This window comes from Amycolatopsis sp. NPDC051128, from assembly GCF_040682715.1.
Classification (GTDB): Bacteria; Actinomycetota; Actinomycetes; order Mycobacteriales; family Pseudonocardiaceae; genus Amycolatopsis.
Window position 1 is genome coordinate 19,591 of the sequence record NZ_JBFBBN010000034.1, and the last position, 56,112, is coordinate 75,702.

Genomic DNA, 56,112 nt, shown 5'->3' on the forward strand with positions numbered 1-56,112 from the left:
CCGCGCCGCCCCAGTGCGTTTTTTGTATTTTGGTCATATAACGTGCCCCAATTTTCCCAACCCCCGCCCTTCCGTTACCGCTTGTGCGGCAGAGGAATCCTTAACTACCGTGTGAACCCGGACGGCGCGGTCCGGGAACTCGTGCCGGTGCCGATGTGTTCCCGGTGCGCGCGGCCGGTTGTCGAACAGGTCCGTGAGCCGCTTCTGCTCGCGGCCCTTCGCGTCGTGAGTTTCGTCGTCGTAGCTCGTCTTCGCGCGCTTCGGCGGCCGAGGGCCTGACGAACCGGGCGGCAACGCCGGATTGCTCCGCGGCGGCCGATTGCCGCCGCCGCTTCCCCTCGCCTGGCAGGGCGTGATCCCGGTGAGGCCGAGCGGATCGACCTCGCGGGTCGGGTTGGCCACGTACGCCAGCGAATCCGGCGCCGGGGCAAGGCCGAGCGGGTCGTGGCTCAGGTAGCGGCCCGTCTCCGGGTCGTAGTAGCGGTGGAAGTTGTAGTGCAGCCCCGTTTCCCGGTCGTGGTACTGCCCGGGGAACCGCAGCGGCGTCCAGGCCCGCGACGGCTCGTCGGCGACCTTGCCCCACAGCGTGGTGCGCGGGTGCCAGGCGACTTCGCCCGCCTCGTCGACGAGCTCGGCCGGGGTGCCGACCAGGTCGGTGACGATCGTGTGGAACCGGTCGCCGGTCGCCCACCGCTCGGTCTGCGCGACCGGCCGGCCGGCGCCGGGTTCCCGGTCCCACACGACGGTCGTCGTGGCGAGACGCTCCTCGGCCAGGTCGGTGCCGTCCCAGGTGAAGCCGATCCGCTCGGCGACCTGCCCGCCGCCGTGGAGCCGCAGCTTCGCGATCCGGCGCCCGAGCGCGTCGTACTGGTACACCCACCGGACGCCGTCCGGAGCGCCGACCGCGGTGAGCCGGTCGTCGGAATTCCAGTGGTAGTGCCAAGTCCGGCCGTGCCGCCGCCGCTCGACCGTGCGGCCGAGTGCGTCGTGCCGGTAGACCGTGTCCCCGGCGGCGGTCAGCAACGTGCCCTGGTACCGGCGCGGCCCGACCGCCGCGTCCGGCCCGGCGGGCCAGCAGGCGTGCGCCAGGGCGCCGGACGCGGTGTAGGCGTAGTCCTCCCGCCACGCGGGCCCGGTCACCGAGCACACCCGCCCGGTGACGTCGACCTCCAGCGCCCGCGGCCCGGACAACGCGTCGGTGACCGCGGCGAGATGGCCGTCCGGCAGGTAGGCGTACTCCCGCCGCTGGGTGGTCCGTTCGCCGCTGAGCACCGCCTGCCCGAGCAGCCGGTCCTGCGGGTCCCACCACTGGCGCAGTTCCGTGTGCCCGACCCGCCGGGACAGTTCGCGGCCGCCCTGGTCGTAGGTGAACTGCAGGAGCCGCGCGCCGGTGCGCAGCGCGACCGGGTGGCCCGCCGCGTCGTAGGTGACGACCGCGTGCCCGCCCGACGGCGTCCGCCGGACGGTCCGGCGGCCGAGCGCGTCGTACTCCGAGCGCACCACGCGGCCGTTGACCGACTCCGCCACCACCCGGCCGAGCGGGTCGAGGGTGAAGGTGACTTCGGCGTCGGCGTTGCGTGCCGAGATCATCCGGTCCGCGCCGTCGTAGGCGAAGACGGCCACGTCGGGGCCCGCGCGGCGGGTGACGACCCGGCCGAGCACGTCGCGTTCGAGCCGGACGCTTTCCCCGTCGCCCCGGTCGATCCGCACGAGGTCGCCCGCGGCGTCGTAGCCGTACCGCGTGGTGCGGCCGTTGAAGTCGGTCTCGGAGCCGAGGTGGCCGGCCGCGTCGTAGGTGTAGCGCCACACCAGGCCCAGCTCGTTGGTCACCGCCACGAGCCGCAGTTCGGTGTCGTAGGCGTACCCGAGCCGGTGCCCGCCGGGTCCGGTCTCGGCGGCCGGCAGGTCGAACGGCCCGAACTCGGTCCGGCTGACCAGGCCGCGCGCGTCGACGGTCTCCGCCGCCACGCCCGGATCGGCGTCGGTCCACCGCCAGGTCGCGCCGTCCGGGCCGATCCGCTCCCGCAGGTCCCCGCCGGGCGTCCAGCGCAGCCTGGTGACGGCGCCGAGCGGATCGGTGATCGTGGCGACCCGGCCGAAGCCGTCGTACTCGTAGCGGGTCACGGCGCCGAGCGGATCGGTGACCGCGACCGGCAGCCCGGCCGCGTTGTTCTCGAACCGGGTGACGCCGCCGAGCGCGTCGGTGACGGTGGCGATGGTGCCCGCCTCGTCGTACCCGTACTCCGTGACCGCGCCCAGCGGGTCGACGGTGCGCACGAGCTTGCCGCGCGGGTCGTACTCCCGCCGCCAGACCGCCCCGTCGGGCCCCGTCCGCAGCACCGGCCGGCCGTGTTCGTCGTACTCGGAGATCGCGACGCCGCCGTCCGGCCGGGTCACGCGCACGACGTTGCCCGCTTCGTCGAGCTCGTACGTCGTGGTGCGGCCCAGCGCGTCCGTCCGGCCGAGCACCCGGCCGTACGCGTCGAGGTCCACTGTGGACGTGTGGCCGAGGGGATCGGTCTCGGCCACCACCCGCAGGCGTTCGTCGAGCTGGTAACGGGTGGTTCCGCCGAGCGAATCCGTGAGCAGCGTGACGCGGTTGTCCCGGTCGTACGCCAGCGTGCAGTCGAGGTAGCCGCCGGTCCCTCCGGCGCGGACGCACCGGCCGAGCGCGTCGAAGTCGTAGCGATACCACCGGCCGGCGCAGTCCTCCCAGCGGACGATCCGGCCGTCGGCGTCGTAGGTGAACGTGGTGGGGACGCCGCGGGCGTCGACCACCTCGGTCAGCCGCCGCCGCGCGTCGTAGGTGTAGCGGGCGAGCGGGGTTTCCCCGTCCGGCAGGCGAAGCGCGGTCACCAGCCCGGCCGCGGTCTCCACCAGCAGCCGGTAACCACCGGAGTGCCGCAGCTCGGCGGGCAGCCCCGCGGCGTCGTAGCCGATCACGACGTGGTTGCCGTCCCCGTCGCCGAGCGCGCGCAACGGCATCGTGTGCCCGTCGCCCTCGCCGAAAAACAGCAGCCGCTCGGTGGCCGGATCGCCGACGACGTAGCCGCCCGCGTCCCGCCAGAGCCGTAGCCGGGGCCCGGTTTCCGGGAACACGGGGGCGTCGCCGGCCGGCACCGGGAAGGTCAGCAGCGTTCCGTCGGCCAGCGCCAGGTGCAGCCCGCCCGGCTCGGCCTCCAGCCGCTGGTCGAGCGTCGACGCCCAGGACGGCCCGAAGAGGCGGCCGAACCGGTAGGACGAGACGTGGGTGCGCGACACCACGAGCGGCAGGACTCCGGCGAACTCGACGTCGTCCTGGGTCAGGACCATCCAGCCGGTGGCGACGTCGATCGGGTCGGCGCAGAACGTGCGGTCGGCGACCGGGACGTCGTGTTCGGCGGGGTTGCCGCGGTCCTTCAGCGACCGCGTTCCCGGCACCGAGGACGGCGTGGTCGTGCCGGACGGCACCGGACGCTCCGCCATCGCTGCCCCCTTCCGCGGGCCTCGTCGCCGGCGAGGACTCCCCACCATCGCGCTGAACAGCCGCAGGAGCTAGAGCGGCCCGGACCCGGGCAACCTAAGGCAAATGGTCGCATGACCCAAACCGCGCCGAAGCCGGGCTCCGCGTCGACCACCCGATCTCGCGGCGACACCGCACGAACAGGTGAAACGGCCTCCGCGCGGGTATCTGGAAGGCATGCCCGTCCTCCGGCCCACCCCGTTCCAGTGGCTCCGGTACGTCTACGGCGGCCGGCTGCCGGACGCCTACCGGGAGTGGGTGCTCCACGACGCCACGGCGAAGACGTGGATCCTGCGGTTCGCCCTGCGGATCGTCTTCGAGGCACTGCCGTGGCTGGTGGCGGCGTTCGTCCTGGCGACGCTGGCACGCCGCTGCCGACCGGCGCCGTGCTCGCCCTGAGCCTCGGCCTGAGCCTGTTCTTCACGTTGACCAGCGCGGACGGCGTCAGGGTCCGTGAATGTCGCATTGAGGGACTCTGAGTCCCTCAATGCGACATTCACGGCTTTCAAGCCGAGCCCGCACGCACGTCCTCCATTGCCGGTGAGGTCGGGCATCGGGCACGAACCCGACGTCCACAAAGGACGTCGCGCTGCACGATCACCGAAGGATTGACAAGATCAAGAACGCACCCCTAGGCTCCGCTCACCAGTGGGAAATAACCCACTGCCCATGAACTGGGTGGAAAATTTTCTGGGAGGCGGGACAGTGAAATTCAGCAGGATCTTCGGTGCCGCGGCCGCGGCGGCGGCCCTTTCGGTCGCGATCGCCCCGGCGGCCTCGGCCGACACCGTGGTCACCAAGGACAACGTGGAGATGGTCATCTTCGGCAGCGGCTACCACGTCGACAAGGTCACGATCCACGGCATCCCGGAGCCGCAGGGACCGGCGCAGTACGAGTTCATCTACTCCGCGACGACGTCGCCGACCAAGACGTACACGATGATCTGCGGCGGCAGCAGCACGGGCAGCAGCTGCCTCCACCAGTTCAAGATCAACGCCACGTACGCGCACGGCGTCGGCATCAAGAGCTGCGGCCAGCTCAAGCGCCTCGACAACAACCAGAGCCTGGGTGTCGCCTGCAAGTCCTGGTGACCGAAACCGGGCGGCGCCGCACGAAGCGGCGCCGCCCGGTGGGAGCTACAGCTTCCCGCCCGCGACCGGCGGCATGTCGGGCGCGTCCTCGACCTCCGTGGCCGACTCGCGGTAGAGGTGGTTCTCGACCTCGAACAGGTTGTCGCCGGCCCGTTCGACGACCGTGCGCAGCGTCGACATCTGGGCGACTTCCTCCACCTGTTCCCCGAGGAACCAGTGCACGAACTGCTCGCCGAGGTAGTCCTCTTCGGCCCGCGCGGCCTTCGCCATCGCCTCGATGTCGGCGGTGACCGCGCGTTCCTGGTCCAGGGCCAGCGAAATCGCTTCGTGCACGCTCGAGAAGTCGTTCCGGACGTCGCCGCTGCCCGGGATCGCCACCGGCTGGTCGCGGTCGAGCAGGTACCGCACCATCGCCAGCGCGTGGTTGCGTTCTTCGATCGCCTGCCGGTAGAAGCGCTTGGCCAGCCGCGGCAGGTCGCGCGCGTCGAACCAGACGGCCATGGCGATGTACTGCTGGGCGGCGGTGAACTCGTGCCGGATCTGGGCCTGCAGGAGTCCGGTGAACTTCGTGGGCTGCTCGGGCTGAGTTTTGGCCATGCCCCAAGGTACGACGGGCCGGCGGCGGTGACATCCCCGCGCGGGACGCGGATCTACGATCGGCTCGTGACTCCCGCACCCGGCCTGCCCGACCTGTCCTGCACCGTCACCTGCGTGACCGGCGCTTCCGGCGCGATCGGCCGCGGGATCGCCGCGCGGTTCGCCGAAGCGGGCAGCGCGGTGGCCGTGCACCACCGCCGTCCCGGCGCCGCCGACGACGTCGTCGCGGCGATCGAGGCGGCGGGCGGCCGGGCCCGCGCGTTCGCGGCCGAACTCACCGACGACCGCGCCTGCCACGCGCTGCTCGACGCCGTCGCGACCTGGGGCGGACGGCTCGACGCACTGGTGAACAACGCCGGGACCCAGCCGGTCGAAGCCCTCCCGGACCTGTCGGCCGACCACTGGCGGGCGATGCTCGACGCCACCCTGACCAGCGCGTTCTCCTGCACCCAGGCGGCGGCCCGGCTGCTGCGCGACGGCGGGAGCGTCACGCACATCGCGTCGATCGAAGCCCGCCAACCCGCGCCCGGGCACGTCCACTACAGCGCGGCCAAGGCGGCACTGGTGATGCACGCCCGCGGGGCGGCGCTGGAGTACGGGCCGCGCGGGATCCGCGTCAACACGGTGTCGCCCGGCCTGATCGACCGCCCGGGCCTCGCGCGCGACTGGCCCGACGGCGTCGGGCGCTGGCACCGCGCCGCGCCGCTGGGCCGGCTGGGCACCCCGGCCGACGTCGGCAACGCGTGTGTGTTCCTGGCTTCCCCGCTGGCCGCCTGGATCACCGGCCACGACCTCGTCGTCGACGGCGGCGTCACCGCCCGCCCGACCTGGTGACGCCTGCTAGAGTGGAACGTGTTCTAGTTCCGGGCCCGGGGAGCGCGATGTCCGAAAATCCGTTTCCGGTCGTCGACGGCGTCCCGCCCGGGCGGGCGCTGCTCGGCGCCCGGATCCGCGAGCTGATCGAAGCTTCCGTGCGCGTGCGCGACGACGAGGCCGACCTGGTCGCCGCGGCCGGCCGGGTCGAAGCGGTCACCGAAGCCCTGCGCGCCGCGGGCGGCGCGGCTCCGTTGCTGCTGGCCGCCCTCGAAGGCGGTGGCCACCTGAGCATCAACAATCCGCTCGAAGGGCCCGGGAACCCGCTGGCGCCACCGTTGTCGTGGGTGCGCGTCGGCGCGGACTCGGTGTGTGCCGAAGTCCTCCTCGGCGCGGCCCACGAAGGACCGCCGGGGCGCGTGCACGGCGGCTGGGTGGCGGCGGTCCTGGACCACGTGCTGGGCCGCGCGACCGCGGCGGCCGGCTACCCCGGGATGACGGCCTCCCTGACGGTCGACTACCACCACGGCACGCCGTACGCGGTGCCGCTCACCGCGGAAGGCCGCCTCGTGCGCCGGGACGGTCGCAAGCTCCACGCCACGGGGACGCTGAAGGCGGGCGACGTCGTCTGCGCGACGGCGACGGCGATCCTCGTCCACTTCAGCGCCGGCCGGTTCCCGGTGTCCGCCTCCGGACGTGGTGGATGACCGCGCGGCTCACGGGACCACCGTCGTGTGCCGGGGTGCCTCGGAGCTCGCCGAGGCCATCAGGACCGCGCAGATCGGGACCGCCATCGCCAGCGCCGCCAGCACGAACACCGGGAACAGGAACGAGAACACCTCCGTGCCGGACGGGTCGGGCGCGCCCGGGTCGAGGTGCAGGCGGACCGCCGCCATGCCCGTGTAGTGCATGCCCGTGACCGCCGCGCCCATCACCAGGCCCGCCGCCATCCGCGGCAGGAGCTTGTCCAGGCCGACCGTGAACCAGAGCGCCGCCGTCGCCGCGACGACCGCGATCACCACCGAGAGCACCACCAGCGTCGGGTCGTAGCCGATCGTGCCCTTGACCTGGACCGCCCACATCCCGGTGTAGTGCATGACGTTCACGGCGAGCCCGGTCAGCAGGCCGCCGAGCAGCAGCCGCTTCCAGGCGAACCGGTTGCGGACGCCGAAGACCAGCAGGCCGAAGAACACCGCCACCACCGACAGAACCGCCGACAGCGCGGTGCGGAGGATGTCGTACCGCACCGGCAGCCCGGGCGTCGAAAAGCCGAGCATGGCGATGAAGTGCATGACCCAGATGCCGACCCCGCCGATGGACACGGCCGCGAGTCCGAGCCACATCAGCCGGGTGCGGGGGTGGTCCGTGGAGCGCGCCTGCAGGGTGCAGGCGAGCCCGAGGGCGCAGCCCACGACGGAGGTCAGGTAGGCGAGCACGACGAGCCAGTCGCCCATCGCGAAATCTTCGTGGTCCATGGGCATGTTCGTGCTCCTGTCAGGCTTTGCGCTGGTGCGGTGCGTGCAACTCGGCCAAGGCGTGCTCGGCCGCGGCGATGAGGGTCTGCTTCGTCGACTCCGGCGACCGTGCGTCGCAGGCGATCACCTGGACCGACGCCGGGATCTTGAGGGCTTCGCGCACCTGGTCGGGCGCGTGCTGGCGGGTGTCCTGGAACTGGTTGATGGCCACCAGGAACGGCATGCCGCGCGACTCGAAGAAGTCGATCGGCGCGAAGCAGTCCGCCAGGCGGCGCGTGTCGACCAGGACGATCGCCGCCACGGCGCCGCAGACGAGGTCGTCCCACATGAACCAGAACCGGTGCTGGCCCGGCGTGCCGAACACGTAGAGCACCAGGTCGTCGGCCAGGGTGAGCCGGCCGAAGTCCATCGCGACCGTGGTGGCGACCTTCCCCGGCACCGCTTCGGTCCGGTCCACGCCGACGGCCGCGGTCGTCATCAGCGCCTCGGTGCGCAGCGGGTTGATTTCCGATACGGCGCCGACGAAGGTCGTCTTGCCCGCCCCGAACCCGCCGGCCACCACGATCTTGGCCGAGGTGATCCTCCGTTCGGCGGTCATCGGCGGACCCGCGTCCGCGATCGGCCGGCCGTCGCGGGTTTCCCGGGGCCGTTTTGCCAGGCCGTCACCGTTCACCAACGCTCCATCAAAGTGCGCGTAGTCCACTGAGGACCCTTTCGAGCAGGTCGTTCCGTTCGTCCCAGGAGGCGTCCGCGGTGAGGGTGTCGCGGATCGACACCTGGCCGGCGATGAGCAGGTCACCGATCAGCACCCTGGCCACGCCCAGCGGCACGCCCAGGTGGGCCCCGACCTCCGCCACCGAGCGCTGGTGCAGGCACAGCTGCGTCACCACGGCCAGCGGGTTGGTGGGGCTGTAGGGCGCCGTGCGGCCCTCCGCCGTCGTTTCCACGAGGGCTTCCACCGCCAGGTCGACCCTCGGCCGGGTCCGGCCGGCGGTCCAGGCGTAAGGGCGGGCCAGCGACGCCGCGTGCCGCCCGCCTTCGCGTCGCCGGCCTTCGGTCACCGGCTCGCTCCCGGGGAAGCCGTGGGCCGCGCCGGCGTCTCGACCATCTTCCCGACCCGGTCGACGAGCAAGGTCATCTCGTAGCCGACCAGCCCGATGTCGCAGCCGGGATTGGCCAGCACCACCAGGTTGGAGCCGTCGCCGACGTTCATCAGCATGAGGAAGCCCTGCTCCATCTCGATCACCGACTGCACGACCCGGCCCGCGGTGAACAGGTCGGCGGTGCCGAGCGCGAGGCTCGAAAGACCGGACGCGATCGCCGAAAGCTGGTCGGCCCGGTCGCGGGGCAGGCTTTCGTTCGCCGCCACGAGCAGGCCGTCCGCCGAGACGAGCGCGGCGTGCGCGACACCGGGGACCTCCTGGGTGAACGCCGACACCAGCCAGTTCCGGGACTGGTCGATCACTTCCGTTCCTTCCTGCCGGGCGTTCGTCACTGCTGCTCCGCCTTCGGATCGGCCGCGACCCGGTGGCGGGCCGCGCGCATACCGCTGTAGTGCCGGGAAAGGTTGTTGCGCACCGCGGCGGGGTCGCGGAACGACGGGGCCGGCTGCGGCGGTTGCCGCGGGGCGACCGAGCCCGGCGCGAGCTGGGCGCCGGGCTGCCGGGTCGGCAGGCCCGAGTCGGTGAACTCGAGGTCGTCCAAGGTGCCGACCGCGGCTTCCGCGGCCTGCCGGACCTCGTCGGCCGGGGTCGCCCAGCCATCGGGCTCGGGCTGCGCGGGTCGCGCGGGCGTGTCGGCGAACCAGTGCGAAAGCATCTGGTCGAAGATCGGGGTCGGCAGCGGCGTGTGCTCCACGACAGTCGCGGCGGGCGGCGGCAAGGGGGCGGGTTCTTCGACGGGCCACCGGGGTTCGAGTTCGTGCCGGGCGGCGCCGTTGACCGTCGGGTGCGGCGCGAGCGAGCCGGGCCGCGGCGGCAGGTCGACCAGGATCAGCACGCCGGGGACGTGCACGCTGGCGGTGATGCCGGCGCTCGCGGTCCGCGTGGTCGTCGGCCGCAGCCGCACGGTGATCCCGTGGGAGGCGGCCAGCCTGCTCACCACGAACAGGCCCATCCGGCGGGTGGTCTCCGGGCTCACCGCGGCGCCGGCGGCCAGCCGCGCGTTCGCCGCGTCGAGGTCCTCGCGGCTCATGCCGAGCCCGACGTCGACGACCTCGATCAGCACGCCGCCGTCGAACCCGCGGTCGGCGGTGAGCACGACCTGCTCGTCCGGCGGCGACGACCGGATGGCGTTCTCCAGCAGCTCGGCGAGGATGTGCACGACGTCGGCCGCGGCTTCGGACTGCACCGATCCGCGCGGCGCGTTGCCGAGCGCGACCCGCTGGTAGTCCTTGACCTCCGAAGTCGCCGCGCGCAGCAGCTCCACCGTCGGGACCGGGCCGACATCCCGCCGCACCGGACGGCCGCCCGCGAGAACCTGCAGGTTCTCGCCGTTGCGCCGCAGCCGGGTCGCGATGTGGTCGATCTGGAACAGCTCGGACAGTCGCTGGGGGTCCTGTTCGTCGGCTTCGAGATCATCGATCACCGACAGCTGCAGCTCAACCAGCGACTGGCTGCGGCGCGACAGCGTCATGAACATCTCGCTGACCTGGATGCGCATCTCGGCCTGCTCGCCGACGGCCAGCCGCACCGCCTGCCGGTGCATGTCGTCGAAGGCACGGGCGAGCTGGCCGATCTCCTCCTCGGAGTCGACCGGGATCGGCTGCGTCGTCCGCCAGTCGACGTTTTCGCCGTCCCGGATGCGTTCGATCGTGTCGGGCAGCCGCCGGCGCGCGGTGTCGAGCGCGGCGGAGTGCAGCCGCCGGATCGGGGCGACCACCGACCGGGCCACGGCGAGCGCGATGGCGAGGGCGCCCAGCAGGGACGCGAGCACCAGCGCGGCGTCGCGCAGCGCGTCGGACCGGGCGCGGTTGGTCTGCACCCCGACCGCGTCCGAAAGCGTTTTCACCTGCTCGGCGAGGATGGTTCCGAGCACGGCGCGCTTCGCCGCGGAGCCGCCGGCGCCGGGACTGGTCGCCGCGGCGAACCGGGCGGCCGCCGCGCCGGCGGGCAAGGAGCGGCGGAGCTGGCCGGTGAGCACGGTTTCTTCGGCCGCGGCGCGCCCGGCGGCGTCCTCGGCCCGGCCCGTCAGCGCTTCCTGGCCGGCGAGACTGGCCCTCAGCTGCACGAAGGCTTTCGTGATGGCCGCCGAAGCGTCAAGATCGGGGTTCCCGGCCTGGCCGGCGATGGCGGGGATCAATTCGCTGAGGGCGACGACGAAGTCGTGGTAGGCGGCGGTTTTTCCGGCCGGGGAACCGGTCTGCTGCCGCAGGTCGGCCAATTTCCCCAGCTGATCTTCCAATGTGCGCGACAACTCGGGGGTGAGCTGCGCGAATGCGGCGTCGTGGCGGACGGAAGCGGTTTTCGCGTCGACCGCGGCGGTTTGGGCGGCTGCGCCGTCGTGGATCATCTCGTCGTCGACGAGGCCGCCGAGTTCGGAAATCCCTTGCACGACCGGCATTTGGTCCCGGACGGCGCTGAGGCCGCCCGCCTGGGCCAGCTCGGCCTGCACGCGCCCGCCGGCCAGCAGGAGCGCGACCAGTACGGGCAACAGCAGTACGACGGAGATCTTGGTGCGCAACCGCCAGGTCCCGGGATTCCAGGACGCGGCGGAACGACGGCGAACGGGTTCGTCTTCTTTCATCGGTGGCGTGGCTCGATTCGACCGGTGGCCCGAGAACGATTTCTGGTTCCGTTTCCACGGAATTCAGGCGGAGACGTAACTCCGGTGACCGTGGTGTTGTCAAGGAATGCCGGTTGTTTCCCCCGTACGCACCAGCTACACAGGGTGAGCTTCCACGACGGGGCTTTTTATCCTCGCAGAGGGTGAACGAGAGCCCAGGATCGCACCCGATCGTGTACCGCGTGCGTGATTTTCGGCCCGGAGCGGATCAGCTCGCACAGGCGGCGCGCCGGGCACGGACCGTGGCCGACGTGGAACGAGCGGGTCCCCGACCCCGCATGCGGGGACCCGCTCGCCGGCCGAGCCGGCGGTCAGGATGTCCCGCCGGCCCGGCAGCTGGGCCGACAGCCGATGGCTGTCGCGCTGGAAGATGGACCGAAGTTAGAAGGGACGGCTTCTCCTTCGCTTCCATCGGCTCCCCCCGGTACCGAAAGTCACCAACCGCGACGACAGCACCGCGATCCGTGGCCGAGCCTGGCCGGGCCACTGACCTGACAAGCGCCCCAATGTGGCGTTCGGTGCGTCCAGCGCACCCAATGTGGCGTTCGGTGCGTTGGACGCAACCAACGCCACATTGGGGCGCTTCAGAGCCGGGCCAGCACCCGGGCCTGGCGTTCGATCGACGGCGGTCCGGCCGCCGGGCGTCAGGCCCTCCTCGCACAGGCGCCGCGCTTCCACCCGGCAGCCCAGCCCGGCTTGGGCATGGCCAGCGCCGGCAGGCATGGCATCTCGATCAGCCGCAGCCCACCCTTCCGCGCCGGCTCGAGGGCTCCGTGCCCCTGGGCCGCCTGCGCGCGCCCCTCTCGTCGAGCCGAACCGTGCCAGCGGCGCGAGAGCACCGTCAACCGGCCCGAAAACGTTTCGGACCGGCCCGAAACATGCCCTGACGGCCGCGAACCGGGTAACCGCTGTGACGTCGGTCCGAGGCCTGCGAAAACCCGTCCGACCACGGCTACTCTCAGTCGGGAAAGGGGTGCGCCGACGTTGTTGAAAATTCACTTCACGGAAGCGGACCTGGCGAAAGTGACCATCGCCGGTGACGCCGATCCGATGTGGGAGTTGCTGATGAGCAGCTACCGGATCCGGCGGCCGGAGGGCGAGCCGTTCTTCGGCCGGTGGCGCCGGGGGTCACGCTCCGCAGTCCCGCTCTCGGGGCGGCTGCTGATGTCCGCCGTCCCGCCGTACGGCTACTGCCCGGACTTCCTCACCCCGGCCGGGGCCAGCACGATCGACGAAGGCGTCTCGGCGGTGCTCGAAACCCCGGAACCGACGCTGGCCGCCGACGTCGCCGAGCTCGCGGCGCAGGGCACCCGCGTCCCGCCGTGGATGCGCCGCCTCGCCGACGGCGAGCCCCGGGAACTGCGGCGGCTCGGCACGGCGCTGCACGACTACTACCGGCAGTGCGTCGCCCCGGACTGGCCGACGGTGCGCCGCGCGGTCGCCCGCGACCGCCGCCGGCTGCAGTCGGCCCTGGAGCGCGGCGGGCCCCAGCTGCTGCTCTCGACGGTGCACCCGGACATCACGTGGTCCCCGCCGGTGCTGCGGGTGCGCTTCCCGATCGAGCAGGAGCTGCACCTGGACGGCCGCGGGCTCCGGCTGATCCCGACGTTCTTCGCGCACGGCATGCCGACCACGTACAAGGACCCGGGCCTCCCGCCGGTGCTGGTCTACTCGATCGACCACACGCGCTTCGACAGCGACGCCGAGCCCGGCCCGTCACTGGCCGCGCTGCTGGGCCACACGCGGGCCCGGGTGCTCATGACGGTGGCGATCACCCGGTGCAACACGAGCGAACTGGCCGAGCTGACGGGTGTTTCGCTGGCGACGGCCAGCCAGCACGCGTCGGTCCTGCGGGCGAGCGGGCTGATCACCAGCACGCGGTCCGGCAAGTCGCAGATCCACGAGATCACCCCGCTGGGCCTGGGCGTCATCCGCGCCAGCTGACCTGGTCGCTGCCCCGGCGTACCCGCTCGGCCGGGTGCCGCACCGCCGGGCGGGCGTCGTGTTAGCCTGTCGCCGTGCAGCGCCTGATGATGTCCTCGCGACTCGTAACCCGGCGCGCCGGCTGAACCAGGTCGCCGGCGCGCGGCGTCGACGACCGCGGATTCGCGGCACCTTCTCGGGACCTGGCCCCGGCCCATCCCGTTTCTCACCGTGGAGATCCGCCATGTCCAGTCCCACGTCCTTCGCCGTCCCGGCTCCCCGCTCGGCGCTGCTGCTGCGGCGCCGGATCGCCACCTACTTCGTCGGCGGCGTCGAGGAGGTCGCCGGCCTCGTCGGCGCGCTGGCTCAGGACGGCCGCCTAGTGCACGAGCTGTCCGTCGACATCCGGGACGGCGTCCGGGAAAGCAGCATGGTCTGCGCCGTCCTGCTGGCCGCCGACGAGATCGAGCCCCTGCTCGGCCGGCTCCGCGCCCTCCCCGCCGTCGTTTCGTCCGAGCTCGCCTGACTCCCGGGCGGGTTCGTCCGCACCGGCGCCGGGTAGCCCGCCGCGGTGTTCGGTGGCGCGTTCCTGCTCGTCGGCGTGCTGGGGTTCGTCCCGGGCATCACCGCGGACTACGGGGCCATGCGGTGCTGCACAACCTGGTCCACCTGGCGTTCGGCGTGCTCGGCGTCGTCGCGGCCCGCGGGAACGGTGGCTCGCGCGCGTTCCTGATGCTCGGCGGCGGGGCCTACGTGCTGCGCTGGGTGTTCGGCCTGGCGACGGGCCACGACAGCGCGGCCAACTTCATCCCGCTCGACAACGCCGGCGACTGGCTGCACCTGGGCCTCGGCATCGCGATGATCGCCGCCGGCGTCGCGACGACGGCGGTCGACCGTTCGCGGGGCCGCTACCCGGAGCCGGAGAAGCAAGCCCACTGAGTCACGGGCGGCGGCCGACGCCCGTGAAGATCTCGTGCAGCCGGTGGCGGTCCGGAGCCAGCGGCGCCGTGTCCGACCCCGCCCCGGAACGCAGCCCGGCCAGGAACTCCTTCAGCGTCTCCGCGGCGTCGTGCCGCGGCCGCCAGTCCAATTCGGACTGTGCGCGGGTGGTGTCCAGCAAGGGAAGACGCATGACGGCGTCGAAGAGACCGGGCGAAGCGGGCACCACGTGGAGCCGCCAGGCCGCGCCCACCACGGCGCGGACCGCCGCGGCCGGCACCGGCACCGTCCGCGCGCCCAGCAGGTCCGCGACGAACCGCGGGTCGACGACCGGGCCGGTCGCGATGTTGAACGCCCCGCGCACCGGACGCGTCACCGCCCGGTGGACGGCGTCGGCGAGGTCGGCGGTGTGCACCACCTGGACCCGCAGCCCGGGAATGTCCGGCACGACCGGGATCAGCCCCGGCCGCACCAACGAGCCAGGGAGGAACGGCCCGGCGAACAGGCGGCGCTGTTCCGTGGCGGCACCGCGCCGGAAGACGAACCCCGGCCGCATCCGGACCACGTCGAGCCGCGGGTGGCGGTGCTCGAACGCGTCGAGATACCGCTCCAGGTAAGACTTTTCCCGCGTGTACGCCGCTCCGGGCCAGCCGTGGGTCGGCCAGTCTTCGGTGACGGGCTCGTCGTCCTCCCGTGGCGAGTACGCGCCGACGGACGACGAGTGGACGAGCTTGGGCACACCCGCCTCGGCCACCGCGTCGAACACCCGCAGCGACCCGAGGACGTTCGCGCGCCAAGTGCGTTCGGGACGCCGCGTCGGCTGGAACAGCCAGGCCAGGTGCACGACCGCGGCGGCGCCGCGGAAGTGCGCCACCAGGTCGTCCCGCTCGACGTCGGCCCGCACGTATTCGGCCTTGGGCGGCGGTCGTCCCGCCGTTCGCCGGGCGAGCCCGACAACGGCTTCGACCCGCGGGTCGGCGCTCAAGGCGGCGATGACGCCGCTGCCGATGTTGCCCGTCGCTCCGGTGACCACGATGCGCATCCGGCGCGGATACCCGGAACCCGCGCCGCCAACCCCGCGCCGGGTGAACCGGGCTTCACAGGTGGTCGGCGTCCCTGATCGCCTGGGCGAACGGCCTCGGCGCTTCCTGCGGCACGTTGTGCCCGATCCCGTCGAAGACCCGGTGTTCGTACTTGCCGGTGAACTTGGCGCGATACGCCTTCCCGTCCTTCGCCGCGCCGTCGAAGTCGCTGCCGATCGTGATCGCCGGGACCGTGATGACCGCGCCGGCGGCCAGTTTCCGTTCGTACGCCTCGTACTGCGGCTCCCCCGGGGCGAGGCTCAGCCGCCAGCGGTAGTTGTGGACGACGATGGCCACGTGGTCGGGGTTGTCGAACGCGGCCGCGCTGCGGTCGTACGTGGCGTCGTCGAAGTGCCAGGCGGGGGAGGCGTTCTTCCAGATCAGCTTGTTGAAGTCGTGGCGGTTCGCCGCGTAGCCGGCGCGCCCGCGCTCGGTCGCGAAGTAGTACTGGTACCACCAGCCGAGCTCGGCGGCCGGGGAGAGAGGCCGCTGGTTCGCCACCAGGTTCGTGACGATGTACCCGCTCACCGCGACGACCGCCTTGCACCGTTCGGGGAAGAGCGCGGCGATGATGTCGACGGTGCGGGCGCCCCAGTCGTACCCGCCGAGGACGGCCTTGTCGATCTTGAGCGCGTCCATCAACGCGACGACGTCGAGCGCCACCGCCGTCTGCTGGCCGTTGCGGACCGTCTCGGCGGACTTGAACGTCGTCGGGCCGTAGCCACGCAGGAACGGGACGATGACCCGGTAGCCCGCGTCAGCGAGCAGCGGCGCGACGTCGACGTAGCTGTACGGGTCGTAGGGCCAGCCGTGCAGCAGCACCACCGGCTGCCCGGTGCCCGGCCCGAACTCGGCGTACGCCATGGTCAGCACCCCGGCGTCGACGTGCTTGACCGGGCCGAGCGAGGTGTGCTCGCCGGAGCCGGCCCGCAGGTCGGGGGCGGCCGGCGACGCGGCTTGGGGAGTGCTCGACGAGCAGGCGGCCAGCGACGTCGCCGCCAGGCCCGCCGCGAACGCCTGCCCGAACCTTCTCCTGCTGATCATCTGGACTCCAGTGCGAAAGACCGTGGGACTTTCACGACGTTAGGGAGAGTTCAGTGATCTTCGCGCCCGTCGGACGACGCAGCCGGTGTAAGTCACCCTTCCCGGTTCTTCAGCATCCCGGCGAGGTCGGCACGAGAGCTCACGCCCAGCTTGGGGAAGATCCGGTGCAGATGGGTGCCGACGGTGCGGTGCGAAAGGTACAGCCGCTGCCCGATCTCGCGGTTGGTCAGCCCGTCCGCGGCCAGCTGCGCGATGCTCAGCTCGTGCGGGGTCAGCTTCTCGCGCGCGTCCGGGCCCCGGTTCGGGCTCGACTCGCCGGCGCCGCGCAGTTCCCGCCGCGCCCGCTCGGCCCACGCCGTCATGCCGAGCGCGTCGAACGTCTCCCGGGCCGTGCGCAGGTGGGTGCGCGATTCGACGACCCGCCGCTGCCGCCGCAGCCACTCGCCGAACGCCAGGTGGACGCGGCCGCGTTCGGCGGGCCAGCCGGTGAGGTCGGCCCGCAGCGCTTCGGCGAACAGTTCCGCGGCCGCGCCGCCCGGCGCGAGCACGGCCCGCGCGTACCGCAGTCCGATGTGGAGGGCGGGTGACGGCGTCGAGGCCGCCAGTGGCGCCAGCTCGCGCAGGATTTCCCGCATCGCGTCGGCCTGCCCGGCCCGTACCGCGGCCTCGGTGAGCTCGGCGACGCAGTACGCGCGCAGCGCCAGCTGGTACGCGGGGTCGGTGGGATCGAGCAGCCGGCGCAGGTCGGCGAACGCGTCCTCGAACCGGCCCTCGCTCAGCGCCGTCAGGCCCCGCGCGAACTGCACGGTGGCCAGCACCGGCCGGGCGCCGGCCGCGAGCCCGGCGCGTTCGGCTTCGTCGGCCAGCGTCTTCGCCTGTTTGTGGTCGCCGCGCAGGGCGGCGATCTCGGCCTGGACCGCCGTGGCCAGGCCGAACATGAAGGGCTGACCGGTCTCCTGGGCGAACCGGGCCGCCTCCGCCGCGGCCGGCGCCGCGCCGGTCAGGTCGCCGAGGCGGGCGCGGCTCCACGCCTGGACGGCCAGCGCCCGCGGCAGCAGCCCGAGCCGGCCCTGGGCCCGCAGGCCCGGCGCCGCGGCCGCGGAGAACCGCGCGGCCAGGTCGAACGCGCCGACTTGCAGCGCCGCGCTGCCGAGGTAGCGGTCGACCTCCGGGTCGGCGCCGGTCGCGCCGGCCAGTTCGCGCAGCCGCGCCAGCACGACGTCGCCGCGCTCGAACGGCGCGACGTAGGCGGTCACCGCCACGACGCGCGGGTCGTCATCCGGGACGGGCAGCCGGTCGGCGACGGCCAGCAGCGCCCGGCGGGCCGCGTCGCCGGGCTCGGTCCAGAAGCAGCGCATGGCGGCGCTCCACAGAATCCGCATCGCCGCGTCGTCCTGCCCGTCGGCCGCGACGGACCCGGCGACCCCGGCCAGCTCGGCGACGCGGGCGGGGTCCTCGCGCACGCCGTCCTCGAACTCGCTGAGCAGCCGGCTCGCGACGGCCCGGCGGCGCGGGTCCGCGGGCCGGGCGGCGCGCACCAGCCGTTCGGCCGTTTCGCGACGGCCGGACTCGACCGCCAGCTCGGCGGCCCGCAGCAGCCGGTCCGTCCGGGGGTCCGGCTCCTCGGTCAGCCGGGCCGCCTGCTCCAGCGCCGCGATCGCGGCGGCCGCGCCGCCCCGGTGGCGGGCCCGTTCGGCGGTGCGCTCCAGTTCGGCGGCGACGTCCTCGTCGGGCCCGGCGGTCGCGGCGGCCTGGTGCCAGGCCCGCCGGTCGGGCTGGTCGCGCAGCGTCCCGGCGAGGGCGAGGTGGGCCTGGCGCCGCTCGGCGAACGCGGCCGCCGCCGGGATGGCCGACCGCATCAACGGGTGGCGGAACGTCACGGCACCGGCCGACAGCTCGATCAGCCGGGCATCGACGGCAGGAGCCAGGATCTCCGGATCGGCGGCCGTGGCGGGCGCAAAGCCGCCCGGGTGAGCGGCGGCAGCGAACTCACGCACGGAATCGGCGCCCGCTCCCAGCGCGCCCGGGTGCTCCGGATCGGTGCCCGTGGCGAGGAGCGCACCCGTGGCCGCGAGGGTCTCCGCGAGCGACGTCGTCTCGTTGAGCGCCGCGACCAGCAGGGCCGTGCGCGTCGGCGCCGGAAGGCTCGCGGCCCGGACGGTGAACGTGCGCTCGAGCCGTTCGGTCAGCGGCAGGACCGGGTCGAGCCCGTCGAGGCCGGTCATGGCCGACGGCAGCTCGGTCAGGGCCAGCGGATGCCCCGCGGCCTCGGCGAGCAGCCGGGTCCGGACGGCCGGGGCGAGCCGCGGCGCGACCGCGTCCAGCAGTTCCGCGGCCGCTTCCGCGGACAGGCGGCCGAGCACGATCGGCGCCAGCCCGGCGTCGCGCAGCGGGGTTTCCGCGCCGTCCCGGAGCGTCGCGACCAGGACGATCGGCTCGTGCTCGATCCGCCGCGCGACGAAAGCCAGGACGTCCGCGCTGGCCCGGTCGAGCCAGTGCACGTCCTCGGCGACGAGCAGCAGCGGCTTGGCGGCGGCCTCCTCGGCCAGCAGCGTCAGCGCGGCGAGCCCGACCAGGTAGGTGCTGGGTTCGGCGCCCTCGGCGAGCCCCAGCGCGGTCCGCAGCGCGGCCCGCTGCGGCGCGGGCAGGCCGGCCACGCCCCTCCGGACGGGGTACAGCAACTGGTGCAGCCCGGCGTAGGCGAGGTTCTGCTCGGCTTCGGCCCCGGCCGTCCGCAGCACCCGCAGCCCGGCGACCGACGCCGCGGCCGCCGTCTCGGCCACGAGCGCGGACTTCCCGATGCCGGCTTCGCCGCGGACGAGGACACCGCTGCGGCCTTCCGGACCGTCGACGAGCTCCCCCAGCTCCTTCAGCTCGGTTTCCCGTCCGTGCAGCGCCATGAGAACGACCTTACCCAAACCACGGTTTCCCCAGCTCAGAGCGGAATGACGTACACCGGCTGCGTCACCCGACGGGCGCGAACGCCACGGCCGGGCGCCTAGCTTCGACGAGCAGAAACTGTCCACATCGGACCACCAAGGGAAAGTGATGAGACGTATCCCCCGGCTCCTGACGGCCGCCGTGCCGCTGCTCCTCACCGCCGTCACGCAGTTCGCACCGAGCGCCGAGGCCGCGCGGCCCGCCGCCGAAACGTGCGTCAGCATGCCGGTGTCCGCGCCGCCCGGCGCGAAGATCGAGTCGGTGCGGGCGGTGCGGAAGACCGACGCGCCCGCGTACTGCGAAATCACCGTCACGCTCACCCACCCGGGTGGCGGCGACCACGTCAAGGTCGCCGTCGCGCTGCCGGAGACCGGGTGGACCGGCCGGCTCCAGGCCATCGGTGGAAGCGCTTACTCCGCCGGCGACTTCGACGCGCCGTTCGTGCAGGCGGTCAAGGACGGCTACAGCGCCGTGACGACGGACGCCGGTGTGTCGTCGAACCCGCTCGACACGTCGTGGGCGCTGACCGCCGACGGGAAGATCGACCGGACGCTCCTGACCAACTTCGCCACCCGTTCGGTGCACGAAGAAGCCCTGATCGGCAAGGACGTCACGCAGCGGTACTACCACCGCCCGGTCTCGTACTCCTACTGGAATGGCTGTTCGACCGGCGGCCGCCAGGGCTACTCCGAGGCCCAGCACCACGCCGACGACTTCGACGGCATCCTGGCCAACGCCCCCGCGGTCCACTGGGCGGAGTTCGCGGTCGCGACGCTGTGGCCGCAGATCGTGATGAACCAAGACCGGGACTTCCCGAGCGACTGCGTGCTGTCCGCGTTCCGGCAGGCCGCGATCCAAGCGTGCGACGCGCGCGACGGCGTCACCAACGGCATCGTCGACCGGCCGGACGAGTGCGGCTACGACCCGCGAAGCCTGGTGGGCACGAAGGTGCTCTGCGACGGCCGGGAGCTCACCGTGACGGCCGCGGACGCCGAGGTCATGCGCAAGATCTGGGCCGGGCCGACCGACGAGCGCGGCCGGAAGCTGTGGGCCGGGCTGCCCAAGGGCGCGGACTACCAGTGGCTGGCCGGCACGAAGCCCGGTCCCGACGGCACGCTGACCGCGCCGGGCTTCCCGGTGGCCGTCCTCTGGGCGCAGTCGTTCCTGGAGAAGCAGCCGGCCTTCGACACGTCGAAGCTCACTTATGCCCAGTTCGCCGCCCTGTTCCGCCAGTCGGTGCGGGAGTACGACGACGTCATCGGCACGTCCGACCCCGATCTGTCGGCCTTCCGCCACGCCGGCGGCAAGCTGCTCACGTTCGTGGGCGCGAACGACCAGCTGATCCCGCCGGGCGGCACGCTCCACTACCGCGAGCAGGTCGACCGCGCGATGGGCGGCGCGCAGCGGGTGAACGACTTCTACCGGCTGTTCCTCGCGCCGGGCGTCGAACACTGCTTCGGCGGCACGGGCGCGCAGCCGACGAACCCGCTGGGCGCGCTGGTCGACTGGGTCGAGCACGGCAAGGCTCCGGCCACCCTGGCGGCGGCGACCGCGGACGGGACGGCGGCCCGCGACCTGTGCGCGTACCCGAAGGTCTCGCGCTACACCGGCCACGGTGATCCGGCGCTGGCGTCGAGCTACCGCTGTCGCTGAGTCCACTGCCGCTGTGTGCGCCGGCTCGCTCCGGCGCACACAGCGTCCACCGAAATTTCCCGGAAGGCCGAAGACGAGGTCCGCCCGATCTTCCGCCGGTACCTCGACGAGGGCGGCAACTTCGTCGACACCGAACTCCCTGGCGCCTCGGCCTCGCTCTGAAGGCCACCATCAGGGCACTGGTGTCGCGCGTCCGAGGTTCGTTGACAGGGGCCCGGGGTTGCGCCCCAATGTGGCGTTGGTTGCGTCCAACGCACCGAATGCCACATTGGGTGCGTTGGACGCACCGAACGCCACATTGGGGCGCTCGGCCCGAACGTCGAACAACTCGTGACACTAGCCCTGGTGGTCGGCGACAGTGGCCTTCCGCGCCCGGAACTCCGCCACCTTCGCGCGGTTTCCGCAGGACTTCATGTCGCACCACCGCCGCGCCTGCTTGCGCGAATGGTCGACGTACAGCCGCGTGCAGTCCGCGTCCGCGCACTCCTTGATCTTCCCGGCTTCCGGCCCGCCGAGGAGTTCGACGGCGGCTCGCGCGATCTCCGCCAGTACCGCGGCGAGATTTCCGTCGCGGCGCACCGAACCGTCGCCGTCGAGGCTGGTCGTCACCGCCGGGCCGGCGGCCGCTTCGTTGAGCACGCGCCGGTCGGCCGCGCGGTAGCCGGTTCCGTCGATCGCGCCCAACGCCAGGCGGTACACCGCTTCGCGCAGGCGCAGCGCTTCGGCGAACCCGTCGGCGTCCGCCGACACCGGCCGGTCGGCGAGCCCGGCGCCCGCCACCCAGCGGGCCAGGTCGGCCGGTCCGGCGAGCAGCTCACGGACGTCGCCGCGCCGCCGCCCGACGGTGCCGACGAGGTCCAGCGCGAGGTTCCCGGTGCCGTACTTGAAGTCCACCTCGCCAGCGTAACCGCATGGACAGGTTACGGCCATGCCTGCTAGCTTTCCGGTAACCACTCTGACCGGTTACCTGGAGGTCCTGATGGCAACCGACGTCGCACCGAGCCCGACGGTCGCCTCGCGACGCCTCGAGCTCGCCGTGCGCCCGCTGTTCGTGGTGCTGTGGAGCAGCGCCTTCATCGCCGCGGTCATCGGCACCGCCGCGGTCCCGCCGCTGCTACTGACGTTCTCGCGGTTCGCCATCGCGGGCGTGTTGCTCACCGGGATCGCCTGGGTGTCCCGCGCGTCGTGGCCGCGCGGCCGGCAGCTGCTGCACGTCGCCGTCACCGGGCTGCTCATGCAGGCGGTGCAGTTCGGCGCGTTCTACCTGGCGATCGCGCGCGGGCTGCCCGGCGGCGTCGTCGCCCTCGTGCAGGGGCTGAACCCGGTGGTGATCGCCCTGCTCGCGGGCGGGGTGCTCGGCGAGCGGATCACCCGCGCGCAGTGGCTCGGCTTCGCGCTCGGCGGCGCCGGGGTCGCGCTGGCCGTGGTGGACCAGTTGCACGTCTCGGCGGCCGGCATCGTGCTCTGCTTCGTCGGCCTGCTCGGCCTGAGCTTCGGCACGGTCTACCAGAAGCGCTACGCCACGGGCACCGACGTCCGGAGCGGCACGGCCGTGCACTTCCTGGTGAGCGCGCCGGTCGTCGGCCTCGCGTCGCTGCTGCTGGAAACCCCGCACGTGGGCGACTGGACGGCGTTCGGGCTGTCGCTGGCGTGGATCGTGCTGGTCAACTCGGTCGGCACGTTCCTGCTGCTGAACTTCATGCTGCGCCGCCAGGCCGCGAGCCGGGTCGGCACGCTGTTCTTCCTGACTCCGGCCGTGACGGCGCTGCTGGCGTGGCTGATCACCGGCCAGACCCTCGACGCGGTGACGATCCTGGGCCTGGCCCTCGGCGGCGCGGGCGTCCTGCTCGCGGCACGGAAGCCCGGCTGACCTGTTATCGGCACCCCCGAGCGCAAACGCCGTGAAGGCCACCTTGAACACTCAAGGTGGCCTTCACGGACCTTCCGAAAGCGGTCAGCGGGCCACGGCCTGCCAGCGCTGGTTCGGCCCGTTGGTCGGCCGGTACAACCCGATCCGGGCCCCGTCGTCCCGGGACTCGCCGACGACGTCGAGCAGCTGGCCGTCCGCCGCGTTGACGAACGTCCATGTCCCGTCGCCCGTCGTCGACAACGTCCACAGCGAGGCGTCGCCGCCCGTGCCCGGCGCGGCGAGCGTCACCGCGCCGCCGGACGTGCTCAGCACCTGGCCCGTCCCGGCGTTCTTGATCGTGAACCGGTCGCGGTTGCCGTAGCGGCCCGTGCGGTCGGTCAGCGTCCAGCGCTGCGCGGCCGCCGAAGCGTCCGTGGTGCGCTGGACCAGCGCGCCGTTCTCCGCCGCCAGCGACTTGCCGCTCTGCACGCCGGTGAAGGTGAACGGCTTGCCCGAGCCGAGGCCCGTGCACCCGGCCGTCGCGGAGACGCCGTCGACGACGAAGCTGGTCACCGAACGCGCCGGGACCCGCAGCGTGGCCTTGCCCGACGTCACCCGCACCGCCTTGCCCCGCTTCAGCGCACCGGTGACGTCCGTGACGACCGGCGTCACCGAGGCGCCGCGCCGGACCGACCCGAAGCCGGACAGGTCCAGCGTGACGTCCTGCTCGGTGGTCCCCGCGTTGGTGTGGACCACCGTGGCCAGGTCCTCGCCGCGCATCGCGGCCGTCGACGCGGTGTCGTTCACCGCCACCAGCCGGTCACCCGGGCGGATGTAGTGGGTGAAGTTCCGCATGGTGTCGAACTTCGTGTTCGTCTTGATCTGGCAGGTCTCGAGGGTGGCGTTCTTCGGGCAGTCGAACGGGACCTGGATCTCGCCCCAGTTCATCCCGGCCGCGCTCTCGCCGCCGGGCTTCATGTTGTTGTAGTCCTCGATCGGCTGCCAGCTGACCCACGCGCTCGGCTCGAGCAGGCGCAGGTCGTCGGTGATCTGCGTGGCCATCCCGAGGCCCGGGTCCATGCTGGTGAAGTCCTGCCGGTCCAGCCAGCTCCCGCCGACCTCGCTCATCCACAACGGCTTGGCCGCGCCCTTGGCGATGTCCCGCGGGATCGGCCGGTTGCCGGTGCCGTAGGTGTGCACGTTCAGCCGGCCCGCGGCGGCGCGGGCGGCGGCCGACCAGCCGTTCCAGTCCGCGGCGAAGATGTCCGGGTTGGTCTCGTCCGGCGCGGAAACGATGGCCTTCGACCCGGCGAGGGCCTGCGCCATCGCCGGGATCAGCTGCGACTGGACCGACGGCCCGATGTGCGCGCCCTCCTGACGGCCGCCGGTCGGGTTCCCGTCGGCGCCGAGGGTGGTCTTCCAGTAGTTCGTGTTGGGCTCGTTCAGCGGGTTCACCGACGCGAACTTGATGCCGTGCGCGCGTTCGAGGGTGCGCACCACCTGGGCCATGTACGCGGCGAAGTCGCCGATCTTGTCGGGCCGCAGCTGTTCGTCGGTGGCGTTGAAGCCGCCCGAGACGTACCCCGACACCGTCTGGAAGTACGGCGGCGAGTTGCTGAAGGCCTCCCACTTCGTGACGTTCTTCTTGATCTTGTCGATCCACCAGCGCTGGTTCGGGTCCGCCTTCGGGTCGAACTCGGCCGGGTCGCCGGGCGTCCACCAGTCCTTGTCGGCCCGGGTGGTGCCGGCCGGCGCCTTCCACCAGCCCGGCACCGCGCCGCCCGCGCGCAGGTACGACGGGACGTCGGGGGCGTTGCCGCCGCCGACGTTGAACCGGGCGATGTTGAGGTTGAGCCCGTCGGGGCCGAAGACCAGGTCGGCCAGGCGGTCGCGGATCGCGGCGGGGTAACCGCCGGTCGCTTCGGCCATCCACGCCAAGCTGGCGCCCCAGCCGTCGAACGGCTGCTGCCGGTAGGTCGGGTCGGGCCGGACCGTCACCGCGGTGGCCGCGGTGTCGGCGGACGCCGGTGCGGCGGCGACGCCTGCCGTCGCTATCGGTACACAGAGGACGGTGAGCAAACGCCGGAACGTGCGGTTCATCGTCGAACTGCCTTTCGTTTCGGTGGGAGGGGACCAGGAATCAGGCTTCGGTGTGGCCCAGGAGCGGCCGCGGCACGAACCGGGCCGCCGGGTCGAGCATCGTGTCGAGTTCGAGCACGACGAGTTCGTTGACGCCCGCCCGGACCACCGGGCGCGGCACGTACAGCGTCCGCTGCGGCCCGCGCCGCCAGTACCGGCCGAGCGCGAACCCGTTGAGCCACGCGATGCCCTTGCCCCATTCCCCGGTGTCGAGGAAAAGATCCGCGGGCGCCTCGAGGAAGACGTCGGCGCGCAGCAGCACCGGCCCGGCGATCGGGCCCGGCACGCGCTCGGGCGTCGAAGGCCGCAGCGCGGGCAGCGCGGCCAGGTCGAGGGGCAGCACGTCCCAGCCGGTCAGCGGCTCGCCGTGCAGCGAAGCGCCGCCGATGATGCCCTTCGCCTCGCCGATCCGCGGGCCGTAGTCGACCCGGCCCTGGTCTTCGACCAGCACGAGCAGCTCGCCGTGCGCCCGCGGCAGCGCGATCGCGCGGTCGTGGTGCTCCCGGGTGAGCGTGCCCACCGGGTCGCCGTCGAAGAACACCGTCGCGCGGTCGCGGACCTCGCCGAAGGTCAGCACGCCCGGCCGGTCCCCGGTGACGGTCGTGCGCAGCAGGGCGAGCCGCGGCATCGGCGTGAGGGCGTCGAACGCGGGCAGCTCGTCGTGCGCCTGCCAGCGGCCCCAGCGGCCCGGGGCGTCGAGCAGCCGGACGGGGTCGCGCAGCACCGCGCTCGGCGTCGGCGCGGGTCGCGCCGGCGGCGGGACGGTGTCGGGCACCTTGTGGTAGCGGGCGATCACGTCGCGGAACGCGTGGTACTTCGGCGTCGGGTCGCCGGCTTCGTCCAGCGGCGCGTCGTAGTCGTAGGACGTGACCAGCGGCTGGTAGACGCCCTTGTCGTTCGCGCCGCTCGTCAGCCCGAAGTTGGTGCCGCCGTGGAACATGTACAGGTTGACCGACGCGCCGGCGGCGAGCAGCGTGTCGAGTTCGGCCGCCGAGTCCGCGGGCGAGGTGGTGTGGTGGTGCGCGCCCCAGTGGTCGAACCAGCCGTTCCAGAATTCGCTGCACATCAGCGGTCCGGTGGGCTGGTGGGCCCGCAGGATCGCGAGCCGGGCTTCGGCGCCGGAGCCGAACGACGCCGTGCGGTGCAGCCCCTCGATGCTCCCGGCCTCGAGCATCTCCGGCGTCGGCTGGTCCACTGTGGTCAGTGGCACGGTGATGCCGGCTTCGCGCGTGTGGTCGGCAAGCGCTTTCAGATAGCGCTTGTCGTCGCCGAACGCGCCGTACTCGTTCTCGACCTGGACCAGCAGCACCGGCCCGCCGCGGTCGATCTGGTGCGGGACGACGACCTCGTACACCTTCGTCAGGTACTCGCGGACGGCGTCCAGGTACTTCGGCTCGTACCGGCGGACCCCCACCGACGGGTCGCGGAACAGCCACGCCGGCAGGCCGCCGTTGTCCCATTCCGCGCAGATGTACGGGCCGGGCCGGACGATCGCGTACATCCCGGCGTCGGCGACGAGCCGCAGGAACCGGTCGAGGTCGAGTCCGCCGGAGAGGTCGAACGTGCCGGGCTCGGGCGCGTGCGCGTTCCACGCCACGTACGTCTCGATGGTGTTGAGCCCCATCCGGCGGGCCTTGTCGATCCGGTCGGCCCACAGGTCCGGGTGCACCCGGAAGTAGTGCAGGGCACCGGAAAGGATCCGGAACGGACGGCCGTCGAGCAGGAAGTCGGTGTCCCCGATGGCGAAGTCAGGCATGCTGACCGGCCTCGGGGGACAGCTGGAGCACGGTCCAGGACAAGGGTGGCAGTGTCACGGTGATGGTGGTCCCCCCGGGGTCGGACGTCACGGCGGTGCCGGGTAGCGGCACCGGCCGGACCGGTTGTGATTCGGCGGTGTTGACGGTGTGTCGTGTCTCGCCGTCGGGTGTGGTCAGGGTTTCGGCGGCGTAGACGCCGAACCGGGCACCGCGGAGGCGGATCCGGACTTCGGTCGGCGACGACGTCGCGCGGTTGGTCAGGAACACCGCGCCGCGCCCGGACTCCTCGACCGTCGCGGCGGCGTCGACGAGGTCGACCTCGCCGTGCTGCGCGGTGCGGAGCCGCTCGCCTTCGACGGACAGGCGCAGGCTCGCCCCGCCGGCCAGCGCGGCGACCTGCCGGAACGGGTGGAACGTCGTCTGCCGCCACGCCGGGCCGCCCGGCTCGGTGCGGATCGGCGCGATGACGTTCACCAGCTGGGCCTGGTTCGCCATGGTGACGCGGTCGACGTTGCGCAGCAGCGAACTGAGCAACGAGCCGACGACGACGGCATCGGTGACGGTGTAGGTGTCCTCGATGATCCGCGGGTGCTCCCGCCAGCCGCTCTCGGCGAGCCGCGCCTGGTCGACCTCGTTCCAGCGACGCAGGTCCCAGACGTTCCACTCGTCGACGCTGATCCCGATCTTCTTGTCGAGGCCCAGCTCCGAGAGGGTCTCGTCGATGACCCCCGCCGTCGTGCCGATGTAGCGGTCCAGCGCGGCCGCGCTGGCGAGGTAGCTGTCGGTGTCGCCGTGCAGTTCCTGGTAGTAGGCGTGCAGCGAGATGTGGTCGACCAGCTCCGCGGTGTGGCGCAGCACCGTGCGTTCCCACGAGCCGAACGTCGGCATGTCGGCGTGCGAGCTGCCCGCGACGACCAGCTCGACACCGGGGTCGATCATCCGCATGACCCGCGCGGTTTCCGCGGCCAGGCGGCCGTACTCGTCGGCCGTCTTGTGGCCGATCTGCCACGGGCCGTCCATCTCGTTGCCGAGGCACCACAGCTTGAAGCCGAACGGGCGGTCGGCGCCGTTCGCGCGCCGCCGCTCGCTCAGTTCCGTGCCGCCCGGGTGGTTGCAGTACTCCAGGACGTCGGCGGCCTCCTGGATGCCGCGGGTGCCGAGGTTGACCGCGTACATCACCTCGGTGCCCGCGGCTTCGGCCCACGCGACGAATTCGTGCAGGCCGAAGCGGTTGGACTCCACGCTGTGCCAGGCCGGGTCGAGCCGGGCCGGTCGCGATTCGACCGGCCCGACGCCGTCCTCCCAGCGGTACGCGGAGACGAAGTTGCCACCGGGGTACCGGACCACGGTCGGCCCGAGTTCCCGCACCAGCTCCAGCACGTCGCCGCGGAACCCGCGACTGTCCGAAGTGGAGTGTCCCGGTTCGTGGATCCCGGTGTACACGGAACGGCCCATGTGCTCGACGAACGAGCCGAACAGGCGCCGCGGGACCCGGCCGATCACCTCGGCAGGGTTTCCCACGGCACCTTCGATCCGGACAGTCATCCCGCGCTGACCGTGAAGCCCTGCTGGTTGCCGTAGTCGACGATGGCCTGCTGCCAGGCCGCCAGCCCGGCGTCGAGCGGGGTGGCGTTCAGGTAGGCCTTGCCGGCGGTGTCGCTGAAGATGCTGTTGGCGTAGGTCTGGTACGGCAGGTAGGTCCAGCCCGGCGCCACGTCCTTCGACGCCTGGGTCAGCACCTGGTTGATCTTCTGGCCGCCGAAGTACGGGACGGCCTCGTCGACGAACGCGGACGAGGTCAGGTCCGCCGTGGTGGACGGGAAGCCGCCGCTCTTGATGAACGGCTGGACCCCGCCGGCGTGGTTGAGCCAGCGCACGAACGCCGCCGCGAGCGCCGGGTTCTTGCTCTGCTTGACCACGGACTGGGCGCTGCCGCCGTTCTCCGCGGTGACCGGCTTGCCGTCGTAGGTCGGCATCGGCGCCACCGCCCACTTCCCGCTGCCGGCGGTCACGGAGGAGATGAAGTTGCCCGGCATCCAGGCGCCGGTGACCAGGGACGAGATGGTGCCGTCACCGAGGGCGCGGAACCAGTCGTCGGACCACTCCTTGACCGGGGCGAGCTGCTTGCCCTGGATCAGCTGGTCCCACATCGCGGTCCACTTCTTGGTGCCCGCGTCGGCGAGGTTGACCTTCACGTTCCGGCCGTCGACGGTGAACGGGTGCCCACCGGCCTGCCAGATCATGCTCAGCACGAAACCGGGGTCACCGGTGTCCGAGGTGATGTACTTCGTGGGGTCGGCGGCGTGCAGCTTCTTGGCCGCGGCGATGTACTCGTCCCACGTCTTCGGCACGGCGATGCCGTTCTTGTCGAAGACTTCCTTGTTGTAGAACAGCGCCATCGGGCCGGAGTCCTGCGGCAGGCCGTAGATCCCGTTGCCGTTCTTCACCTGCGCCCACGTCGAGGCGCTGTAGTCCTTTTCGAACGAGCCGAAGCCGAACTGGTTCAGGTCGGCCAGTGAATCGGTCAGCGCGAACTGCGGGAGCGCGTAGTACTCGATCTGCGCGACGTCCGGGGCACCGGAGCCGGCCTTGATCGCGTTCTGGAGCTTGGTGTACTCCTCCTTGTTGGTACCCGCGTTGACGTAGTTGACCTTGACGTTCGGGTATTCCTTCTGGAACGCGGCCACCTGGTCCTTGGCCGACGGGGTCCAGCTCCAGTACGTGATCTCCCCGCCGGCCTTCAGCGCGGCGTCGACGGAGTCCTGGTTGCCGGTGGCGGCGGCGGGCGCGGACGACGAGCCTGCTCCGGACGAACAACCCACCGCCAGCGCGGCGGCCAGCGCCAAGGCGGCGGCCACCTTGACGCGATTGCGGATACGTGACATCGAATGTCCTTTCACGACGGTGTGATGGCGGCTGGAAACTGGTTGGAGCGTTACCCCTTGACGCTGCCCGCGCTCAGTCCTGATTGCCAGAACCGTTGCATGAACAGGAAAGCGACGACGAGGGGAATGATCGTGAGCAGCGAACCGGTGAGCACCAGGTTGAAGATCGGCTGGGCGCCGGCGCCGTTCGCCTGCGCGCTCCACTGGTTGAGCCCGACGGTCAGCGGGTACCACTTCGGCTCGCTGAGCATGATCAGCGGCAGGAAGTAGTTGTTCCACGTCTGCACCATCGTGAACAGCGTGACGGTGATGATCCCGGGGACCAGCTGACGCAGCGTCACGGTGAGGAAGATCCGGATCTCCCCCGCGCCGTCGATCCGCGCCGCTTCCAGCAGCTCGTCGGGGATGGCGTCGGCGGCGTAGACCCAGATCAGGTACAGGCCGAACGGGCTGATCAGCGACGGGATGATGACCGCCAGCGGCGTGTTGGTCAGCCCGAGCTTGCTGAACATCAGGAACGTCGGCACGGCCAGCGCCGTCGGCGGCACGGCCACGGCGCCGAGGACGACGGCGAACACCGCCCGGCGGCCCGGGAAGCGGTACTTGGCCATCCCGTAGCCCGCCGCCGTGGCGAGGATCGTCGCGCCACCGGCCCCGACCACGACGTACAGCACGGTGTTCCCGAGCCAGCGGAAGAAGATGCCGTCGTTGTAGGTGAACGTCTGGCCGATGTTGTCGAACAGGGCGAACGCGCCGCCGAAGGACAGGCCCGACGTCGAGAACAGGGCCGCCTGCGTCTTGGACGCGTTGATCACCAGCCACGCCAGCGGGACCAGGGTGTAGATCAGGTACAGCGCCATGACGACGGTGAGGACACGCGACTTGCGGGGGTTGATCACCGAAAACTTCTTCACCGGAACAGTGGCCACGTCAGATCTCCTTCCGGGAGCCGCGCAGCTGCACGACGTAGGCGATGACCGCGGTGATCACGCCCATCACGATCGCGACGGTGGCGGAGTAGTTGTACTGCTGCCCGTTGAAGGAAAGGTTGTAGGCGTACATGTTCGGCGTGTAGAAGGTGCCGATCGTGTTCGGCACCAGGTTGCGCATGATGTTCGGCTCGTTGAACAACTGGAAGCTGCCGATGATCGAGAAGATCGTCGCGACCACGATGGCGCCCCGGATCGCGGGGAGCTTGACGGAGAGGATCGTGCGGAACGTGCCGGCGCCGTCGATCGCGGCCGCCTCGAACAGTTCCTTGGGGATCACCTTCAGCGCGGAGTAGAAGATGAGCATGTTGTAGCCCACGAACTCCCACGTGACGATGTTGCCGATCGACGTGAGCAGCCAGCTCGGCGACAACGGCGCTATCGCGGTGCCGAACAGGTGGTTCAGGTCGGCCGCGAGTCCGAAGTGGTCGCCGTACATGAAGCCCCACATCAGCGCGGCGACCACGGCGGGCACCGCGTACGGCAGGAAGATCACGATCCGGAAGAACCCCGCGCCGTGCAGCCGGGCGCTGTCGATCGCGAGTGCCGCGACCAGTGCGAGCAGCAGCATGATCGGCACCTGGACGGCGAGGAACACCAGGACCCGCTGGAAGGACTCCCAGAACTTCGGGTCGGCGAACACCTGCGCGTAGTTGTCGGCGCCGACGAACACGGTGCCGCCGAAGAACGCCTGGTCACGGTAGAGGCTGAGCACGAACGCGTACACGACGGGCGCGATGAAGGTCAGCGCGAACACCAGCATGAACGGCGCCACGAACAGCCAGCCGCGCCATTTCCCGCGCGACCGGCGGGCCCTCGGCGCCGGGCGGGCCGGCGCCGGGACGGGCGGAGCCGCTGTGGACGTCATCGTCTCTCCGAGTGATCATGCGGCCGGGCGCTGGACCCGGCGAGATGTTTACGTCAACATGGACGGCCGCAGAGTAACTTGTTGACGTAAACATGTCCAGGACACCGAGGAGAGACCGTGCCGCGCCAGTCAGCGACCCCCTCCGCATCCGGCCACGCCGCCCGGCGCCGCGGGCCGTCGATGGCGGACGTGGCCCGGGAGGCCGGCGTGTCGGGTCAGACGGTCTCGCGGGTGGCCAACGGGAAGACGAACGTCGACGACGCCACGCGCGAACGCGTCCTCGCCGCGATGCGCCGGGTCGGCTACCGGCCGAACAGCGCCGCCCGCGCGCTGCGCAACGGCAAGTTCCGCAGCATCGGCGTGATCATCTCGGCGCTGCCGACGTTCGGCAACAGCCGCACGCTCGACGCGATCGCGGCCGCGGTCGTCGCGCAGGGGTTCTCGATCATCCTGATGCCGGTGACGCGGCCGACGCAGGGCGAGGTGACCGGGGCGTTCAGCAAGCTGAACGAGCAGGCCGTCGACGGCGTCATCATCCTCATCGAGCAGCACCAGCTCGACCAGAGCGAGATCGAGCTGCCGCACGGGCTCCCGGTGGTGGTGATCGACTCCAGCGCCCGCTACGACTACCCGGTCGTCGACACCGACCAGGCCGACGGCGCCGCCAGGGCGACCCGGCACCTGCTGGACCTCGGGCACGAAACGGTCTGGCACATCGCGGGCCCGCCGCAGTCCTACGCGGCCGAGCGGCGCCGGAAGTCCTGGCAGGCCACGTTGACGGCGGCGGGCCGCGCGGTGCCCCCGGTGCGGACCGGGGACTGGTCACCCGAGTCCGGGTACCGCGCGGGGCTGGCGCTCGCCGCCGACCCGGCGGTGACGGCGGTGTTCGCGGCGAACGACCAGATGGCGCTGGGCCTGCTCCGCGCGCTGCACGAAGCGGCCCGGAACGTGCCGGGCGACGTCAGCGTCGTCGGGTTCGACGACATGGAGGAGTCGGCGCACTTCTGGCCGCCGCTCACGACGATCCGCCAGTCGTTCGAGGCGGTCGGCCGGCACGCGGTCGAGGCGCTGCTCGCGGAGATCGAAACAGGCGCCGAGGCCGGCGAACCGGTGTCCGTCCCGACCGAACTGGTGGTCCGCTCCAGCACCGCGCCACCGCCCGCCTGACCCCGTCATCGAGGGGGCATCACGCGTGAAGCACGCGAGTTCGTTTCACCGGGGGCGACCGGGGGAAGTACTGGCCACCAAGCCGGGACCCCCGGCGCCGCGAACGTCGCAGTGGCGTGGACCGTTCGGTCCCGCCGCCGCAGAAACGAGACCACCATGCTCGCCATCCTTGCCGCCGTACTCTTCGGGCTCGCCCTGCTGATGGAACTGGCCGGGTTCGGTCTCGGGCCGATCATCACAACCGGGACGCTGACGACCGCCGGGCTGCTCTGCGTCGCCCTGCACCTGGCCGGCGTCGCCACCGACCGCTCGCGGTTCACCCGGTCGCGCAGACGGCGCTGACGCTCAGCTCGCCGCGGGCTCCAGCGCGCGCCGAAGCACCTGCGTGAACACCTCCGGTGACTGGGCGCCGGCGACGCCGAACCTGCTGTCGATCACGAAGAACGGCACACCGGTGGCGCCGAGCGCCCGCGCCTGCTCGCCGTCCGCGGCGACTTCGGCTTCGTAGGCGTCCGACTCGAGCACTGCGCGCGCTTCCGCGGCGTCGAGCCCGGCTTCGGCGGCCAGCTCGACGAGCGAGTCGCGGTCGAACAGCGACCGCCGCTCGGTGAAGTGCGCGCGGTAGAACCGGTCGACGACGGCGTCGGCCACCCCACGCTCGGTGGCGAGGTGCACCAGGCGATGGCCGTCGACGGTGTTGCCCATGTGGACGCCGTCGAGGTGGTACTCGAGACCGTCGTCGGCCGCGCGCTGTTCCATCTGCGCTTCCATCGCGTCGGCTTCTTCCAGTGTCCGCCCGTACTTTTCGGCCAGCACCTCGCGCGTCGGCCGCGAAGTCCCGCGCGGGAAGGACGGGTCGAGCTGGAACGAGTGGTGCACGACCTCGACGTCCACCCCCAGCTCGGCCACCGCCCGCTCGAAGCGGCGCTTGCCGAGGTAGCACCAGGGACAGACCAGATCGGACCAGATGTCGACGCGCACCACACACTCCTTGTTCGGGAACTGCCGCCACGCTAACCAAGCACCGGCACGCACTTCAAAGTAACCGTCGGCGACCTGCGTGGAAGTCACCGCGTCACGACCACTTTTCCCTTGGCGTGCCCGGCTTCCTGGTACGCGATCGCCGCGCGGAGGTCGTCGAACGGGTAGCTCCGGTCGATCACCGGCGTGAGCGCGCCCCGCTCCACCAGTGCGGCCAGCTCGGCCAGCACCGCCTTCTTGTCCTGGCAGCCCACCGCGTCCGCGAGCACGGCCCGCCGCCGCACGAAGGGACCGGCGGCCAGCGCCGCGAACGCGTGCCCGGCCGGCTGCAGCCAGCGCCCGGCCTGGCCGCCGACGACCACGAACGTGCCGTCCGGGCGCACCGCCCGGCGGCAGGCCGGCAGCGACCGGCTGCCCGCGATGTCCAGCACGAAGTCGTAGGATCGCCCGCCGCGCGTGAAATCCGCCGAGCGGTAGTCGACGACGTGCTCCGCGCCGAGCGACCGGGCGAGGCCGGCGTTGGCCGCGCCGCAGACGGCGTCGACCTGAGCCCCGAGCGCCTTGGCCAGCTGGACGGCGAAGGTGCCGACACCGCCGGAGGCGCCGTTGACCAGAACTCGCTGCCCGGCTTCCACACCCCGCAGAGCGAGCAGCGCGGTGACGGCTGCCATCGGCATCGCCGCCGCCTGCTCGTGGGTGAGGTTCGCCGGCATGGGCGCCAGCAGGTCCTCGCGCACGCAGACGTACTCGGCGTAGGCGCCGTGCGGCAGCAGCGCGTAGACGTCGTCGCCGGGCCGGAGGCTCGCGCCGGCCGTCTCGACCCGGCCCGCCAGGTCGCAGCCGAGAATGGCGGCCCGCGGCGGGCGCAGGCCGAAACCACCCGGCATCAGCCGCGCGACGTACGGCTCGCCTCTCATGAAGTGCCAGTCGTACGGGTTGACCGAGGTGGCCCGCATGCGGACCAGCACCTCGCCGTCGGCGGGCACCGGATCGGGGACGTCCTCGAAGGTCAGGCTGTCCGCTGCGCCGTACACGTGCTGGACCAGGGCTTTCATGATGTCTCCCGTGATTCTTACGCCGTAAGTCTTACGTTGTAAGGTACGTCGCGCACGGCAGGGCCGTCAACCGGCCTTACCTTGTACGATCTGGCGGGTGACCACCGACGCGCGGATCCCGCTGAGCCGGAAGCGCGTGCTGCGCGCGGCGGTCGGGCTCGCCGACGAGCACGGCTTGCGCGCCCTCACGATGCGCCGGCTCGCCGAGGAACTGGGCGCCGAAGCGATGTCGCTCTACTACCACGTGGCCAAGAAGGAAGAGGTGCTCGACGGCATCGTCGACGTCGTGGCCCAGGAGATCAACGAGGCCGTCGAACGGCTCGACCCCGGCGCGGACTGGAAACCGGCGGTGCGGCAGCGGATCCTCGCGGCGCGGCGGGTGTTCCTCCGGCACCGCTGGGCGCCGGAGCTGTTCGAGACGAGGTCGGCGACGAGCCCCGCGGTCCTGCGCTACTACGACGCCCTGGTCGGGCTGATGCGCGACGGCGGGTTCTCCTACGACCTGGTCCACCACGCGCTGCACGCGCTCGGGAGCCGCGCGCTCGGGTTCACCCAGGAGCTGTTCGACCCGAGCGCCGGCTCGTCGGCGGACGTCCCGGCCGACCTGGCCGCCGGGTTGCCCAACCTGGTGGGCATGCTGAGCGAAATCGCCCACGACGATCCGGAGTCGGCGCTGGGCTGGTGCGACGACCAGACGGAGTTCGAGTTCGGCCTGGACGTCATCCTCGACGGCCTGGACCGCCTGCGCGACCAGGCCTGAGCCGCGCCCAGCAAGTGGAACTCCCGCGGGCGGCGGCCCGGGCGCGGGCAGAATCGGCCCGGTGTCCAGACCACTGCGGAAGCTCGGCTTCCTGACCATCGGCCTGTTCGACGCGGACGACCCGCGCCGCGGCCACGAGTCGACCCTGGAGATCATCGAGCTGGGCGAACGGCTCGGGTTCGACAGCGCCTGGGTGCGGCACCGGCACCTCCAGTACGGCATCTCGTCGCCGGTCGCCGTGCTGGCCGCCGCGTCCCAGCGGACCAGCCGGATCGAGCTCGGCACCGCCGTCATCCCGCTCGGCTGGGAGAACCCGCTGCGGCTCGCCGAAGACCTCGCCACCGTCGACCTGCTCTCCGGCGGCCGGCTCAATCCCGGGATCAGCGTCGGCCCGCCGATGCGCTACGACGAGGTCAAGCGGGCCCTCTACCCGGACACCGCGGACCTCGAGGACTTCGGCTACGACCGCGTCCGCCGGCTGCTGGACTTCGTGCGCGGCGAGCCGGCCACGGACTTCAGCGGCACCCAGGGCTTCGAGGTGTTCTCCGACCGGGTCCAGCCGCGGTCGGCCGGGCTCGGCGGCCGCCTGTGGTACGGCGGGGCGAGCCTGCGCTCGGCCGAGTGGGCCGGCAAGTACGCGATGAACTTCCTGACCAGCAGCGTGGTCAAGGCCGACGGGGAAAGCACGGACTTCGCCGAGATCCAGCTGTCGCACATCCAGGCGTTCCGCGCGCATCACCCGGACGGCGAGGCGGCTCGCGTCTCGCAGGGCCTGGTCGTCGTCCCGACCGACAGCGCGACGCCGGAACAGCGCGCCAGGTATGAGGCGTACGCCGCGAAACGGCTGCCGCGCACCGCGGAACCGCAGGGCCCGGCCCGGATGCTGTTCTCACCCGACTTCGTCGGCACCTCGGCGGAGATCGCCGAGCGGCTGCACGCGCACGCCGCGTTCCGCGAGGTCGACGAGGTGGCTTTCGCCCTGCCGTTCACCTTCGAGCACGACGACTACGTGCAGATCCTCACCGACATCGCGGAGCGGCTCGGCCCGGCACTCGGCCGGAGGCGGGAGGGTCGCGAATGACCAAGGCCGGGTAGTCAGCTGCGGCAGCGAGCTGTCAAGCTGCCCGATTGGCCCGATTGGCCCGGTTTCAGGTGCTCGCCCACAGCCGTGAATGGCCCATTGAGGGACATAGAGTCCCTCAATGCGACATTCACGGCCTTCCGTTGACCGCTTGCGCGGCAGAGGAATCCTTACCCGGCCTTGCGCGAATGTGTCATTCGCGGCCTCCGGTGTCTCGAATGAGTCGTTCGCGACGCTGGGCGCGGCCGCCCGCACCCGCGCCGAGGCTCGGCGAAACTGCCACCGTCACTCACGGAGTGTCATCAGATTTGCCTGTTCTTCCACGTCATGGTGAATCCGCGGCTTCTTGATCACTCGACAGTGTGAAAGATTTTCGGATCGCTGGGCGTTGACCTCACAATGGGTTATCACCTGGAAGAAGCTCACCAGGCCCCACCGAACGCGAAGGTGTCCCTCATGGCCGATCCACACAGCGTGACCAGCGCCGTTATCGACTTCGCCCTACGCACCTTCTGGGCGCAGCCGCGGCCGATGCCCGCCGAGCTGGAGTACGACACCCGCGACCCCTATGCGGTGGCCGTCGTGCTGCACGCCGGCGCGAGTGACGTCCGGTGGCTGGTCGGGCGGGACCTGCTCGCCGACGGCCTGCTCGCCCCCCACGGCGAGGGCGACGTGCGGATCGCGCCCGCCGCCGATCCCGCCATGATCGTGATGGAGCTGAGCTCCCCCGACGGCGCCGCCGTGCTCGAAGCACCCGCGCAGGAGATCGCCGACTTCCTCGACCTGACCTACGACGTGATCCCGCCCGGGAGCGAGCCGGACTGGTTCGACTTCGAAGTGGAACTCGCGAAGCTTTCGTACCAGGACTGAGTACCGTCCCGCGGGTGAGCTTCTTCCTGACGACCGTCCTGGCCGCCCTCGACGACGGCGGCGACCGGCCGCTGTTCCACCAGGACGGCGTCACGACCTACCACCAGGCGCGGGATCGCCTGCGCCGGTTGCACGGTGGGCTGGGCGACGTCGAGGCCGGCGTCGTCGCGGTCGACCTGCGCAACCGGCCGGAAACGGTCCTCGTCCAGCTCGCGGCTCTCCTCCGCGGCGCGACCGTGCTCCTGGTCGCCGCCTCGGCGCCGGGACCGGACCGGCTGGCCGCGGCCGCCGCGGCGAACGTCACCACCGTCGTCACCGACCGCCCGCACGACTGGCCCGCGGGCGACGTCCGGACGCTCGACGACCTCGACGGCGAACCGGAGCCACTGAGCCTCCCCGGGTCCGTGCGCCTGCTCTTCCCCACCGGCGGCACCACGGGCGCCCCGAAACTCATCCGCCACAGCGGCATCTACGACGGCATGGCCGCCATCTTCGCCCCGTCGCCGGACGGGCCCGGGCGCACGCTGCTCGTCGCGCCGATGACGCACATGACCGGCAACGCCACCGTCCTCGGCGCCCTGCTCCGGCGCGACACCGTCGTGGTGCACGACGGCTTCGAGGCGGGCGCGGTCCTCCGCGCGATCCAGGACCACCGGATCGACACGCTCTCCCTGACCCCGCCCCGGCTCGCCGCGGTGCTCGACCACCCGGCGCTGGCGGAAACCGACGTCACCAGCGTCCGCTCGCTCTCGCTCGGCGCCGCGCCGCTGCCGCCGCACCGGCTCGCGCGGGCCCTCGACGTCTTCGGCCCGGTCGTCGGCCAGGGCTACGGCCTCACCGAGGCCCCGATGATCGCGAGCATCTCGGCCGCCGAGCTGATCGGTCACCCGGAGCGGCTCGGCTCGGTCGGCCGGATCGTGCCGGGGATGGAAGCCCGGATTGCCGATGACGGCGAGGTCGAGGTCCGCGGACTGTCCATGATGGACGGTTACCTCGGCGGGCCGGACGTCGGCCAGGGCTGGCTGCGCACCGGCGACCTCGGCCGGTTCGACGACGAGGGCTACCTCTCCCTGCTCGACCGCGCGGACGACGTCGTCGTGGTCGGCGAGCACGGCACGAAAGTCCCCTCGACCGTCGTCGAACACGCCATCGCGGCGCACCCTGCTGTCAAAAGCGCGGCCGTGTTCGGCGTCCCGGGCCTCGACGGGCAGCTGCTGCACGCCGTCGTGGTCGCCGCCGGAGCGGTGACCGCCGACGACCTGAAAGCCCACGCGCGCGAGACGTTCGGCCAGGAGCACTACGTCCCGGCGGGCGTGGACTTCATCGACGCGCTGCCGCTCACCGGGGTCGGGAAGGTCGACAAGCGGGCGCTCAAAGCCGCGTTCAGCTCGTGACGGCGCCGTAGGACGACGACCGGACCAGCTTCTGGTACTTGCCGAGCACGCCCTCGGGGAACTTGTTCGGCAGCGGTTCCCAGCCCTCGCGCCGCTTCGCCAGCTCGGCGGCGTCGACGAGCAGGTCGATGCTGCGGCCCTTGATGTCGACGGCGATCCGGTCGCCGGTGCGGACGAACGCGATCGGCCCGCCGTCCACGGCTTCGGGCGCGACGTGGCCGATGCAGAGGCCGGTGGTGCCGCCGGAGAACCGGCCGTCGGTGATCAGCAGGACGTCCCGGCCGAGGCCGGCGCCCTTGATCGCCGCGGTGATCGCGAGCATCTCGCGCATGCCCGGGCCGCCCTTCGGCCCTTCGTACCGGATGACGACGACGTCGCCCGCCTCGATGCGGCCTTCGTTCAGCGCCGCCATCGCCTCCTGCTCGCGTTCGAACACCCGCGCCGGGCCTTCGAAGCTGGCGGTGTCGAAACCCGCGGACTTCACGACCGCGCCCTCCGGGGCGAGGGACCCGCGCAGGATGGCGATGCCGCCGGTCGGGTGCAGCGGGTTGGCGAAGGGGCGCAGGACCTCGCCGTCGATCGGGTCCGGGTCCAGTTCGGCCAGGTTCTCCGCGATGGTCTTGCCGGTCACGGTGAGCGCGTCGCCGTGGATCAGGCCCTCGTCGAGCAGCGCCTTCATCAGCACCGGGATGCCGCCGTGCCGGTCGATGTCGTTCATGACGTACTTGCCGAACGGCTTCAGGTCGCCGAGGTGCGGCACGCGGTCGCCGATCCGGTTGAAGTCGTCGAGGGTGAGCTCGACCTTCGCCTCGTGCGCGATGGCGAGCAGGTGCAGCACGGCGTTGGTCGAGCCGCCGAGGGCCATCACGACGGTGATGGCGTTCTCGAAGGCCTCGATGGTCAGAATGTCGCGCGCGGTGATGCCGCGTTCGAGCAGCCCGACCACGGCTTCGCCCGAAAGGTGCGCGTAGTTGTCCCGGCGGCGGTCCGCCGACGGCGGCGCGGCCGACCCGGGCAAGCTCATCCCCATCGCCTCGGCCGCCGACGCCATCGTGTTCGCGGTGTACATGCCGCCGCAGGCGCCTTCACCCGGGCAGATCGCGCGTTCGATGCGGTCCAGGTCATCGGTCCCGAGACGGCCCGCCCGGCACGCGCCGACCGCCTCGAAGGCGTCGATGATGCTGACGTCCTTCTCGGTGCCGTCGGTGAGCTTCACCCAGCCGGGGGCGATCGTGCCCGCGTAGAGGAACACCGACGCCAGGTCGAGCCGCGCGGCCGCCATCAGCATGCCTGGCAGCGACTTGTCGCAGCCGGCCAGCAGGATCGAGCCGTCGAGCCGTTCCGCCTGCATGACCGTCTCGACCGAGTCCGCGATGACCTCGCGGGAGACGAGCGAGAAGTGCATGCCGTCGTGGCCCATCGAGATCCCGTCGGACACCGAGATCGTGCCGAACTGCAGCGGGTAGCCGCCGGCCGCGTGCACCCCCTCCTTGGACGCCTGGGCCAGCCGGTCCAGCGACAGGTTGCACGGCGTGATCTCGTTCCACGAACTGGCGACGCCGATGATCGGCTTGCGCCAGTCGCCGTCCCCCATTCCGACGGCGCGGAGCATGCCACGGGCGGGCGCGGCCTCGATCCCGTCGGTCACCGTGCGGCTGCGGGGCTTCGGGTCGATCGTCATTTCACGGGCCTCCGATGCGGCGTTCGGGCGCACTGCATGGTACCAACGAACGGGCGGTCCGCTGGCCGGAACGAATTCCTTCCCGCGCCCGCGCGGACCGGCGAAAACTCGGCGAAATGATCGCCACGGTCCTGATCAACACGGTGGTGTGGGGCACGGGCAATGTCGGCCGGGCCGCGATCCGGGCCGTCGACGCCCACCCGGCGCTGAAGCTGACCGCGGTGCTCGTCCACGATCCGGCGAAGGTCGGCAAGGACGCGGGCGAACTGGCCGGGCTCGACGTTTCGCTGGGGGTCACGGCCACCGACGACGTCGACGCCGTGCTGGCGGCGAGCCCGCGGGCCGTGGTCTACGCCGCCTCGGGCGACGTCCGGTTCGACGGCGCGCTCGCCGACGTCGTGCGGGCGGTCGGGGCGGGCGCGGTCGTCGTCACCCCGGCGCTCTACCCGCTCTACGACCAGCGGAACGCGCCGCCCGAACTGCGGGACCCGGTGCTGGCGGCGATCAAGGACGGCGGCGGCTCGCTGTTCGTCTCCGGCGTCGACCCCGGCTGGGGCAACGACGTGCTGCCGGTGCTGGTCAGCGGGCTCGGCACCACCATCGACGTCATCCGCTGCCAGGAGATCTTCGACTACTCGACCTACGAACAGCCCGACTCCGTCCGGTACCTGGTCGGGATGGGCCAGCCGATGGACTACGACCCGCCGATGCTGACGACCGGCGTGCCGACCATGGTGTGGGGCGGCCAGGTCCGGCTGATCGCGCGGGCGCTGGACGTCGAGCTCGACGAGATCCGCGAAACCCTTTCCCGGCGGCCCTTGGAAGAAACCGTGACCACCCGGACCATGGGCGAGTTCGAGGCGGGCACGCAGGGCGCGGTGCGGTTCGAGGTGCAGGGCGTCGTCGACGGCGAACCGCGGATCATCGTCGAGCACGTCACGCGCATCCACCCGTCCTGCGCGCCGGACTGGCCGACGCCGTCGAGCGGCGACGGCGCGCACCGCGTGATCATCGAAGGACGGCCCCGCATCGAGGTCACGGTCGAGGCGAGCGACGAGGGCGAAAACCGGTCGGCGGGCGGCAACGCCACCGCCGTCGGACGGCTCGTCGGCGCGATCGACTGGCTGGCCGGAGCGGACCCCGGCCTGTACGACGCGCTCGACGTCCCGCTGCGCCCGGCAGCGGGCAAGCTCGGAAGGAGGCGTCCGTGAACATCGACATTCCCGAGGGCAAGGACCCGATCGGGTACGTCTGGGGCGAGATGGTGCCCGGCATCGGGATCGCCGCCTCGAAGTTCTCGCTGGCGGTGTACGCGCACACGACGTTGGGGCTGCGGGAGTTCGAGGCCGCGCGGCTGCGGATCGCGCAGATCAACGGCTGCGTCTTCTGCCTCGACTGGCGCACCGAGCGCGACGGGCAGAAGGTCGAGACGGAGTTCGCGGACGCCGTGCTCGAGTGGCGCACCACCGACCGCTTCGACGACCGGACGCGGCTCGCGGCCGAGTACGCCGAGCGGTACACCCTCGACCACCACAACCTCGACGACGAGTTCTGGAAGCGGATGTCCGCGCACTACACGCAGCAGGAGATCGTCGAGCTGAGCATGAGCCTCGGCGCGTGGCTGGCGTTCGGACGGCTCAACCACGTCCTCGGCCTCGACACCGTCTGCGTCCTGCCGTCCCACCGGTCGTGAGTGAGAAACCCTGTTTCTCACTCACGACGAGCCGTGGCAGACCTCAGAAGTCCGTGGCGATGATCTTCTCGATGTTCCGTTCCGCCAGCGCGGTGATGGTGACGAACGGGTTGACGCTGGTGTTGCCCGGGATCAGCGAACCGTCGATCGCGTACAGGCCCGGGTATCCGGCGAGCCTGCCGTAGTTGTCGGTCGCCTTGCCGAGCACCGCGCCGCCGAGCGGGTGGTAGGTGAGATGGTCGCCCCAGGTCTTGTACGTCCCGAAGAGGTCGGTCCGGTAGATCGTGCCCTCCGTCGAGTTGATCTTGTCGAAGATGGTCTTCGCCATGTCGATGCCCGGCTGTTTCCACGCCATCTGCCAGTTCAGCTCCACCGCGCGCGTCGTGGGGTTCCAGGCGAACTGCGCGCGGTTCGGGTTCTTCGTGATCGAGAGGTAGAACGACGCCCACGTTTCGATCCCGGTCGGCAGCGGCGCGACTTCGGCGAACGCGCCGCCCGCGGCCCAGTTGTCGATGCCACCGCACGGGATGGTCGACTGGGATGCCCCGGTCGGGTCCCAGATCTGGTTGGCCCGCCCGACCATCACGTTCCCGTTGTCGCCCCAGCCCTTCCCGACTTCGCCGTTCAGGTTCGGCAGCGCGCCGGTCGCCTTCAGCTTCACCAGCAGCTTGCTCGTGCCGACGCTGCCCGCGGCGAAGAACACCTTGCCCGCCGTGACAGTCTTGATCGCGGACACCGCGCCCGCGGTGGTGAGCTGCTCGATCGTCACCGTGTAGCCGCCGCCGGACGCCGGCAGCACCTGCGTCACGCGGTGCAGCGGCGAGATGGTGACCCGGCCGGTCGCGGCGATTTTCGGCAGGTAAGTCTGCTGCAGCGACTTCTTGCCGTAGTTGTTGCCGAACAGGATCTCCCCGGCCAGCGCCGACTTCGTAGCGGTGCCCGCCGCCTCCCGTTCCATGTAGTCCCAGTCGTACACGTCCGGCACGAACACGAACGGGAAACCGGACCGCTGGGCCTGTTTCCGGCCGACGCGGGCGAACTGGTACCAGTCGGTGGACTCGAACCAGGCCGGACGGATACTGGCGACCCCGAGCCCGGCGTTGGCGCGCGGGTAGTAGACGTTGTACATCTCGTCGGCGTCGACCGTGGGAAGGATCGCGCCGAAGTTCTCCCGCTTCGGCGTGACGGCCATACCGCCGTTGACGAGCGAGCCGCCGCCGACGCCGCGGCCCTGGTACACGGTGATCCCGCTGAACTCCTCGGCGTCGAGGACGCCCGTGTAGCGCGGGATGTCCTTGTCGATCGGGAACCCGAGGAAGTTGGACAGCGGCTGTTTCGTCCTGGTGCGCAACCAGAACGACCGTTGGTCCGGATTGGGCGTGGTACAGAAGATCTTGCCGTCCGCACCCGGAGTGTCCCAGGCCATGCCCATCTCGATCATCTGCACGTCGACGCCGGCCTGGGCGAGCCGGAGCGCGGCGACCGAGCCGCCGTAGCCCGACCCGATCACCAGCGCCGACACGCGGGCTCCGTCGGCGACCGCGGCCGGCTGCGACGGTGCAGCCGTGGCTCGGCCGGCCAAGGCGGCACCGGCCAAGATAGAACCAGTTCCAGTGATGAAGAGGCGACGGGAAACAGCGCCAGAAGTTGTTCGCCACACGGGTTCGTCACTCATGTGTTATTCCTCACCGTTGAGGTATTTAGAACAAGTTATAGTACGGAGGTACAGACAAGTCGACATATACCCACGAGTAACCTGACGGCGTGGTGCGGCTGTGCCGCTGAATGGGCCATGATGAACGACTGTGGAGTCGACCCGAGTGGACCGCTGGCTCTGGGCGGTCCGGCTGACGAAGACCCGCCCGGACGCCGCGGCGGCGTGCCGGGGTGGGCACGTGCGCGTCAACGACAAGCCCGCCAAGCCGGCGACGACCGTGGTGCCGGGTGACGAAGTGCGCCTGCGCATCGCCGGGACGACCCGAATCCTCGACGTGGTACGGGTGATCCAGAAACGCGTCGGCGCGGCGGACGCGGCGACGTGCTTCATCGACCGGACCCCGAAACCACCCCCGGAAACGGCCATCCCGGTCGCCCGCCGCGACCGTGGCGCGGGCCGGCCGACCAAAAGGGAGCGTCGCGTGCTGGACGCGTTCCGCTCTCAGGAGCAGCCCTGAGCCAGGCGGCGCTTCAGGACCGCGGCTTGAGGCCGTCCATCACCAGGGTCAGCAGGTGCCGCGTGCGCGCCTCCCGGTCCACCCCGAAGTCGGCCCGCCACAGAAAACCCACCAGTTGCAGCACGTCCTCGGCGTCGACGTCCGGCCGCACCGACCCCGCCCGCTTCCCCGCGTCCAGCAACGTCGTGATCGCCGCGCACACCGGCTCGTAGAACTCGCCGGAAAGATCGGCACGCGTCGCGGCTTCGACAGCCTCGCCGACGCCGTGCTTGATCCGGCCGTACGCCGCCAGCCGCTCGAACCACCGCCGCAGCGCCTCGGCCGGCGGGTGCTCGGCGAGCAGTGACGGCGCCGCGTCGATCAGTTCGCCGACGTCGTGGCGGTACACCGCGAGCAGCAGCGCTTCCCGGCTCGGGAAGTGCCGGTACAGCGTGCCCTGCCCCACCCCGGCCGCTTTCGCGATCGACTGCAGTGAAGCCGCACTCGACGCCTTGAGTGCCGTGCGCGCGACCTCGAGGATTCGCTCCCGGTTCTGTTCGGCATCCGCTCGCATCGGCGTCATCAGCCCACCCTAGCCAACCGGACAGCTGTCCGCTACCGTCGGAGAAGCAAAACGGACACATGTCCACTTATCCGAGGAGTTTCCATGATCGAGAACAAGGTCGTCGTGATCACCGGCGCCGGCAGCGGGATCGGCGCGGCGACCGCGACGCTGCTGGCCGAGCGCGGCGCGAAGGTCGTGCTGGGCGCGCGGAGCAAGGATCGCCTGGACGCGCTGGCCGCGAAGATCGGCGCCACGAGCCTGCCGACGGACGTCCGCAAGGCCGGCGATGTCGCGAACCTCGTCCGGCTGGCCCGCGAGCGGCACGGCAGACTGGACGTCTTCGTCGGCAACGCCGGCGTCGGGCCGATCTCGCCGCTCGACGCCCTGCGGGTCGACGACTGGGACACGATGATCGACGTCAACATCAAGGGCGTGCTGCACGGCATCGCGGCCGCCCTGCCGGTGTTCCGCGAGCAGGGCTTCGGCCAGTTCGTGCACACGGCGTCGACCGCGGCGTACCGCACGGTGCCGGCGATGGCCGTGTACGCGGCCACGAAGACGGCGGTCCGCACGATCTCCGAAGGCCTGCGCCAGGAGGCGGGCAAGGACCTGCGCGTCTCGGTGGTCTCCCCCGGCATCGTCTACACCGGGTTCATCGACGGCATCCCGGACCCGGCCGTGCGGGCCGGGCTCACCGAAACCCGCGACGCCGTCGCCATCCCGCCGGAGGCGATCGCCCGGGCCATCGCGTTCGCCATCGAGCAGCCGGCCGACGTCGACGTGAACGAGATCGTCGTCCGGCCGACCGCGCAGGCGTGAGCGCCGGAGCTGAAGGTCATCTCGCGAGATGACCTAGGGATCGTCACCCCGGCCACCGGTTCTCCGGAAATAGCCGGGAATCCGTGACACGCGGGTCGACGCGCGCGGAAATTGGGTAGTCCCCCGTGCCGGTGCGGGACAGCCGTGGCCGGCGGAGCACGGAGAGGACGACATGACGACCAGCACTGTTCAGGACATGGGGGCCCCGGACCGGTTGCTGGCCGCGGCGCGGCCGCTCGTCGTGCGGTACTGCCGTGCCCGGCTCGGCGCGGACTGGGCCGACGACGTCGCGCAGGACGTCTGCCTCGCGCTGCTCAAGGCGCTGCCCGGGCGGCCGCCGGAGCGGTCGTTCCCGAACTTCGTCTGCGGCATCGCGCGGTACAAGGTCGCGGCCGCCCGCAAGGCCGCCGCGCGGCAGTGGGACGAGCCGGTGGCCGAGCTGCCGGACGAGGTCGACCCCTCGATGGACCCCGAGCACCACGCGCTGCGGCGCGAGCTGGGCGAACGCATGGCGAAGCTGCTCCAGGTGCTGCCGGAGAAGCAGCGGGAGATCGTGGTGCTGCGCGTGGCCGTCGGCCTCACCGCGGAGGAGACCGCGGCGGCGGTCGGGTCGACGCCGGGCGCGGTCCGCGTCGCCCAGCACCGGGCACTGAGTCAGCTGCGCAAAGTCGTGACGGGCTGAGCTCAGAGCTCACGGTCGCCGATCATGCCGCGCAGCTTCCCGAGCGCACGGTACTGCGTGATGCGGACGTTCCCGGGAGAGATGCCCAGCGCCTCCGCCGTCTCGATCGCCGACAGGCCGACCACGATCCGCAGCGTCAGGATCTCCTGGTGGAGCCGCGGCAGCGACGCCAGCAGCCGGCCCAGCCGGGCGCCGAGGTCCAGCTCCAGCACGCGGTTCTCCGGCTCGTTGCCGCCCAGCGGCCGGTCCGGCAGCTCCGGCACCGGCTTCGACCGGTCCCGCGCCACCGAGCGGAAGGCGTCGGCGACCTTGTTCGCCGCGATGGCGCGCACGAGGTACAGGAACGAGCCACCGCGGTCCTGGTAGTTCGGCAGCACCTTCAGCACGGCCAGGCACACCTCCTGCGCGACGTCGTCGGCCGAAAGGTAGGAGAGGTCGCGGCCGCCCATCCGGGCGCGGCAGTAGCGAACGACCGCCGGCTTGACGAGCCGCAGCAGGGCGTGGACGGCGTCCGGGTCGCCGGTGCGCGCCGCCGCCACCACCGGGTCGAGCCGCTCCTTCGTCAGGACGCCGTCCGGGCGCGGCGACTCCTCGAGCACGACATAACCGTCGACCGGTGTCGCCGCCTCCGAGATCATGGTTTCCACGGCCCCTCCTCGTGTCCGCCACCGGAGCGTCCGTCCACTGTGGAGCACAATGGCACCTGGACGGTTTCGGTCCGACATCCGGAGTAATCGAGGCGCTGACCAGCAATGTTGCAGCCCCGCGGGAGTTGTCCAGATATTGTCCGTTAACCGCCGGATTCCGGGCGGATCCCGGACAGTTCAGCGCCAGCGGATCCCGTACGCGAAGCCGGGCGCGAGGTGCCGGAACCGGACGTGCACCTCACCGGCGTCGTCGGTCCGCAGCACGGCGCCGTGCGGCGGCCGGTCGCGCCGGTCGTCCCGCAAGGCTTTTTCGAGCCGCACGATCCGGTCCGGCACCTTCTCACCGAACCGGACGTGCAGATCGAAGAGATCGCACGGGTGCCGCGGCACGCAGACGTAACGCTGTTCTCGTATGTTCGCCCGGAATCGCAACCCGATCTCGTGCCGGTCGCCGCGCCGCAACGGCTCCGGCAGCCGCAACGACAACCCGATCCGGTCACTCGACTCCATGACCCGGCGAGTGAGCACACCACCGTGGAACACGTCCACGTCGAGATCCGATTCGCGCACCGATTCGCCTGATTCGGCGCCGACGGGCAGTGACAATGCCAGGTCCAGCCGGTCGATTTCGTCGATGTCGGCGATCACCCGGCGGAATTCGAACGCCTCCGCCACCGGCTGGTCGAGTGCCAACGTGACGCGCAGTTCTTCGGTGTGCCAGCTGCGGCTCGGATAGCGCGGCCCCTGCTCCGGTCCGGCCGGCGCGACGGCCAGTGCGGCGACCTGCTGGATTCCCTCGTCGATCCGACGGCGCACGGTCCGGTCGTCGCGGTCCAGCGTGATCGCCGCCCAGTGCACCCGTTCCTGGTAGAACGGTTTGCGCGCCCGCTCGTCCAGTGCGAACGCGGCGAGCAGGGCGATCTTCAGATCGTCCGGCAACGACTCGACCAGTGGCCGCAATCGGTCGGTGAGCTTACGCCGCATCGACACGGTGTCGTCATCTTCCAGAATGCCGCATGTGCTGCGCAATGCGGGCCCGACCCGATCCGCGAGCGGTGTCGTGAAAATTGCCCTCCCTTTGCGCAGGACCTTCAGCTCCCCGACCACGTCCGCCGCACTGAGGCCCATAGTTCCTCCCCTCGCCCTCCCACGCACGGGGATCAATATTCGTCAGCGTGAGCGCCGATGTCCAGTCGATCACCGTGCGGCAAACGGATCGTTATCCCGTGGTTTCCTTTCCCGCCGCCACGGGAAACGGGAAACCCCTTGCCGCGCCGTTCCCGGCGGCCGCATTCTCGGTGTGCCGCAGCGATTCCGCGGCGAAAACCCACCGGACCACGGCGTGTTCCCCTGGCGGCCGCGCCGTCCGCACGCGCTCTGCGTCGAAGGAGTCGAAATGAAGGTCATCTGTTCGTTTTCACCGCTGGAAACTCCGCACCGGCCGAGCCGCGCACACCGCCACCGGGTGATCGTGGCGGCTAGCCGGCCGCCACGACGCGCGCCAGCACGGCCGGGACGTTCCGTTCGAGCTCGGCCGCGGCCTCCTCGGCGCCCGCCAGGTGCCGGAGCAGGGCCTGCTGGAACAGGCCGTCGAACAGCGCGTACGCGACCGGCCGCGGCACGTCCACCGGCGCCGCCGCGAGTTCCGCGTAGCGCGCCACGACATGCCAGATCATCTCTTCACGGCGCCGGTCGATCTCCAGGACGTCGGCGCGGAACGACTCCTCGAACAGGCTCTGGTTGCGCAGGTCGTACCAGAGCCGGTGCATCTTCGCGTCCGCGCGCAGCGTCGCGGCCATCGCCGCGGCGAAGTCCCGTTCCAGCTCCTCCGCCGTCCGCGCCCGGGCGACGATCTCGTCGTACCGGGTGACGCAGACCTCCTCGAACTGCCGCACGCAGTGGGTCAGCAGGTCGACCTTGTCGGCGAAGTAGTAGTGCAGCACGCCGTGCGAGAACTCCGAGTTCTGCGCGATCTCCCGCAGGCTGGTGCGCGCGTAGCCGAGCTCGGCCAGCGTCCGCAGCGCGGATTCGGCCAGCTGCGCCCGCCGCTGTTCGAACTTGTCGATCTGGCGGCGCGAGATCCGGTCCCGGGTCCGCTCCTTCGCCTCTGTCACCTGCACCATCCGTCACTTCGTCGGTTGCCGGGTCCAGTCTATCGGGCACTTGACCAATTTTTCCTTGACGAGTGTCCAGGAAACTCTTGACGACTGTCCAGAGTTGGCTGATGCTGTGGCCCCAGCCGTCTCAAGGAGGAGATGTCCATGGGTGGATACGACCTGTCCGGGCGCGCCGCGCTGGTCACCGGCGGAGCACGCGGCCTCGGCGCCGGCATGGCCGAAGCGCTGGCCAAGGCCGGCGCCGCGGTGGTGATCGCCGACATCCGGGAGGACCTGGGCCGCGAGACCGCCGACGCGCTCAAGCAGACCGGCGCGACCGCCGCGTTCGTCCAGCTCGACGTCACCGACGACGCCGGCTGGGAACAGGCCGTCACCGCCACGATCGCCGAGCTCGGCGGCCTGGACATCGTGGTCAACAACGCCGGCGTCGAGATCTCCGGCCTGGTCGCCGACCTGGAGCCGGCGGACGTCCGCCGGATGCTCGACGTCAACGTCCTGGGCACCGCGCTCGGCATCAAGCACGCGTTCCGGGCCATGCGCCCGGGCGGGCCGGCGGGCCGCGGCGGCGCCGTCGTCAACATCGCGTCGGTCGCCGCGACCATCGCCTTCCCCGGCATCGCCGGCTACTCCGCGACCAAGTCGGCGGTCGACCGGCTGACCCGCGTGGCCGCGATGGAGGCCGGGAAGCTCGGCTACGGCGTGCGCGTGAACTGCGTCTACCCCGGCCTGGTCCCCACCGAGATGGGCAACCAGCTCGCCACCGACGTCGTCCGGCTCGGCCTCTTCCCCAGCGTCGAGGACGCCATCGGCGCGGTGGTCGGGCAGACCCCGGCCGGCCGCCTCGGCGAGGTCACCGACATGGCCGACGCCGTCGTCTTCCTGGCTTCCGACGCCGCCCGCTTCGTCACCGGCGCCGGCCTGCCGGTCGACGGCGGCATGGGCATGTGACCCTCCCCCACCGAAAGGCGTTCACCATGACCAAGCCCGTCGTCGTCTACGGCGCGTCCGGCTACACCGGCCGCCTGATCTGCGAATACCTCCGCGAATACCACGTCCCGTTCACCGCCGCCGGCCGCGACAAGGCCCGCGTCCAGGCCGCCCTCGACCAGATTCCCGGCCTGGAGACGGTCGACCACGAAGTCGTCGAAGTCGGCCACGAGGTCGAGTCGCTGGCCGAGCTGTTCGACGGCGCGAGCGTCGTCTGCAACACCGTCGGGCCGTTCAGCGAGTACGGCCACGAAGTCGTCGAAGCGTGCCTCCGCAGCGGCACGCACTACCTCGACACGACCGGCGAGCAGGACTGGCTGATCACCTGCGACGAAACCTACGGCGCGCGGATGGCCGAGCGGGGCCTGCTGCTCTCGCCCGGCATCGCGCAGATGTACACCACCGGCGAGATCGCCGCGAACCTCTGCCTCGAGACCCCCGGACTGGACACTTTGGACATCCTGGTGTTCTGGAAGGGGTATCCCACCGTCGCTTCCACGCAGACCATCCTGGTGAACGCCGCGCTGTCGAAGGCGTTCTACCTGGAGCAGGACAGGTATCTGGAGTGGCCGGCCGACGGCGGCCTGCACGACGTCGCCGTGCCGGGGCAGCACGAAATCGGGCTCGCCCTGCCCTGGGGCGGCACGTCGCACCCGGTCTGGTTCAAGCGCGACCCGCGCGTGGCGAACGTCAAGGCGCTCGGCGGCGTCTTCGACCGTTCCTTGATGCAGGGCGTGCCGCTGATCGTGAAGGCGGTGCTCGAACAGGTCGCCGGCCTGCCGGACGCCGAGAAGCTCAAGGTGCTGCACGAGCAGGCCGCGGCGGTGCGCGACGAGATGCCGCCGCGGGAGAACCAGCGCGTCAACACGTCCATGGACTCGGTGCACGCCTCCGGCCCGGCCGGGCGCGCCCACTGCGTCATCCACGGCACCTGCAACTACAAGCAGACGGGCCTGCTGCAGGCGTACGCGGCGTATTCGCTGCTGCTGCAACCGCCGCGACGCGCCGGGTTCGCGTCGGCGTGCCAGGCGTTCGGGCACCGGGAACTGCTGGGCGTGCTGCGGAACTTCGGCCTGGTGTCGTCGCCGGTCCTGACCGTCCACGGCTGACATGCGCCTCGTCGACTACCTCGACAAGGGGGCCTCGCTCGGCCCCTCGGCGCCGTGCCTGACGATGGCCGGCGTCTCGCTGAGCTACACGTTCGTCCAGGAGCTGTCCTGGCGGATCGCCCGGGCGCTGGACCGGTCCGGCGTGCGCCCGGGCGAGAAGGTCGCGATCCTGTCCGGCAACGACCCGACCGCGTTTTCCTGCGTCTTCGGCATTTCGCGGGCGGGCGCGGTCTGGTGCCCGGTCAACCCGCGCAACGCCGCCGGCGAGAACCGGGACCTGCTCGACCTGTTCGACTGCACGTGCCTGATCTTCCAGTCGTCGTTCGCGCCGCTGGTCGAGCGGATCCGGCCGGACCTGCCGCAGCTGAAGACGGTGGTCTGCCTCGACGGCGCCCCGCCCGGCGCGACGCCGTTCCATCAGTGGCTGGAGGAGGACACTTCGCCTTGGGAAGCACCGCCGGTGGACGACGTCGTGATGATCGTCGGCACCGGCGGGACCACCGGCCGTCCGAAGGGAGTGGTGCTGACCGGGCACAACATCGAGACGATGACGGCGCTGACGTTGCTGAGCTACCCCTTCGAGGGGCGGCCGCGGTACCTGGCGCTGGCGCCGCTGACGCACGCGGCGGGGGTGTTGTGCTTCCCGGTCATGACGCTCGGCGGTGAGATCGTCGTGATGCCGACGCCGGATCTGACGGAGTTCGTCCAGCTGGTGGAGCGGCAGCGGATCACGCACGCGTTCCTGCCGCCGACGTTGATCTACCTCCTGCTGGACAACACCACCCTGGACGCCGCGGACCTTTCGTCGTTGCAATGCCTCTGGTACGGCGCGGCGCCGATGTCCACCGCGCGGCTGAAGGAGGCGATCGAGCGGATCGGCCCGGTGCTGGGTCAGCTGTTCGGGCAGTCGGAGGCACCGATGATGATCGCCACGCTGGCACCGGCGGACCATTTCCACCCGGACGGCACCCTCGCCGTCTCGCGGTTCGCTTCGGCCGGGAAACCCACCCCGCTGACCCAGGTGGCCATTGTGGACCCGGCAGGCCGGTTGCTGGAACGCGGCGCCCGCGGGGAGATCGTGGTTCGCGGTCCGCTCGTGATGGCCGGGTACTACAAGGATCCGGCGGCGACGGCGTCGGTGTCCCGCGACGGGTGGCACCACACCGGGGACGTCGGCTACCTGGATCAGGAAAATTATCTGTACATTGTGGACCGGCTCAAGGACATGATCATCAGTGGCGGGTTCAACGTCTATTCCGCCGAGGTCGAACAGGCGTTGATGAGCCATCCCGCGGTCCGGGACTGCGCCGTCGTAGGGTTGCCGCACGACAAGTGGGGTGAGCAGGTCACCGCCGTGGTGCAGTTCCATTCCGGACGTGGGATCGAATCCGCCGAGCTGCTCGGGTTCGCGAAAGGGCTGCTCGGGAGCGTCAAGGCGCCCAAGGAGATTCTGGTCTGGCCGGAGCTGCCTCGGTCCAAGGTGGGCAAGGTGCTGAAGGGGGAGGTCAAGGAGCGGTTGCTGAAGGGACCGCGGTGACCCACGAACGGAGCTTTCCGGGATTCCGCACCGCCCAGATGTTCCTGATCAGCTCCCCCGCGACGTCGAACGCGATGACCGTCACCACGGCCCCGTCCCGATGGGCGAGCAGGCCCGGCCGCCCGTTGACCGTGGTCTCCACCAGCGTCAGCGCCGGTATCCGCTCCGTGATCGCGACCGTGTAGCGCGCCACCTGTTCGCCGCCCGTGACCGGGCGGAGCCAGCTTGAACGCCCGGACGACGTCGGCACTCCGGCCGGGAGGAGGCGGCGGCGACGCCCGGACCCGCCGCCGCGCCGACGTCGCCAGCTGGCGGCACGCCGCCGCCGAGCGGCCTGCTGCGGCTCCGGCAGGGCAGTCGTCGGCAACACCTACCACACGATCCGGCGGACCGAACTGCTCCGCAAATCCGGGGCGACCGAGGAGCAGATCGCCGCGGTGGCGTCCTGGCAGGACGCGTCTACTTCTTCGACGCCGAGCGCGTCGCGCTGGAACTCGCGGAGGCGGTCCTGACTCCGAATCCTTACGGCCGACTAACTGTTCGTCCGCGCCGCGGCCCACTACGACACTCGTCCTCATCCTCGCCCAGACGTGCTTCTTCGTGCCGGTGGCCCTGATCGCGAAGCCGATCCCCGGGCGGCCGCTGGGCAAGAACTACAGCAATGTAGCGCGACTGCGTCTCCGGCTCCCGGTCCGTTCGTCGGAACCGGAGGCGTTGGCGCGTGGGGCTGGGTTTTCAAGATACGGCTTCGCCGTGGCGTGGGAAATCGGCGCTCCTCGTGGTTGTTTTCGCGCTGTGGTCGGCAGCGCCGATTCCCCACGCAACGGTTCCCCTGCCGCCTTCACGTTCGTGGCTAAGTGTTGCGATGCAAGGACATTCGATCTCACGACAACTCGATCGGTCGTCGTGTTCGGGATGCGGCACCGGGCTGCGCCGGCGCGACGAGTTCCGCCGGCAGGTGGCGGACCTCCCCTTCATCAACAACCAAGCCGAACGCGCCCACGCGTGCGCGGTTACATCTCCACCGCCCGCAAGAATGGTCTTCACGTCATCACCGCGCTACGCAACGCCGTCACCGGAAACCCTTGGCTGCCAACGAACACCGAAACAGCCTGAACAGTTAACCCGATCGTGTGATGAACACGTGTTCGGTTGCCGGTATTCTCAGGGTTATGTCCAGTGTTGCTGTGTGGCAAGCCGATGCGGTCGCCCTCGCCGACCGCGTCGGTGAGCTGCTCACGCGCATGCGAGCCACCGAAGCCGAACTCGGCACCCTCCTCGTCGAGATCGAAACCCGCGGAGTCATGGACCTGTTCGGATACCGGTCCGTGGCCCGGTTGCTGGAACATCTGGCCGATGTCCCCAAAGCCGCCGCCGAGCACGTCGTGAAACGAGCGCGGGCACTCAACGCCGGCCAAAACCTGGACGGTTCTCCGATCCCCGCCCTCGCCCCAGCCACCGGTGCCACCGCCTCGACTGGTGCGTTGAGCAACCCGACGATCGACGCGATCGTCGACGTGGTGAAACAGGCCCCGCCCGAACACCGCGACCGCGTCGAACAGGATCTACTGGCCTTCGCCGAGGACGCCGGGCACAAGCAGGTCGCCGCCCTCGGCACCCGAATCCTCGCCCACCTCGATCCTGACGGTCCCGAACCCGACGACACCGAACCCGCCACCCCCACCCGCGAACTCTCCCTCCGCCGCAAACGCTCCGGCATCTGGGAACTGCACGGCACATTCGACGACGAGACCGGCACCCGCGCCCACGCCGTGCTGGACGCCCTCGCCCAGCGCCGCAGCAGCGACGAAGGCCCCGACCTCCGCTCCCCACAAGAACGCTACGGCGACGCCTTCTCCGACACCATCGACCTCGCCCTCAACTCACCGGACTTGCCGATTCAGGCCGGCGAGCGGGCCCACGTGATGGTCGCGGTGTCACTCGAAGACCTCAAGACCGGTGTCGGGAAAGCCATCCTCGGCGATGCCGGCACCATGTCGGCGGCCGAAGCACGCATCCACGCCTGCGACTGCAAAGTCATCCCCGCAGTTCTCGGGGCGAAGAGTGACCCCCTGGACCTGGGCCGCTTCCGCCGGCTGATCTCGCCCGGGCTCCGCCGCGCCCTGTATCTACGGGATCGTGGCTGCGCGTTCCCCGGCTGTCATCGTCCGCCCCGGCATTGCCAGGGGCATCACCTCCGGCACTGGGCCGACGGCGGTCCGACGAACCTGGGCAACCTGGCGTTGATGTGTTCTCACCATCACCGGCTGCTGCACCGCTCCGGATGGGAAGCCCGCATCGCCACCGACGGACTCCCCGAATTTCTCCCACCAGCATTCCTGGACAAACAACGAAAACCCCGGCGCAACAACCTCCACCAACCACTGCCCTTCGCAGCCTGACCAACCACACAACGGGAAAGGCCCGCAGCCAACCGGCTCCGGGCCCACACCCACGCCCAGCTCCGGCACTCCCCCGACCACACGGGACGGGACTGTAAAACGTTCGGCTCTGGTGCACTTTCGGTGGTGGTGGTGTGGGCCGCCAGCCGGGACGGGTTTGCGGGGTTGCCATGATCGTTTGTGGCTGAGGTTGCGGAGCTGGTCGGTACGGTGTTCTCGGGGCTTTCGGCGCTGTCGATTGCGATCACCCTTGATTACCACAACGGACGCACCGAAGGCGTGAACACCAAAAGAAGCTGATTAAGCGGCAGATGTACGGAAGAGCCGGCATCGCCCTCCTGCGCCACCGCATCCTCCTCGGGTAAGACCACCACCGAATGTGCGTCAGAGCCGCTCGTTTGACAGACCCCCGTGAGTTGTTCGACTCGGTATTCTTGCTGCGCTTGGGTTTTCGACTGTTCGTGCTGGTGGCGGTGTGGACGTTGTGGCGTGCCGCGGGTCGGTGGTCGGGTGTTCCGACGGAGGTGTCGGGGCCGGGCCGAGAGGGTTCGGGACGCCGAGGGTTTGCTTGAGCATGCGGAAGGTGTGCTCGATGTCGAACCGGCGCAGAAACGCCTGCCAGGCCAGATCGGCCTCGGCGTGGTCCAGGCCGATGCGGGAGTGCCCAAGCCACACAGGTTTCGGGATCGCGCCGGGGGGCAGGCGCTCGACCTGCAGTCGGATCACGGTGCCTTCGATGATCGGCAGGGGGCTCCGCAATGTGATCACCACACCGGACGTACCCGCGTACGCGCTCCGGCGTAGCCGGAAGTGCCGTACGTCGGCGGACGACGCCGGCGCCGCGGATCCCGACGATGGGAGGCGTCGAAAGGAGCGCATATGACCAGGCTGCGCACCCGGGCCCGCAAGACGTATCTGGTGGCGCACATCGTCTCGGCAGGGGCGTGGATCGGGATCGACGCCGTGCTCGGCGTTCTCGTCTGCACCGCGCTGATCTCGAGCGATCCCGCCACCATCAGTACCAGCCTGCGGGCTCTCGAACTCTTCGCCGTGTGGCCGATGCTCGTCGCCGCCCTGCTCAC

Annotated in this window: 52 protein-coding genes and 2 pseudogenes (1 of these 54 only partly in view); 28 read left to right on the forward strand and 26 right to left on the reverse strand. The window is 71.1% G+C overall.

What is annotated here, in order from left to right:
• Window positions 1-33 precede the first annotated feature (33 nt).
• Window positions 34-3,465, reverse strand: a complete 3,432-nt coding sequence (locus AB0M82_RS29440) for an RHS repeat-associated core domain-containing protein (protein WP_364728487.1) — start codon at window positions 3,463-3,465, stop codon at window positions 34-36.
• A 214-nt stretch (window positions 3,466-3,679) separates the two neighbouring features.
• Between AB0M82_RS29440 and AB0M82_RS29445 the strand changes: the two genes are divergently transcribed.
• On the forward strand, window positions 3,680-3,901 hold the full coding sequence (locus AB0M82_RS29445; protein ID WP_364728489.1) for a DUF5313 family protein: 222 nt from the start codon (window positions 3,680-3,682) through the stop codon (window positions 3,899-3,901).
• A 306-nt stretch (window positions 3,902-4,207) separates the two neighbouring features.
• Window positions 4,208-4,594 carry a hypothetical protein gene (locus tag AB0M82_RS29450; protein WP_364728491.1) on the forward strand — a complete coding sequence of 129 codons (387 nt, stop codon included), beginning with the start codon at window positions 4,208-4,210 and terminating at the stop codon, window positions 4,592-4,594.
• Between the two features lie 45 nt (window positions 4,595-4,639).
• On the opposite strand, the gene AB0M82_RS29455 is transcribed toward AB0M82_RS29450, so the two are convergent.
• A complete protein-coding gene (locus tag AB0M82_RS29455) occupies window positions 4,640-5,191 on the reverse strand; it encodes a ferritin (RefSeq protein WP_364728494.1) in 552 nt (183 codons plus the stop codon).
• Window positions 5,192-5,257: 66 nt separating this feature from the next.
• On the opposite strand from AB0M82_RS29455, the gene AB0M82_RS29460 reads away from it, so the two are divergent.
• Window positions 5,258-6,025 carry an SDR family oxidoreductase gene (locus tag AB0M82_RS29460; protein ID WP_364728497.1) on the forward strand — a complete coding sequence of 256 codons (768 nt, stop codon included), beginning with the start codon at window positions 5,258-5,260 and terminating at the stop codon, window positions 6,023-6,025.
• 47 nt (window positions 6,026-6,072) lie between these two features.
• Window positions 6,073-6,711 carry a PaaI family thioesterase gene (locus AB0M82_RS29465; RefSeq protein WP_364728500.1) on the forward strand — a complete coding sequence of 213 codons (639 nt, stop codon included), beginning with the start codon at window positions 6,073-6,075 and terminating at the stop codon, window positions 6,709-6,711.
• 9 nt (window positions 6,712-6,720) lie between these two features.
• Here the strand turns inward: AB0M82_RS29465 and AB0M82_RS29470 are convergent, their stop codons facing one another.
• From AB0M82_RS29470 to AB0M82_RS29490, 5 genes are all read right to left on the reverse strand, one after another.
• The gene (locus AB0M82_RS29470) at window positions 6,721-7,479 is read right to left on the reverse strand and encodes an MHYT domain-containing protein (protein ID WP_364728503.1); all 759 of its coding nucleotides are present in this window, start codon (window positions 7,477-7,479) and stop codon (window positions 6,721-6,723) included.
• 19 nt (window positions 7,480-7,498) lie between these two features.
• A complete protein-coding gene (locus tag AB0M82_RS29475) occupies window positions 7,499-8,077 on the reverse strand; it encodes an ATP/GTP-binding protein (RefSeq protein ID WP_364728672.1) in 579 nt (192 codons plus the stop codon).
• Between the two features lie 85 nt (window positions 8,078-8,162).
• The gene (locus tag AB0M82_RS29480; RefSeq protein ID WP_364728505.1) at window positions 8,163-8,540 is read right to left on the reverse strand and encodes a DUF742 domain-containing protein; all 378 of its coding nucleotides are present in this window, start codon (window positions 8,538-8,540) and stop codon (window positions 8,163-8,165) included.
• A complete protein-coding gene (locus tag AB0M82_RS29485) occupies window positions 8,537-8,944 on the reverse strand; it encodes a roadblock/LC7 domain-containing protein (protein WP_364728508.1) in 408 nt (135 codons plus the stop codon). Before AB0M82_RS29485 ends, AB0M82_RS29480 begins: the two co-directional genes overlap by 4 nt.
• A gap of 26 nt (window positions 8,945-8,970) precedes the next feature.
• Entirely contained in the window at window positions 8,971-11,223 is a 2,253-nt protein-coding gene (locus AB0M82_RS29490) for an ATP-binding protein (protein ID WP_364728511.1), read from the reverse strand.
• Between the two features lie 1,023 nt (window positions 11,224-12,246).
• Here AB0M82_RS29490 and AB0M82_RS29495 point away from each other — a divergent pair.
• From AB0M82_RS29495 to AB0M82_RS29505, 3 genes and pseudogenes are all read left to right on the forward strand, one after another.
• A complete protein-coding gene (locus AB0M82_RS29495; RefSeq protein WP_364728514.1) occupies window positions 12,247-13,206 on the forward strand; it encodes a winged helix-turn-helix domain-containing protein in 960 nt (319 codons plus the stop codon).
• A gap of 223 nt (window positions 13,207-13,429) precedes the next feature.
• Window positions 13,430-13,711: a hypothetical protein gene (locus AB0M82_RS29500; RefSeq protein WP_364728517.1), complete on the forward strand. Its 282-nt coding sequence runs from the start codon at window positions 13,430-13,432 to the stop codon at window positions 13,709-13,711.
• 75 nt (window positions 13,712-13,786) lie between these two features.
• Window positions 13,787-14,124 (forward strand): annotated as a pseudogene (locus tag AB0M82_RS29505) (DUF4383 domain-containing protein).
• Window position 14,125: 1 nt separating this feature from the next.
• On the opposite strand, the gene AB0M82_RS29510 reads toward AB0M82_RS29505, so the two are convergent.
• The 3 genes from AB0M82_RS29510 to AB0M82_RS29520 form a co-directional block, all read right to left on the reverse strand.
• Window positions 14,126-15,166 (reverse strand): NAD-dependent epimerase/dehydratase family protein, encoded by a 1,041-nt coding sequence (locus AB0M82_RS29510; RefSeq protein ID WP_364728519.1) that lies wholly within the window; start codon window positions 15,164-15,166, stop codon window positions 14,126-14,128.
• 55 nt (window positions 15,167-15,221) lie between these two features.
• A complete protein-coding gene (locus AB0M82_RS29515; RefSeq protein ID WP_364728521.1) occupies window positions 15,222-16,250 on the reverse strand; it encodes an alpha/beta hydrolase in 1,029 nt (342 codons plus the stop codon).
• A 92-nt stretch (window positions 16,251-16,342) separates the two neighbouring features.
• The gene (locus AB0M82_RS29520) at window positions 16,343-19,150 is read right to left on the reverse strand and encodes an AAA family ATPase (RefSeq protein WP_364728523.1); all 2,808 of its coding nucleotides are present in this window, start codon (window positions 19,148-19,150) and stop codon (window positions 16,343-16,345) included.
• Window positions 19,151-19,298: 148 nt separating this feature from the next.
• Here AB0M82_RS29520 and AB0M82_RS29525 point away from each other — a divergent pair, with 148 nt between their 5' ends.
• Window positions 19,299-20,843 carry a tannase/feruloyl esterase family alpha/beta hydrolase gene (locus tag AB0M82_RS29525; RefSeq protein ID WP_364728525.1) on the forward strand — a complete coding sequence of 515 codons (1,545 nt, stop codon included), beginning with the start codon at window positions 19,299-19,301 and terminating at the stop codon, window positions 20,841-20,843.
• A gap of 15 nt (window positions 20,844-20,858) precedes the next feature.
• Window positions 20,859-21,005: a hypothetical protein gene (locus AB0M82_RS29530; RefSeq protein WP_364728527.1), complete on the forward strand. Its 147-nt coding sequence runs from the start codon at window positions 20,859-20,861 to the stop codon at window positions 21,003-21,005.
• A 174-nt stretch (window positions 21,006-21,179) separates the two neighbouring features.
• Here the strand turns inward: AB0M82_RS29530 and AB0M82_RS29535 are convergent, their stop codons facing one another.
• Window positions 21,180-21,737, reverse strand: coding sequence for an ABATE domain-containing protein (locus tag AB0M82_RS29535; protein WP_364728530.1), 558 nt, complete (start codon window positions 21,735-21,737; stop codon window positions 21,180-21,182).
• An 85-nt stretch (window positions 21,738-21,822) separates the two neighbouring features.
• Between AB0M82_RS29535 and AB0M82_RS29540 the strand changes: the two genes are divergently transcribed.
• Window positions 21,823-22,713, forward strand: coding sequence for an EamA family transporter (locus AB0M82_RS29540; RefSeq protein WP_364728533.1), 891 nt, complete (start codon window positions 21,823-21,825; stop codon window positions 22,711-22,713).
• Between the two features lie 84 nt (window positions 22,714-22,797).
• Here AB0M82_RS29540 and AB0M82_RS29545 read toward each other — a convergent pair whose 3' ends face one another.
• The 6 genes from AB0M82_RS29545 to AB0M82_RS29570 are packed head-to-tail and all read right to left on the reverse strand — an operon-like array spanning window position 22,798 to window position 31,330.
• Window positions 22,798-24,792, reverse strand: coding sequence for an RICIN domain-containing protein (locus AB0M82_RS29545; RefSeq protein WP_364728535.1), 1,995 nt, complete (start codon window positions 24,790-24,792; stop codon window positions 22,798-22,800).
• Between the two features lie 40 nt (window positions 24,793-24,832).
• Entirely contained in the window at window positions 24,833-26,587 is a 1,755-nt protein-coding gene (locus AB0M82_RS29550; protein WP_364728538.1) for a beta-galactosidase family protein, read from the reverse strand.
• Window positions 26,580-28,133, reverse strand: a complete 1,554-nt coding sequence (locus AB0M82_RS29555; RefSeq protein WP_364728540.1) for an alpha-L-arabinofuranosidase C-terminal domain-containing protein — start codon at window positions 28,131-28,133, stop codon at window positions 26,580-26,582. The genes AB0M82_RS29550 and AB0M82_RS29555 overlap by 8 nt, the downstream gene beginning before the upstream one ends.
• Entirely contained in the window at window positions 28,130-29,473 is a 1,344-nt protein-coding gene (locus AB0M82_RS29560; RefSeq protein WP_364728543.1) for a sugar ABC transporter substrate-binding protein, read from the reverse strand. Before AB0M82_RS29560 ends, AB0M82_RS29555 begins: the two co-directional genes overlap by 4 nt.
• A 50-nt stretch (window positions 29,474-29,523) precedes the next feature.
• Window positions 29,524-30,387, reverse strand: coding sequence for a carbohydrate ABC transporter permease (locus AB0M82_RS29565; protein ID WP_364728674.1), 864 nt, complete (start codon window positions 30,385-30,387; stop codon window positions 29,524-29,526).
• A gap of 16 nt (window positions 30,388-30,403) precedes the next feature.
• The gene (locus tag AB0M82_RS29570) at window positions 30,404-31,330 is read right to left on the reverse strand and encodes a sugar ABC transporter permease (protein ID WP_364728545.1); all 927 of its coding nucleotides are present in this window, start codon (window positions 31,328-31,330) and stop codon (window positions 30,404-30,406) included.
• A gap of 180 nt (window positions 31,331-31,510) precedes the next feature.
• Between AB0M82_RS29570 and AB0M82_RS29575 the strand changes: the two genes are divergently transcribed.
• Together AB0M82_RS29575 and AB0M82_RS29580 are read left to right on the forward strand one after the other, a co-directional pair.
• On the forward strand, window positions 31,511-32,497 hold the full coding sequence (locus tag AB0M82_RS29575) for a LacI family DNA-binding transcriptional regulator (protein WP_364728676.1): 987 nt from the start codon (window positions 31,511-31,513) through the stop codon (window positions 32,495-32,497).
• Window positions 32,498-32,653: 156 nt separating this feature from the next.
• Window positions 32,654-32,839, forward strand: a complete 186-nt coding sequence (locus AB0M82_RS29580) for a hypothetical protein (RefSeq protein ID WP_020640735.1) — start codon at window positions 32,654-32,656, stop codon at window positions 32,837-32,839.
• A 3-nt stretch (window positions 32,840-32,842) separates the two neighbouring features.
• On the opposite strand, the gene AB0M82_RS29585 is transcribed toward AB0M82_RS29580, so the two are convergent.
• On the reverse strand, window positions 32,843-33,466 hold the full coding sequence (locus AB0M82_RS29585) for a DsbA family oxidoreductase (RefSeq protein ID WP_364728678.1): 624 nt from the start codon (window positions 33,464-33,466) through the stop codon (window positions 32,843-32,845).
• 98 nt (window positions 33,467-33,564) lie between these two features.
• Window positions 33,565-34,533, reverse strand: coding sequence for an NAD(P)-dependent alcohol dehydrogenase (locus AB0M82_RS29590; RefSeq protein WP_364728547.1), 969 nt, complete (start codon window positions 34,531-34,533; stop codon window positions 33,565-33,567).
• Window positions 34,534-34,630: 97 nt separating this feature from the next.
• Here AB0M82_RS29590 and AB0M82_RS29595 point away from each other — a divergent pair, with 97 nt between their 5' ends.
• From AB0M82_RS29595 to AB0M82_RS29610, 4 genes are all read left to right on the forward strand, one after another.
• Window positions 34,631-35,293, forward strand: a complete 663-nt coding sequence (locus AB0M82_RS29595) for a TetR/AcrR family transcriptional regulator C-terminal domain-containing protein (protein ID WP_364728550.1) — start codon at window positions 34,631-34,633, stop codon at window positions 35,291-35,293.
• 61 nt (window positions 35,294-35,354) lie between these two features.
• Window positions 35,355-36,374 carry an LLM class flavin-dependent oxidoreductase gene (locus AB0M82_RS29600; protein ID WP_364728553.1) on the forward strand — a complete coding sequence of 340 codons (1,020 nt, stop codon included), beginning with the start codon at window positions 35,355-35,357 and terminating at the stop codon, window positions 36,372-36,374.
• A gap of 456 nt (window positions 36,375-36,830) precedes the next feature.
• On the forward strand, window positions 36,831-37,244 hold the full coding sequence (locus AB0M82_RS29605; protein WP_364728555.1) for an SsgA family sporulation/cell division regulator: 414 nt from the start codon (window positions 36,831-36,833) through the stop codon (window positions 37,242-37,244).
• A 14-nt stretch (window positions 37,245-37,258) separates the two neighbouring features.
• Window positions 37,259-38,638, forward strand: a complete 1,380-nt coding sequence (locus AB0M82_RS29610; RefSeq protein WP_364728558.1) for a fatty acid--CoA ligase family protein — start codon at window positions 37,259-37,261, stop codon at window positions 38,636-38,638.
• On the opposite strand, the gene ilvD is transcribed toward AB0M82_RS29610, so the two are convergent.
• Window positions 38,628-40,319, reverse strand: a complete 1,692-nt coding sequence (gene ilvD, locus AB0M82_RS29615) for a dihydroxy-acid dehydratase (RefSeq protein WP_364728560.1) — start codon at window positions 40,317-40,319, stop codon at window positions 38,628-38,630. The two genes, AB0M82_RS29610 and ilvD, sit on opposite strands and share 11 nt — an antisense overlap.
• Before the next feature lie 131 nt (window positions 40,320-40,450).
• Between ilvD and AB0M82_RS29620 the strand changes: the two genes are divergently transcribed.
• Complete coding sequence (locus AB0M82_RS29620; protein WP_364728680.1) at window positions 40,451-41,530, forward strand: dihydrodipicolinate reductase; 1,080 nt, start codon at window positions 40,451-40,453, stop codon at window positions 41,528-41,530.
• Window positions 41,527-42,012 carry a carboxymuconolactone decarboxylase family protein gene (locus AB0M82_RS29625; protein WP_364728562.1) on the forward strand — a complete coding sequence of 162 codons (486 nt, stop codon included), beginning with the start codon at window positions 41,527-41,529 and terminating at the stop codon, window positions 42,010-42,012. The genes AB0M82_RS29620 and AB0M82_RS29625 overlap by 4 nt, the downstream gene beginning before the upstream one ends.
• Window positions 42,013-42,055: 43 nt before the next feature.
• Here AB0M82_RS29625 and AB0M82_RS29630 read toward each other — a convergent pair whose 3' ends face one another.
• A complete protein-coding gene (locus AB0M82_RS29630) occupies window positions 42,056-43,609 on the reverse strand; it encodes a GMC oxidoreductase (protein ID WP_364728565.1) in 1,554 nt (517 codons plus the stop codon).
• 208 nt (window positions 43,610-43,817) lie between these two features.
• Here AB0M82_RS29630 and AB0M82_RS29635 point away from each other — a divergent pair, with 208 nt between their 5' ends.
• The gene (locus tag AB0M82_RS29635; RefSeq protein WP_364728568.1) at window positions 43,818-44,186 is read left to right on the forward strand and encodes an RNA-binding S4 domain-containing protein; all 369 of its coding nucleotides are present in this window, start codon (window positions 43,818-43,820) and stop codon (window positions 44,184-44,186) included.
• Window positions 44,187-44,199: 13 nt separating this feature from the next.
• On the opposite strand, the gene AB0M82_RS29640 is transcribed toward AB0M82_RS29635, so the two are convergent.
• A complete protein-coding gene (locus AB0M82_RS29640) occupies window positions 44,200-44,748 on the reverse strand; it encodes a TetR/AcrR family transcriptional regulator (RefSeq protein WP_364728571.1) in 549 nt (182 codons plus the stop codon).
• 84 nt (window positions 44,749-44,832) lie between these two features.
• Between AB0M82_RS29640 and AB0M82_RS29645 the strand changes: the two genes are divergently transcribed.
• Together AB0M82_RS29645 and AB0M82_RS29650 are read left to right on the forward strand one after the other, a co-directional pair.
• Entirely contained in the window at window positions 44,833-45,549 is a 717-nt protein-coding gene (locus tag AB0M82_RS29645; RefSeq protein ID WP_364728573.1) for an SDR family oxidoreductase, read from the forward strand.
• A 172-nt stretch (window positions 45,550-45,721) separates the two neighbouring features.
• Window positions 45,722-46,231, forward strand: a complete 510-nt coding sequence (locus tag AB0M82_RS29650) for a sigma-70 family RNA polymerase sigma factor (RefSeq protein ID WP_364728576.1) — start codon at window positions 45,722-45,724, stop codon at window positions 46,229-46,231.
• Between the two features lie 2 nt (window positions 46,232-46,233).
• On the opposite strand, the gene shbA is transcribed toward AB0M82_RS29650, so the two are convergent.
• A complete protein-coding gene (gene shbA / locus AB0M82_RS29655; protein ID WP_364728683.1) occupies window positions 46,234-46,869 on the reverse strand; it encodes an RNA polymerase sigma factor ShbA in 636 nt (211 codons plus the stop codon).
• Window positions 46,870-47,055: 186 nt separating this feature from the next.
• On the reverse strand, window positions 47,056-48,033 hold the full coding sequence (locus tag AB0M82_RS29660) for a hypothetical protein (RefSeq protein WP_364728579.1): 978 nt from the start codon (window positions 48,031-48,033) through the stop codon (window positions 47,056-47,058).
• A gap of 20 nt (window positions 48,034-48,053) precedes the next feature.
• On the opposite strand from AB0M82_RS29660, the gene AB0M82_RS29665 reads away from it, so the two are divergent.
• Window positions 48,054-48,278, forward strand: coding sequence for a hypothetical protein (locus AB0M82_RS29665; RefSeq protein WP_364728581.1), 225 nt, complete (start codon window positions 48,054-48,056; stop codon window positions 48,276-48,278).
• A 78-nt stretch (window positions 48,279-48,356) separates the two neighbouring features.
• Here AB0M82_RS29665 and AB0M82_RS29670 read toward each other — a convergent pair whose 3' ends face one another.
• A complete protein-coding gene (locus AB0M82_RS29670; RefSeq protein WP_364728583.1) occupies window positions 48,357-49,001 on the reverse strand; it encodes a TetR/AcrR family transcriptional regulator in 645 nt (214 codons plus the stop codon).
• 138 nt (window positions 49,002-49,139) lie between these two features.
• Here AB0M82_RS29670 and AB0M82_RS29675 point away from each other — a divergent pair, with 138 nt between their 5' ends.
• From AB0M82_RS29675 to AB0M82_RS29685, 3 genes are read left to right on the forward strand one after another with little or no spacing between them, the layout of a single operon-like run.
• On the forward strand, window positions 49,140-49,943 hold the full coding sequence (locus tag AB0M82_RS29675; RefSeq protein ID WP_364728586.1) for an SDR family NAD(P)-dependent oxidoreductase: 804 nt from the start codon (window positions 49,140-49,142) through the stop codon (window positions 49,941-49,943).
• A gap of 26 nt (window positions 49,944-49,969) precedes the next feature.
• Window positions 49,970-51,091 (forward strand): DUF5938 domain-containing protein, encoded by a 1,122-nt coding sequence (locus AB0M82_RS29680; protein WP_364728589.1) that lies wholly within the window; start codon window positions 49,970-49,972, stop codon window positions 51,089-51,091.
• Window position 51,092: 1 nt separating this feature from the next.
• A complete protein-coding gene (locus tag AB0M82_RS29685) occupies window positions 51,093-52,628 on the forward strand; it encodes an AMP-binding protein (protein ID WP_364728591.1) in 1,536 nt (511 codons plus the stop codon).
• On the opposite strand, the gene AB0M82_RS29690 is transcribed toward AB0M82_RS29685, so the two are convergent.
• On the reverse strand, window positions 52,597-52,998 hold the full coding sequence (locus AB0M82_RS29690) for a hypothetical protein (protein WP_364728593.1): 402 nt from the start codon (window positions 52,996-52,998) through the stop codon (window positions 52,597-52,599). The two genes, AB0M82_RS29685 and AB0M82_RS29690, sit on opposite strands and share 32 nt — an antisense overlap.
• 802 nt (window positions 52,999-53,800) lie before the next feature.
• Between AB0M82_RS29690 and AB0M82_RS29695 the strand changes: the two genes are divergently transcribed.
• The 3 genes and pseudogenes from AB0M82_RS29695 to AB0M82_RS29705 form a co-directional block, all read left to right on the forward strand.
• Window positions 53,801-55,030, forward strand: coding sequence for a DUF222 domain-containing protein (locus AB0M82_RS29695; protein WP_364728686.1), 1,230 nt, complete (start codon window positions 53,801-53,803; stop codon window positions 55,028-55,030).
• A 228-nt stretch (window positions 55,031-55,258) separates the two neighbouring features.
• Window positions 55,259-55,395, forward strand: a pseudogene (locus tag AB0M82_RS29700) (transposase); the annotation flags it as partial.
• Window positions 55,396-55,909: 514 nt separating this feature from the next.
• Window positions 55,910-56,112 carry the 5' portion of a hypothetical protein gene (locus tag AB0M82_RS29705; RefSeq protein ID WP_364728596.1) on the forward strand. It continues 352 nt past the right edge of the window, so 203 of the gene's 555 nt are visible here — the first part of the coding sequence; the start codon lies at window positions 55,910-55,912; the stop codon falls past the right edge of the window.

Coding starts and splice junctions, on each gene's coding strand:
- AB0M82_RS29550 (WP_364728538.1), bottom strand. CDS start 26,587: ATGCCTGACTTCGCCATCGGGGACACCGACTTCCTGCTCGACGGCCGT.
- AB0M82_RS29525 (WP_364728525.1), top strand. CDS start 19,299: ATGAGACGTATCCCCCGGCTCCTGACGGCCGCCGTGCCGCTGCTCCTC.
- AB0M82_RS29555 (WP_364728540.1), bottom strand. CDS start 28,133: ATGACTGTCCGGATCGAAGGTGCCGTGGGAAACCCTGCCGAGGTGATC.
- AB0M82_RS29445 (WP_364728489.1), top strand. CDS start 3,680: ATGCCCGTCCTCCGGCCCACCCCGTTCCAGTGGCTCCGGTACGTCTAC.
- AB0M82_RS29440 (WP_364728487.1), bottom strand. CDS start 3,465: ATGGCGGAGCGTCCGGTGCCGTCCGGCACGACCACGCCGTCCTCGGTG.
- AB0M82_RS29455 (WP_364728494.1), bottom strand. CDS start 5,191: ATGGCCAAAACTCAGCCCGAGCAGCCCACGAAGTTCACCGGACTCCTG.
- AB0M82_RS29465 (WP_364728500.1), top strand. CDS start 6,073: ATGTCCGAAAATCCGTTTCCGGTCGTCGACGGCGTCCCGCCCGGGCGG.
- AB0M82_RS29675 (WP_364728586.1), top strand. CDS start 49,140: ATGGGTGGATACGACCTGTCCGGGCGCGCCGCGCTGGTCACCGGCGGA.
- AB0M82_RS29545 (WP_364728535.1), bottom strand. CDS start 24,792: ATGAACCGCACGTTCCGGCGTTTGCTCACCGTCCTCTGTGTACCGATA.
- AB0M82_RS29490 (WP_364728511.1), bottom strand. CDS start 11,223: ATGAAAGAAGACGAACCCGTTCGCCGTCGTTCCGCCGCGTCCTGGAAT.
- AB0M82_RS29510 (WP_364728519.1), bottom strand. CDS start 15,166: ATGCGCATCGTGGTCACCGGAGCGACGGGCAACATCGGCAGCGGCGTC.
- AB0M82_RS29570 (WP_364728545.1), bottom strand. CDS start 31,330: ATGACGTCCACAGCGGCTCCGCCCGTCCCGGCGCCGGCCCGCCCGGCG.
- AB0M82_RS29470 (WP_364728503.1), bottom strand. CDS start 7,479: ATGGACCACGAAGATTTCGCGATGGGCGACTGGCTCGTCGTGCTCGCC.
- AB0M82_RS29605 (WP_364728555.1), top strand. CDS start 36,831: ATGGCCGATCCACACAGCGTGACCAGCGCCGTTATCGACTTCGCCCTA.
- AB0M82_RS29500 (WP_364728517.1), top strand. CDS start 13,430: ATGTCCAGTCCCACGTCCTTCGCCGTCCCGGCTCCCCGCTCGGCGCTG.
- AB0M82_RS29650 (WP_364728576.1), top strand. CDS start 45,722: ATGACGACCAGCACTGTTCAGGACATGGGGGCCCCGGACCGGTTGCTG.
- AB0M82_RS29640 (WP_364728571.1), bottom strand. CDS start 44,748: ATGACGCCGATGCGAGCGGATGCCGAACAGAACCGGGAGCGAATCCTC.
- AB0M82_RS29590 (WP_364728547.1), bottom strand. CDS start 34,533: ATGAAAGCCCTGGTCCAGCACGTGTACGGCGCAGCGGACAGCCTGACC.
- shbA (WP_364728683.1), bottom strand. CDS start 46,869: ATGATCTCGGAGGCGGCGACACCGGTCGACGGTTATGTCGTGCTCGAG.
- AB0M82_RS29645 (WP_364728573.1), top strand. CDS start 44,833: ATGATCGAGAACAAGGTCGTCGTGATCACCGGCGCCGGCAGCGGGATC.
- AB0M82_RS29540 (WP_364728533.1), top strand. CDS start 21,823: ATGGCAACCGACGTCGCACCGAGCCCGACGGTCGCCTCGCGACGCCTC.
- ilvD (WP_364728560.1), bottom strand. CDS start 40,319: ATGACGATCGACCCGAAGCCCCGCAGCCGCACGGTGACCGACGGGATC.
- AB0M82_RS29580 (WP_020640735.1), top strand. CDS start 32,654: ATGCTCGCCATCCTTGCCGCCGTACTCTTCGGGCTCGCCCTGCTGATG.
- AB0M82_RS29475 (WP_364728672.1), bottom strand. CDS start 8,077: ATGACCGCCGAACGGAGGATCACCTCGGCCAAGATCGTGGTGGCCGGC.
- AB0M82_RS29575 (WP_364728676.1), top strand. CDS start 31,511: ATGGCGGACGTGGCCCGGGAGGCCGGCGTGTCGGGTCAGACGGTCTCG.
- AB0M82_RS29515 (WP_364728521.1), bottom strand. CDS start 16,250: ATGATCAGCAGGAGAAGGTTCGGGCAGGCGTTCGCGGCGGGCCTGGCG.
- AB0M82_RS29680 (WP_364728589.1), top strand. CDS start 49,970: ATGACCAAGCCCGTCGTCGTCTACGGCGCGTCCGGCTACACCGGCCGC.
- AB0M82_RS29560 (WP_364728543.1), bottom strand. CDS start 29,473: ATGTCACGTATCCGCAATCGCGTCAAGGTGGCCGCCGCCTTGGCGCTG.
- AB0M82_RS29520 (WP_364728523.1), bottom strand. CDS start 19,150: ATGGCGCTGCACGGACGGGAAACCGAGCTGAAGGAGCTGGGGGAGCTC.
- AB0M82_RS29670 (WP_364728583.1), bottom strand. CDS start 49,001: ATGGTGCAGGTGACAGAGGCGAAGGAGCGGACCCGGGACCGGATCTCG.
- AB0M82_RS29685 (WP_364728591.1), top strand. CDS start 51,093: ATGCGCCTCGTCGACTACCTCGACAAGGGGGCCTCGCTCGGCCCCTCG.
- AB0M82_RS29695 (WP_364728686.1), top strand. CDS start 53,801: ATGTCCAGTGTTGCTGTGTGGCAAGCCGATGCGGTCGCCCTCGCCGAC.